The sequence below is a fragment of the Ruegeria sp. SATB027 genome, from assembly GCF_059613825.1.
Window position 1 is genome coordinate 1 of the sequence record NZ_JBXWTH010000031.1, and the last position, 56,324, is coordinate 56,324.

At 58.1% G+C, this 56,324-nt stretch carries 53 protein-coding genes (1 of these 53 running past the window's edge); 18 read left to right on the forward strand and 35 right to left on the reverse strand.

Going from position 1 to position 56,324, the window contains the following annotated elements; all coding sequences use genetic code 11:
- Positions 1 to 223: 223 nt before the first annotated feature.
- On the forward strand, positions 224 to 1,030 hold the full coding sequence (locus AC2FPW_RS07165; protein ID WP_480485157.1) for an NAD kinase: 807 nt from the start codon (positions 224 to 226) through the stop codon (positions 1,028 to 1,030).
- 250 nt (positions 1,031 to 1,280) lie between these two features.
- Here AC2FPW_RS07165 and AC2FPW_RS07170 read toward each other — a convergent pair whose 3' ends face one another.
- From AC2FPW_RS07170 to AC2FPW_RS07185, 4 genes are all read right to left on the reverse strand, one after another.
- A complete protein-coding gene (locus tag AC2FPW_RS07170; protein WP_496813004.1) occupies positions 1,281 to 2,708 on the reverse strand; it encodes an amidase family protein in 1,428 nt (475 codons plus the stop codon).
- A gap of 88 nt (positions 2,709 to 2,796) precedes the next feature.
- Positions 2,797 to 4,686, reverse strand: a complete 1,890-nt coding sequence (gene prpE, locus AC2FPW_RS07175) for a propionate-CoA ligase PrpE (RefSeq protein WP_496813005.1) — start codon at positions 4,684 to 4,686, stop codon at positions 2,797 to 2,799.
- 231 nt (positions 4,687 to 4,917) lie between these two features.
- Complete coding sequence (locus AC2FPW_RS07180) at positions 4,918 to 5,307, reverse strand: GFA family protein (protein ID WP_480898025.1); 390 nt, start codon at positions 5,305 to 5,307, stop codon at positions 4,918 to 4,920.
- A 45-nt stretch (positions 5,308 to 5,352) separates the two neighbouring features.
- Positions 5,353 to 7,626, reverse strand: coding sequence for an NADP-dependent malic enzyme (locus tag AC2FPW_RS07185; protein WP_496813007.1), 2,274 nt, complete (start codon positions 7,624 to 7,626; stop codon positions 5,353 to 5,355).
- A gap of 189 nt (positions 7,627 to 7,815) precedes the next feature.
- Here AC2FPW_RS07185 and AC2FPW_RS07190 point away from each other — a divergent pair, with 189 nt between their 5' ends.
- The 7 genes from AC2FPW_RS07190 (at position 7,816) to upp (ending at position 13,773) form a co-directional block, all read left to right on the forward strand.
- Positions 7,816 to 8,091 (forward strand): hypothetical protein, encoded by a 276-nt coding sequence (locus AC2FPW_RS07190; RefSeq protein ID WP_267365812.1) that lies wholly within the window; start codon positions 7,816 to 7,818, stop codon positions 8,089 to 8,091.
- Positions 8,054 to 9,157, forward strand: a complete 1,104-nt coding sequence (locus tag AC2FPW_RS07195; protein WP_267365810.1) for a cupin domain-containing protein — start codon at positions 8,054 to 8,056, stop codon at positions 9,155 to 9,157. Before AC2FPW_RS07190 ends, AC2FPW_RS07195 begins: the two co-directional genes overlap by 38 nt.
- Positions 9,158 to 9,248: 91 nt before the next feature.
- Positions 9,249 to 9,641: a cytidine deaminase gene (locus tag AC2FPW_RS07200; protein WP_496813009.1), complete on the forward strand. Its 393-nt coding sequence runs from the start codon at positions 9,249 to 9,251 to the stop codon at positions 9,639 to 9,641.
- Positions 9,642 to 9,645: 4 nt separating this feature from the next.
- Positions 9,646 to 10,953: a thymidine phosphorylase gene (locus tag AC2FPW_RS07205; protein WP_496813011.1), complete on the forward strand. Its 1,308-nt coding sequence runs from the start codon at positions 9,646 to 9,648 to the stop codon at positions 10,951 to 10,953.
- The gene (locus AC2FPW_RS07210) at positions 10,950 to 12,161 is read left to right on the forward strand and encodes a phosphopentomutase (protein WP_496813013.1); all 1,212 of its coding nucleotides are present in this window, start codon (positions 10,950 to 10,952) and stop codon (positions 12,159 to 12,161) included. The genes AC2FPW_RS07205 and AC2FPW_RS07210 overlap by 4 nt, the downstream gene beginning before the upstream one ends.
- Entirely contained in the window at positions 12,158 to 13,144 is a 987-nt protein-coding gene (locus AC2FPW_RS07215; protein ID WP_496813014.1) for an adenosine deaminase, read from the forward strand. Before AC2FPW_RS07210 ends, AC2FPW_RS07215 begins: the two co-directional genes overlap by 4 nt.
- Positions 13,141 to 13,773, forward strand: a complete 633-nt coding sequence (gene upp / locus AC2FPW_RS07220) for a uracil phosphoribosyltransferase (protein ID WP_480484262.1) — start codon at positions 13,141 to 13,143, stop codon at positions 13,771 to 13,773. The genes AC2FPW_RS07215 and upp overlap by 4 nt, the downstream gene beginning before the upstream one ends.
- 6 nt (positions 13,774 to 13,779) lie before the next feature.
- Here the strand turns inward: upp and AC2FPW_RS07225 are convergent, their stop codons facing one another.
- Positions 13,780 to 14,793 (reverse strand): hypothetical protein, encoded by a 1,014-nt coding sequence (locus tag AC2FPW_RS07225; RefSeq protein WP_496813016.1) that lies wholly within the window; start codon positions 14,791 to 14,793, stop codon positions 13,780 to 13,782.
- A 148-nt stretch (positions 14,794 to 14,941) separates the two neighbouring features.
- Here AC2FPW_RS07225 and AC2FPW_RS07230 point away from each other — a divergent pair, with 148 nt between their 5' ends.
- Both AC2FPW_RS07230 and AC2FPW_RS07235 read left to right on the forward strand, forming a co-directional pair.
- Positions 14,942 to 15,877 carry a DMT family transporter gene (locus tag AC2FPW_RS07230; RefSeq protein WP_496813017.1) on the forward strand — a complete coding sequence of 312 codons (936 nt, stop codon included), beginning with the start codon at positions 14,942 to 14,944 and terminating at the stop codon, positions 15,875 to 15,877.
- 268 nt (positions 15,878 to 16,145) lie between these two features.
- Positions 16,146 to 16,919, forward strand: a complete 774-nt coding sequence (locus tag AC2FPW_RS07235) for a Hint domain-containing protein (RefSeq protein ID WP_496813019.1) — start codon at positions 16,146 to 16,148, stop codon at positions 16,917 to 16,919.
- A gap of 56 nt (positions 16,920 to 16,975) precedes the next feature.
- Here the strand turns inward: AC2FPW_RS07235 and AC2FPW_RS07240 are convergent, their stop codons facing one another.
- The 8 genes from AC2FPW_RS07240 to AC2FPW_RS07275 form a co-directional block, all read right to left on the reverse strand.
- Positions 16,976 to 19,177, reverse strand: coding sequence for a 3-hydroxyacyl-CoA dehydrogenase NAD-binding domain-containing protein (locus AC2FPW_RS07240; RefSeq protein ID WP_496813020.1), 2,202 nt, complete (start codon positions 19,175 to 19,177; stop codon positions 16,976 to 16,978).
- On the reverse strand, positions 19,170 to 19,658 hold the full coding sequence (locus tag AC2FPW_RS07245) for a cupin domain-containing protein (protein WP_267364657.1): 489 nt from the start codon (positions 19,656 to 19,658) through the stop codon (positions 19,170 to 19,172). Before AC2FPW_RS07245 ends, AC2FPW_RS07240 begins: the two co-directional genes overlap by 8 nt.
- Positions 19,658 to 20,869, reverse strand: a complete 1,212-nt coding sequence (locus AC2FPW_RS07250) for an acetyl-CoA C-acetyltransferase (protein WP_496813022.1) — start codon at positions 20,867 to 20,869, stop codon at positions 19,658 to 19,660. The genes AC2FPW_RS07245 and AC2FPW_RS07250 overlap by 1 nt, the downstream gene beginning before the upstream one ends.
- Positions 20,870 to 20,880: 11 nt before the next feature.
- Positions 20,881 to 21,519, reverse strand: coding sequence for a glutathione S-transferase family protein (locus tag AC2FPW_RS07255; RefSeq protein ID WP_480485168.1), 639 nt, complete (start codon positions 21,517 to 21,519; stop codon positions 20,881 to 20,883).
- 279 nt (positions 21,520 to 21,798) lie between these two features.
- Complete coding sequence (locus AC2FPW_RS07260; protein WP_209503252.1) at positions 21,799 to 22,011, reverse strand: hypothetical protein; 213 nt, start codon at positions 22,009 to 22,011, stop codon at positions 21,799 to 21,801.
- 55 nt (positions 22,012 to 22,066) lie between these two features.
- A complete protein-coding gene (locus AC2FPW_RS07265) occupies positions 22,067 to 23,848 on the reverse strand; it encodes an acyl-CoA dehydrogenase C-terminal domain-containing protein (protein ID WP_496813023.1) in 1,782 nt (593 codons plus the stop codon).
- A gap of 42 nt (positions 23,849 to 23,890) precedes the next feature.
- A complete protein-coding gene (locus AC2FPW_RS07270) occupies positions 23,891 to 24,292 on the reverse strand; it encodes a MerR family transcriptional regulator (RefSeq protein WP_209503256.1) in 402 nt (133 codons plus the stop codon).
- Positions 24,293 to 24,562: 270 nt separating this feature from the next.
- Positions 24,563 to 24,931: a MerR family transcriptional regulator gene (locus AC2FPW_RS07275; RefSeq protein WP_496813025.1), complete on the reverse strand. Its 369-nt coding sequence runs from the start codon at positions 24,929 to 24,931 to the stop codon at positions 24,563 to 24,565.
- A 115-nt stretch (positions 24,932 to 25,046) separates the two neighbouring features.
- On the opposite strand from AC2FPW_RS07275, the gene AC2FPW_RS07280 reads away from it, so the two are divergent.
- Genes AC2FPW_RS07280 through AC2FPW_RS07290 form a run of 3 tightly spaced genes read left to right on the forward strand, consistent with a single transcriptional unit; the run spans position 25,047 to position 27,305 of the window.
- A complete protein-coding gene (locus AC2FPW_RS07280; protein ID WP_496813026.1) occupies positions 25,047 to 25,466 on the forward strand; it encodes a PaaI family thioesterase in 420 nt (139 codons plus the stop codon).
- 1 nt (position 25,467) lies between these two features.
- Positions 25,468 to 25,986, forward strand: a complete 519-nt coding sequence (locus tag AC2FPW_RS07285; RefSeq protein WP_480485172.1) for a PaaI family thioesterase — start codon at positions 25,468 to 25,470, stop codon at positions 25,984 to 25,986.
- Between the two features lie 2 nt (positions 25,987 to 25,988).
- A complete protein-coding gene (locus AC2FPW_RS07290) occupies positions 25,989 to 27,305 on the forward strand; it encodes an MATE family efflux transporter (RefSeq protein ID WP_496813028.1) in 1,317 nt (438 codons plus the stop codon).
- Here AC2FPW_RS07290 and arsC read toward each other — a convergent pair.
- The 4 genes from arsC to AC2FPW_RS07310 are packed head-to-tail and all read right to left on the reverse strand — an operon-like array spanning position 27,302 to position 29,461.
- Positions 27,302 to 27,643 carry an arsenate reductase (glutaredoxin) gene (gene arsC / locus AC2FPW_RS07295; protein WP_496813029.1) on the reverse strand — a complete coding sequence of 114 codons (342 nt, stop codon included), beginning with the start codon at positions 27,641 to 27,643 and terminating at the stop codon, positions 27,302 to 27,304. The two genes, AC2FPW_RS07290 and arsC, sit on opposite strands and share 4 nt — an antisense overlap.
- Entirely contained in the window at positions 27,640 to 28,698 is a 1,059-nt protein-coding gene (locus tag AC2FPW_RS07300) for a quinone-dependent dihydroorotate dehydrogenase (RefSeq protein ID WP_496813030.1), read from the reverse strand. The genes arsC and AC2FPW_RS07300 overlap by 4 nt, the downstream gene beginning before the upstream one ends.
- Positions 28,695 to 29,126 carry a DUF1330 domain-containing protein gene (locus AC2FPW_RS07305; protein ID WP_496813031.1) on the reverse strand — a complete coding sequence of 144 codons (432 nt, stop codon included), beginning with the start codon at positions 29,124 to 29,126 and terminating at the stop codon, positions 28,695 to 28,697. Before AC2FPW_RS07305 ends, AC2FPW_RS07300 begins: the two co-directional genes overlap by 4 nt.
- Positions 29,123 to 29,461 (reverse strand): DUF952 domain-containing protein, encoded by a 339-nt coding sequence (locus tag AC2FPW_RS07310; RefSeq protein ID WP_496813032.1) that lies wholly within the window; start codon positions 29,459 to 29,461, stop codon positions 29,123 to 29,125. The genes AC2FPW_RS07305 and AC2FPW_RS07310 overlap by 4 nt, the downstream gene beginning before the upstream one ends.
- Before the next feature lie 107 nt (positions 29,462 to 29,568).
- On the opposite strand from AC2FPW_RS07310, the gene AC2FPW_RS07315 reads away from it, so the two are divergent.
- Positions 29,569 to 31,146, forward strand: a complete 1,578-nt coding sequence (locus AC2FPW_RS07315; protein WP_496813033.1) for a bifunctional metallophosphatase/5'-nucleotidase — start codon at positions 29,569 to 29,571, stop codon at positions 31,144 to 31,146.
- 63 nt (positions 31,147 to 31,209) lie between these two features.
- Here the strand turns inward: AC2FPW_RS07315 and AC2FPW_RS07320 are convergent, their stop codons facing one another.
- On the reverse strand, positions 31,210 to 32,862 hold the full coding sequence (locus tag AC2FPW_RS07320; protein ID WP_496813035.1) for a tetratricopeptide repeat-containing sulfotransferase family protein: 1,653 nt from the start codon (positions 32,860 to 32,862) through the stop codon (positions 31,210 to 31,212).
- Between the two features lie 55 nt (positions 32,863 to 32,917).
- On the opposite strand from AC2FPW_RS07320, the gene AC2FPW_RS07325 reads away from it, so the two are divergent.
- Both AC2FPW_RS07325 and mnmH read left to right on the forward strand, forming a co-directional pair.
- Positions 32,918 to 33,583 carry an SOS response-associated peptidase gene (locus AC2FPW_RS07325; protein ID WP_480485180.1) on the forward strand — a complete coding sequence of 222 codons (666 nt, stop codon included), beginning with the start codon at positions 32,918 to 32,920 and terminating at the stop codon, positions 33,581 to 33,583.
- Between the two features lie 37 nt (positions 33,584 to 33,620).
- Positions 33,621 to 34,673 carry a tRNA 2-selenouridine(34) synthase MnmH gene (gene mnmH / locus AC2FPW_RS07330; protein WP_496813036.1) on the forward strand — a complete coding sequence of 351 codons (1,053 nt, stop codon included), beginning with the start codon at positions 33,621 to 33,623 and terminating at the stop codon, positions 34,671 to 34,673.
- Here mnmH and selD read toward each other — a convergent pair.
- From selD to AC2FPW_RS07365, 7 genes are read right to left on the reverse strand one after another with little or no spacing between them, the layout of a single operon-like run.
- Positions 34,664 to 36,823, reverse strand: coding sequence for a selenide, water dikinase SelD (selD, locus tag AC2FPW_RS07335; protein WP_496813038.1), 2,160 nt, complete (start codon positions 36,821 to 36,823; stop codon positions 34,664 to 34,666). The two genes, mnmH and selD, sit on opposite strands and share 10 nt — an antisense overlap.
- Before the next feature lie 5 nt (positions 36,824 to 36,828).
- Positions 36,829 to 37,215, reverse strand: a complete 387-nt coding sequence (locus tag AC2FPW_RS07340) for a Na+/H+ antiporter subunit G (protein ID WP_267365960.1) — start codon at positions 37,213 to 37,215, stop codon at positions 36,829 to 36,831.
- A 7-nt stretch (positions 37,216 to 37,222) separates the two neighbouring features.
- Positions 37,223 to 37,492, reverse strand: coding sequence for a K+/H+ antiporter subunit F (locus tag AC2FPW_RS07345; RefSeq protein WP_209503286.1), 270 nt, complete (start codon positions 37,490 to 37,492; stop codon positions 37,223 to 37,225).
- Entirely contained in the window at positions 37,489 to 37,986 is a 498-nt protein-coding gene (locus AC2FPW_RS07350; protein ID WP_496813039.1) for a Na+/H+ antiporter subunit E, read from the reverse strand. Before AC2FPW_RS07350 ends, AC2FPW_RS07345 begins: the two co-directional genes overlap by 4 nt.
- The gene (locus AC2FPW_RS07355; protein ID WP_496813041.1) at positions 37,986 to 39,530 is read right to left on the reverse strand and encodes a monovalent cation/H+ antiporter subunit D; all 1,545 of its coding nucleotides are present in this window, start codon (positions 39,528 to 39,530) and stop codon (positions 37,986 to 37,988) included. The genes AC2FPW_RS07350 and AC2FPW_RS07355 overlap by 1 nt, the downstream gene beginning before the upstream one ends.
- Entirely contained in the window at positions 39,527 to 39,886 is a 360-nt protein-coding gene (locus tag AC2FPW_RS07360) for a Na+/H+ antiporter subunit C (RefSeq protein WP_209503290.1), read from the reverse strand. Before AC2FPW_RS07360 ends, AC2FPW_RS07355 begins: the two co-directional genes overlap by 4 nt.
- Positions 39,886 to 42,756: a monovalent cation/H+ antiporter subunit A gene (locus AC2FPW_RS07365; protein WP_267365957.1), complete on the reverse strand. Its 2,871-nt coding sequence runs from the start codon at positions 42,754 to 42,756 to the stop codon at positions 39,886 to 39,888. The genes AC2FPW_RS07360 and AC2FPW_RS07365 overlap by 1 nt, the downstream gene beginning before the upstream one ends.
- Before the next feature lie 222 nt (positions 42,757 to 42,978).
- Between AC2FPW_RS07365 and AC2FPW_RS07370 the strand changes: the two genes are divergently transcribed.
- Entirely contained in the window at positions 42,979 to 43,452 is a 474-nt protein-coding gene (locus AC2FPW_RS07370) for a rhodanese-like domain-containing protein (protein WP_480485185.1), read from the forward strand.
- Positions 43,449 to 44,273 (forward strand): CE1 family esterase, encoded by an 825-nt coding sequence (locus tag AC2FPW_RS07375; RefSeq protein WP_496813042.1) that lies wholly within the window; start codon positions 43,449 to 43,451, stop codon positions 44,271 to 44,273. Before AC2FPW_RS07370 ends, AC2FPW_RS07375 begins: the two co-directional genes overlap by 4 nt.
- On the opposite strand, the gene mdoH is transcribed toward AC2FPW_RS07375, so the two are convergent.
- From mdoH to AC2FPW_RS07425, 10 genes are all read right to left on the reverse strand, one after another.
- Positions 44,274 to 46,145 (reverse strand): glucans biosynthesis glucosyltransferase MdoH, encoded by a 1,872-nt coding sequence (mdoH, locus tag AC2FPW_RS07380; protein WP_496813093.1) that lies wholly within the window; start codon positions 46,143 to 46,145, stop codon positions 44,274 to 44,276.
- Complete coding sequence (locus tag AC2FPW_RS07385) at positions 46,142 to 47,641, reverse strand: OpgD/OpgG family glucan biosynthesis protein (RefSeq protein ID WP_496813044.1); 1,500 nt, start codon at positions 47,639 to 47,641, stop codon at positions 46,142 to 46,144. Before AC2FPW_RS07385 ends, mdoH begins: the two co-directional genes overlap by 4 nt.
- Entirely contained in the window at positions 47,638 to 48,855 is a 1,218-nt protein-coding gene (locus AC2FPW_RS07390) for an OpgC family protein (RefSeq protein ID WP_496813046.1), read from the reverse strand. The genes AC2FPW_RS07385 and AC2FPW_RS07390 overlap by 4 nt, the downstream gene beginning before the upstream one ends.
- A 28-nt stretch (positions 48,856 to 48,883) precedes the next feature.
- Positions 48,884 to 50,254, reverse strand: coding sequence for a tetratricopeptide repeat protein (locus tag AC2FPW_RS07395; RefSeq protein ID WP_496813047.1), 1,371 nt, complete (start codon positions 50,252 to 50,254; stop codon positions 48,884 to 48,886).
- Between the two features lie 179 nt (positions 50,255 to 50,433).
- Positions 50,434 to 51,618 (reverse strand): CaiB/BaiF CoA transferase family protein, encoded by a 1,185-nt coding sequence (locus AC2FPW_RS07400; protein WP_496813048.1) that lies wholly within the window; start codon positions 51,616 to 51,618, stop codon positions 50,434 to 50,436.
- A complete protein-coding gene (locus AC2FPW_RS07405; RefSeq protein WP_496813049.1) occupies positions 51,605 to 53,224 on the reverse strand; it encodes a thiamine pyrophosphate-binding protein in 1,620 nt (539 codons plus the stop codon). Before AC2FPW_RS07405 ends, AC2FPW_RS07400 begins: the two co-directional genes overlap by 14 nt.
- A gap of 79 nt (positions 53,225 to 53,303) precedes the next feature.
- Complete coding sequence (locus AC2FPW_RS07410; RefSeq protein WP_496813050.1) at positions 53,304 to 53,762, reverse strand: DUF302 domain-containing protein; 459 nt, start codon at positions 53,760 to 53,762, stop codon at positions 53,304 to 53,306.
- 87 nt (positions 53,763 to 53,849) lie between these two features.
- Positions 53,850 to 54,593, reverse strand: a complete 744-nt coding sequence (cobF, locus tag AC2FPW_RS07415; protein WP_496813051.1) for a precorrin-6A synthase (deacetylating) — start codon at positions 54,591 to 54,593, stop codon at positions 53,850 to 53,852.
- Positions 54,586 to 55,314 carry a uroporphyrinogen-III C-methyltransferase gene (gene cobA / locus AC2FPW_RS07420; protein WP_480919994.1) on the reverse strand — a complete coding sequence of 243 codons (729 nt, stop codon included), beginning with the start codon at positions 55,312 to 55,314 and terminating at the stop codon, positions 54,586 to 54,588. The genes cobF and cobA overlap by 8 nt, the downstream gene beginning before the upstream one ends.
- A protein-coding gene (locus AC2FPW_RS07425; protein ID WP_496813052.1) for a cobyrinic acid a,c-diamide synthase CobB crosses the window boundary here: on the reverse strand, positions 55,311 to 56,324 show its 3' portion. Its footprint extends 309 nt past the window's final position; 1,014 of the gene's 1,323 nt are visible here — the last part of the coding sequence; the start codon falls outside the window, past its right edge; its stop codon occupies positions 55,311 to 55,313. Before AC2FPW_RS07425 ends, cobA begins: the two co-directional genes overlap by 4 nt.

The following is a 56,324-nucleotide window of genomic DNA, read 5'->3' on the forward strand; positions in this document are numbered from 1 at the left end:
GCTGACGACCCAGCTCAGACCGGATCGAGCCAAAAAGCTCAGGATCGCGGTCCGACAAGGACTGGGTGAAAAATCCGGTGTCACGAAGATTGGCGTTCATTGGCGCTCCACATGGCTGGGTATAAATCTTGCGGATTTCCTATCGGAAACGCCACATTCGCAAAAGGCTTAAAGCGACGATTTGGCCTGCTGCGGCGTCAAGACTGGCCTATTGGGGAAAGGTATGTTTGTTTCGGAACCAAATGTGCAACACCGGAAACCACAAAACATGAAAAAGAGAATCGCCTTTCTCGCCAGTGAGGTCAAAGTGGCGCAAACAGCGCGCGACATCCTGGTGGCCAAATATGGTAACGTGGCACCTCGGGACGCAGATGTAGTGGTTGCATTGGGCGGCGACGGCTTCATGTTGCACACTTTGTACAATGTGCAGCATCTCGATACTCCGGTTTACGGGATGAATCGCGGCACGATCGGCTTTCTGATGAATGAGTATCACGAAGACGATCTGATGGCGCGGCTGGAGGATGCCGAGGAAGAGGTTATCAACCCGTTGGCCATGCAAGCGATGGACCAATCTGGAAAACTGCACGAGGCGCTGGCGATCAACGAAGTGTCATTGCTACGCGCCGGTCCTCAGGCAGCAAGGCTCAAGATCAGCGTAGACGGCCGGGTACGCATGGCCGAACTGGTCTGTGACGGGGCATTGCTTGCCACGCCTGCGGGATCGACCGCCTATAACTATTCCGCGCATGGGCCGATTGTTCCGATTGGTGCTGACGTTCTGGCCCTGACACCCATCGCAGCGTTTCGCCCACGGCGGTGGCGTGGTGCCTTGTTGCCGAAAATGGCGAAAGTCAGGTTCGATGTGGTCGAAGCTGACAAGCGCCCGGTCATCGTGGCCGCCGATTCCGTTTCTTTCCCGGATATCGACTGGGTTGAGATCAGGTCGGAACCAGCCATTGCGCACCGTATCCTTTTCGACCCCGGCCATGGGTTGGAAGAACGTCTAATATCCGAACAATTCACGTAAAATAGGCCATCCCCAAATTTTTCTCACGCCTGTGTGAAGCAGTTCACAGGAATTCCCTTAATGATTGGCTAATGTGAACTTGTCCGGAGAACACGCCAAGGTGGGAGTGAGTGGCCACCTAAACGGTGTTTTCGAATGGTTGCGCAGATTTTGCGCTGGCGAGGGTGGGTGGTGCTACGCTCGTCATCAGAAATCCGGGCTTATTTTAGCAGCTGGACCCCGGGCACAATGACCCGGGGTCTATTTTTTGTTACATGTGATCCCAAAGCGGGAAACACATCTGTCCCACGCGAGCTTCTATCGCGGCGGCGGCATCCACGGCCAAATCCTCGCGCCAGCGCTGTGCCGCGATCTGTACATTGATAGGTTGAGGCCCTTTGGGAAGGTTGGCCAATCGTGACGGAACGCAGGCTGCAGGCAGTCCCAGAAAGTTCATCGCATAGGAATAGACAGCGCATCCCAGAACATCATGCACGCCTTCCGCGCCTTCGGTGTCCCGGTCGGGTTTGAAAAATGGCTGTGGCAGGAAAGGGGACAAGACCAGCGGGTAGTCCTGCATAAACAGGGACCATTCACGGGCATAATAGCTGCGCTTGGCCAGCATCCGAACCAATTCTGTTTCAACGATGGGCGGGAATTCCTGAAAGTAGACGTCAAAGATGTCGCGGATGGTTTTGGAACCAGCGGCCTCAATGTCAGATTTCATCAGGGTCAACACTTCGCCCATCAAGGTCCGATACCCGATCCGGCCACATTCAAAGACATCGGGTGGATCGACCTCTTCAACGTCGTACCCTGCATCGACCAGCGCATCGCGCGCAGTGTCGAGGGCTTTTTCGACCTCGGGGTGCAGCGCATAGCCGAAGGTGTTCTTGGTGAATGCCACCTTGATCGGCTGGTCAAAACGCTCGCCGCGCCAGGGCATTGGTACGTGGAACGGATCCCGCGCATCGGTGGCGATCAGGCTGGGCATGGACAGGTGTAGATCCGCAGCCGACCGAGTGATCAGGCCCTGAACCGACATTGATTGCGCCAGCAATCCGCGTTCGGCCTTCTGACTTGGGTTCCACGCGGGAACGCGTCCCAACCCCGGTTTCACCGTAACCGCTCCGATGGCGGCTGCCGGAAAGCGCAGGCTGCCGCCAATATCGTTGCCATGGGCCAGCGCACCGACACCTGCCATCACGGCGGCAGCAGCGCCACCGGATGATCCCCCGGGTGAAATGTGCCGTCCCCATGGGTTGAACGTGCGCCCATGCAGGGGGTTGTCGGTGTCGGCCCTGAAGGAAAACTCGGGTGTATTCGTTCGCCCGATCACAATGGCCCCCGCTTTTTGCAAGTTGCTGACCACCGGCGCGTCATCCGGTGCGATTACGTCCTTCAGCGCAATGACACCGTTGGTGGTGGCGTGGCCTTTCTGATCGACATTCACCTTGATTGTTACAGGAACACCATGCAGCGGGCCGGTCGGCTGACCACTCCGCCGTGCAGCATCTAGCGACTGCGCGCGTTCCAGGGCCTCGGTGCGCAAGTCTTCGACGACCGCGTTCAGCGCGGGGTTCACCGCGTCCATGCGATCAATCGAGGCCTGTACCGCCTCGGTCGCGCTCAGATCGCCGCGTCGGGTTAAGGTGGTCAGCTCTGTGGCGCTGAGACGCCAGATATCGGTATGTGTCATGGGCCCTCACTGTCTTACAGCGACAGTAGGGGCCCAGATTCAGGTTGCAAGGGCGGACATGACATGGGCGGCCTGTGCCGCCCGATGGTTACTTAGCGTAACCAATTGTCTGCAATGCTTCCTTGATCTCATCAAGGATGGCAGGATCGTCAATTGTTGCAGGCATTTTGTAGTCCTGACCGTCTGCAATCGACACCATCGTACCACGCAGGATCTTACCGGAACGGGTCTTGGGTAACCTGTCGACGACAACAGCCAGTTTGAAGGCGGCCACCGGCCCGATTTTCTCCCGAACCATTTTGACGACTTCCTGAACCACATCGCCATGATCCCGTGTGGCACCAGCATTCAGGCACAGGAAGCCGACCGGCATCTGCCCCTTCAGCTGGTCCGAAACACCGATCACCGCGCATTCTGCCACATCGGGGTGGGCGGCCAGCACTTCTTCCATCCCACCTGTCGACAAGCGATGGCCGGCAACGTTGATGACGTCATCGGTGCGCGCCATGATGTAGAGGTACCCGTCTTCGTCAATCATCCCGGCATCGCCGGTCTCGTAATATCCGGGGAAGTGTTCAAGATAAGATTTCTTGAATCGTGCTTCGGCATTCCACAGTGTTGGCAAGGTGCCTGGGGGCAGGGGCAGTTTGACCGCGATGGCACCCAGTTCACCGGCCTTCATCGGGTGACCGCCTTCATCCAGAATTTGCACGTCATAACCCGGCATCGGTTTTGCGGGCGAACCCAGCTTGACCGGAAGCTCTTCGATACCCAGCGGGTTTCCGGCTATGGCCCAGCCGGTTTCGGTTTGCCACCAATGGTCGATCACCGGAACCTTCAGCGCGTTTTGTGCCCAGATAATTGTGTCAGGGTCGGCGCGTTCGCCTGCCAGATAGAGGGCCTGTAAATGAGACAGATCGTATTTGCCGATCAATTCGCCCTTGGGGTCTTCTCGTTTGACGGCGCGGATGGCCGTAGGTGCGGTGAAGAAGCTTTTGACCTTATGTTCCGAGATCACGCGCCAGAAGGTGCCTGCGTCCGGGGTGCCGACCGGCTTGCCTTCGAACACAATTGTGGTGTTTCCGTGGATCAGGGGCGCGTAGCAGATATAGGAGTGCCCCACGACCCAGCCCACATCGGAGGCTGCCCAGAACACGTCACCCGGATCGACGTTATAGACATTCTTCATCGTCCAGTTCAGTGCCACAAGGTGTCCGGCAGTGGGGCGCACGACCCCTTTGGGTGCACCCGTAGTGCCAGAGGTGTACAGGATATAAGCCGGGTCATTGCCATCGACCGGTACGCATTCAGCTGGTTCGACACCGTATTGGAAACCATGCCAGTTGAAATCGCGCCCTTCAATCAACTGGGCGACCTCTTGTTCCCGCTGGAAGATCACACAAAAATCAGGTTTGTGGTTGGCCAGTTCGATCGCACCGTCAAGCAGGGGCTTATAGTGAACCACGCGACCGGGTTCCATCCCACAGGACGCGGCGATGATTGCTTTGGGTTTGGCGTCGTCGATGCGCACGGCCAGTTCGTTGCTGGCAAACCCGCCGAACACGACCGAATGCACGGCGCCGAGGCGGGCACAGGCCAGCATCGCCTCAAGCGCTTCGGGGATCATCGGCATGTAGATAATGACACGGTCGCCTTTCTCGACACCCTTTGCGCGCAGCGCGCCGGCCAGAGTGGCCACGCGGTTGCGAAGCTCGACATAGGATATCTCGCGCTTGGTGTGGGTAATGGGGCTGTCATAGATGATGGCGGTTTGTTCACCGCGCCCGTTTTCCACATGACGGTCTACGGCATTCCAACAGGTATTGACCTGCGCGTCGCTGAACCATTCGTACAAGGGCGCATTGTCGTCGAACAGTGCTTTGCTGGGGGCCTTGACCCAATCGATCCCTTTTGCAGCGTTCATCCAGAACGCTTCGGGGTCAGTCTTCCAGCTGTCATAAACGTCCTGATACGCCATCTTGTCCTCCTCACAACGGCTTGGACATTGTGTTAGGTCGCTGAAAACATCCGGGCAAGCGTGACGCATGACGACGCGTCAGTTTATCGCAAAAAATTTGCAGATCAGCGGAGTATGACTTGCAAATTTTTGCAAAATTATAGTTCTAGCAGAGTTTTTGCCGCTACAGTGGAGATATTTGCAAAATAGCAAACTTTCGTGTGCAAATTTTGCGCCCCTTCGGGAATCAGCTCAACCAGCCGTTTTGGCGTAACGTGGCAGCTTGTCCTGAAGGTTCAGCCAGGGCAGGTGGTCGGCGTGGAACACGTGAAACTGTGGCGGCAGGGTCTCCGGGTTGTCCAGCGTTGCGGTGTAAAGATGAATGTTCACCGTATCGCGCGCTGTGCGATAGGCCATCTGGGTTCCGCATTTGCCGCAAAACAGACGTTCAACCCCTTCCGATGAGCGATAGATCTTTGGTGCCTGACCCAACCATCTGACCGCCTCATGCGGCAGCCCGAAAAAAGCCGTGACCGGCGCGGCGCAGTTTCGCCTGCAATCTGAACAGTGGCAATAACAGCTCCACGCGGCTTGGGCATCGCTTTCCCAATGCACGGCGTTGCAGTGGCAATGTCCTTTCATGCGCTTCCCCCCCCTGTTGGCGGGGGCGCCAGCAGCTGCCCCCGGTTAACCGTAATGCGCCACGGGTGTTCCTGCAATCGCCGCCATGTTCAGCAGACCGCGCGCGGTGATGGATGGAGTAACAATATGGGCCTTATTGCCCATGCCCATCAGGATCGGGCCAACTTCAATCCCGTCCGCCTTCATCTTCAGAATATTGCGTACGCCACTGGCAGCATCTGCGTGGGCGAATATCAGAACGTTGGCGGCCCCCTCTAGTCGCGACGCTGGGAAGATACGCGCCCGCAGGTCTGCATCCAAAGCCGCATCCAGATTCATTTCGCCTTCGTAGACAAAATCGCGCGGCTGCCGATCAAGGATTTCCAGCGCCGCCCGCAGCCGTTTGCCTGATCCTTCAGCCTGATTGCCGAATTGCGACTGCGAACAGAAGGCAATCTTGGGTTCGATCCCGAACCGGCGAACATGTCGCGCGGCGCCAATGGTGGTTTCGGCCAATTCTTCCGGCGATGGCAATTGCCGGACATGCGTATCGGCAATGAACAGGGGGCCATCTTCCAGGATCATCAGGGACAAGGCACCATGCGGGCGCAGTTTGCTGTCGTCCAACACCTGTTCGACATAGTTCAGGTGCCAGCGGAATTCACCAAATGTGCCGCAGATCATGCTGTCCGCTTCGCCACGATGCACCATGATCGCACCAATGGCCGTTGTGTTGGTGCGCATGATCGCCTTGGCCAGATCCGGCGTCACACCGCGGCGCTGCATGATCTGGTGGTAGGAAGTCCAGTAATCGTAATAGCGCGGGTCGTTCTCCGGGTTAACGATCTGACAGTCCTTGCCCGGACGAATGGTCAGCCCCAGCTTTTCACATCTGGTTTCGATCACATCGGGTCGCCCGATCAGAATTGGTGTTTCCGTCGTCTCTTCGAGAATGGCCTGCGCGGCCCTCAAAACCCTTTCATCTTCACCCTCGGCAAAAACGATGCGACGGGATGCGACGGCCGCGGCCTCGAACACAGGACGCATCAGAAGGGCTGATTTGAAGACCGACTGGTTGAGCTTTTCCTTATAGGCTTCAAGGTCCTCGATAGGGCGTTTTGCAACACCGCTTTCCATGGCGGCCTTGGCGACCGCCGAGGACACCACGCCCACAAGACGTGGGTCAAATGGTTTTGGGATCAGGTATTCGGGGCCAAAGGTCAGTTGCTCGCCCTTATAGGCAGCCGCCGCCTCGGCGCTTGTGGTCGCGCGCGCCATCTCAGCAATACCATCCACGCAGGCAATCTGCATCGCGTCGTTGATCTCGGTCGCGCCGACATCCAGAGCACCCCGGAAGATAAACGGAAAGCACAATACGTTGTTGACCTGATTGGGAAAATCGCTGCGCCCCGTGGCGATGATTGCGTCTGGTGCTACTGCACGCGCGTCCTCTGGCAGAATTTCCGGCGTCGGGTTGGCCAGGGCGAAGATGATCGGGCGGCTGGCCATTTTCCGGACCATATCAGGCTTCAGAACATTTGGGCCGCTGAGACCCAGAAACAGGTCGGCCCTACCAATCACATCGTCCAGCGTCCGCAAATCCGACTTCTGCTCGAACTGTGACTTGTGCGGGTTCATATCCTCGGCCCGTCCTTCGTAGACAAGCCCGTGAATGTCGCATAGCCATATGTTTTCGCGCTTCACACCCAGCTTGACCAGCATGGTCAGGCACGCGATCCCGGCAGCCCCGCCGCCGGTCGACACGACTTTGATGTCCTCAAATGACTTTCCGGCCACATGCAGCGCATTCTTGGCCGCAGCACCGACCACAATAGCGGTTCCATGCTGGTCGTCATGGAAAACCGGGATGTTCATACGCTCCCGGCAGAGCTTTTCGACGATGAAGCAATCAGGGGCCTTGATGTCTTCAAGGTTAATGGCGCCAAATGTTGGTTCAAGGGCACAGACGATATCCGCAAGCTTTTCGGGATCGGGCTGATCGACCTCGATATCAAAACAGTCAATACCTGCGAATTTCTTGAAAAGGACGGCCTTGCCTTCCATAACCGGCTTCGAAGCGAGTGCTCCGATATTCCCCAGGCCAAGCACCGCGGTGCCGTTTGAAACCACGGCGACAAGATTGCCGCGCGCCGTGTAACGTTCCGCATTGGCTGCATCGGCCTTGATTTCAAGGCTGGCCTCGGCCACGCCGGGCGAATAGGCGCGGGCCAGATCGCGCCCGTTGGCCATCGGTTTGGTAGCCTTGATCTCAAGCTTTCCGGGTTTGGGAAATTCATGATATTCGAGCGCAGCTTGTCGCAGGCTGGGGGTGTCAGACATCGGCGATTCAGCTCCCATTGAGAATTTGATTTAGCCTTAAACTATTTTTTTGGACTTGGCTACGCTACGTAACTCTGCCGTGATGTCGCAACCGTGAATTCGGATTGATATTGTCTGAGTTCATTTTCGCCTTTTCACATTGTGACGACCAAGATCACTCTGGCAAGGCCGTTGTGACATTCAGAACTGATGACCCGGCTGGTAACGAACGAGGGATCATTAGGTTGGATGTTGGTTGCAGCGGTGTTGGGCGGTTGTCGTCACCCAGATTTGGTCGAGTTCATCACGCTGAACGGCGGAGTTTTACCTGTGATTATTGAAATGCGCTTCTTCGTTATGGAAGAAATGCCGGAGATGTTCTTTTCGATTGGCATTTTGACCTCTGTTCTGATCGGATGGCCAAAGTTGCAATTCGAAGAGAATACTGATGACCAAGACATCCGATCTGGCGAAAACGCACGCTGAGATTCGCCTGCCCACACAGGAAATTCGCGACGACATCCCTTTTTACACAAAAAAACTGGGGATGAAGATGGACATGATTTATCCCGCTGACGATCCGCGCGTCGCGGTGTTTTCGGGGCATGGCGTGCGGTTGCGCATTGAAAAAGACGCACCGGAAAGTCCGGGAACATTGCGTATCCTGACGGATGATCCGTCTGATTTCGCGGGTGGTGAACGCGTTCTTGTAGCCCCGAATGGCACCCGAATCGAAATTGAAGAACGAAATCCGCCACTGGTGATGCCAGAGACCGTGCATTCCTTTGTCGTGCGCAGGCTCAAGGACCAGGCCCCCTGGATCATTGGCCGGGCCGGGATGCACTATCGCGATCTGGTCCCGGATCGGCTGGGCGGGTCGATTATTGCCAGCCATATCCGCATTCCCGATGGTGGACCGGTTCCGGACATGGTGCATTTTCACAAGGTCGGGTTTCAGCTGATCTTTTGCATCCATGGCTGGGTGGATGTGGTCTATGAGGATCAGGGCGAGAAAATGCGTCTGACAGCGGGGGACTGCTTTATTCAACCTCCGGAAATCCGGCACCGCGTTCTCGAAGCATCTGATAATGTTCAGGTCATTGAGATCGGAGTGCCGGCTGAGCATGTCACAGAGATCGACCATGACATGACACTTCCCACTCCGCACATCCGCCCGGACCGCGAATGGCAGGGGCAACGCTTTGTCTATAATCAGGCCAAGGGTGCCGAGTGGATGCCCTTCCGCCTGCCGGGGTACATCTGCCGCGACACCACGATTGCCGAGAACACCAAGGGTGTCGCTGGGGTGCAGGTTGTGCGCAAAGGATCGGGTGATCCGGAATGGGCCAGCCATGACACCGACATTCACTTTACCTTTGTGATGGACGGCGAGGTCACCCTGGAAGGAGAGGGGCGCGATCCCTACCGGCTGGAGCAAGGGGATGCTTTTGTCATTCCACCTGGGATGCGCACACGGCTGTCCGACCCAACAGACAATATCGAATTGTTGGAAGTCACCTTACCCGGTACCTTCAACACAACGCTGGGTTAAGCGAAAAACATGGGGCAGGGGCTTCAAATTCCCCGCCTTAATACGTTAGCGTGCAAATTTCTGACCAGATGATCAAAAATGAGGAATCGCCATGTCGCTGAAAGACGCTGCCTTGTCTGTCCGGGAAAACGCCTACGCGCCATATTCGAACTTCAAAGTTGGCGCAGCGCTTCGGTCTTCTTCGGGTCATGTCTTTTCCGGGTGCAACGTCGAGAATGTGGCCTATCCCGAGGGGACCTGCGCGGAAGCAGGTGCAATTGCCGCAATGGTGGCCGCGGGCGAGCAGGAACTGACCGAGGTCTACGTGGTTGCCTCCAGCCCTCAGCCTGTGCCGCCTTGCGGTGGATGCCGTCAGAAGCTGGCCGAGATTGGCAAGCGCGATGTAAAGGTTACTCTGGCAACCGTCGATGGTGCGGAGTTTGAGACAACCATCGAAGATTTGCTGCCGGGTGCGTTCGACGCGTCGCACATGGAGGATGTCTGAACGCATGGACGCCCGTTCAATCATAGCCAAACTGCGCAGGCACGAAGTCCCAGGCCGCGACGAACTGATCTGGTTCGCGCAAGGGTTGGCAGACGGCAGCGTCAGCGATGCGCAGGCCGGGGCGTTTGCCATGGCCGTCTGTATGGGCGGGCTGGGTCCTCAGGGGCGTGCGGACTTGACGATTGCGATGCGCGATAGCGGCGATGTTCTCGGTTGGGATGTGGACGGGCCGGTGATCGACAAGCACTCGACCGGTGGGGTCGGGGACTGCGTCAGCCTTGTGCTGGCTCCGGCGCTGGCGGAATGTGGTGCGTATGTGCCGATGATCTCGGGTCGGGGTTTGGGGCACACGGGTGGAACATTGGACAAGCTCGAGGCGATTCCGGGTGTCAGCACTCAGATCAGTCAGGACCGACTTGCGCAGATATTGCGCGAAACGGGTGCGGCTATCGTCGGCGCGACGGGCCAGATTGCACCGGCGGACAAGCGGCTTTATGCGGTGCGGGACGTGACGTCGACGGTCGAAAGTCTGGATCTGATCACAGCGTCGATCCTGTCCAAAAAGCTGGCGGCCAGCCCGGATGCGTTGGTTCTTGACGTCAAGGTTGGCAGCGGTGCCTTTATGAAAACAATTGAGGATGCCCGCAAGCTGGCCACAGCATTGACCGAGACTGCGAACGCGGCTGGGTGCCGGACTTCGGCGGTGATCACGGACATGAACCAGCCTTTGGCCCCGGCGCTGGGCAATGCACTGGAGGTCGCCGAAGTGATGAAGGTTCTGACCGGTCCTGGCGCTTCGCCACTGGTGGACATTTCTGCCGAGTTGGGCGGCGTCCTGCTGGCCGATGCAGGCATGTGCATCTCGGTCGAGGAGGGGCGTGAGCAGATCGCCAAGATCATCCGTGACGGTCGCGCCGCCGAACGGTTTGGCCGCATGATGGCAGCGGTTGGTGGTCCTGTGAAATTCGTCGATACCTGGACCCGTTTCCTACCTGAGGCGAGCGTTATTCAGGAGGTTCCTGCCCTCGAAGACGGTTACATCTCCGCCATCGACGGAGAGGCGCTGGGCCTTGCGGTCGTCGCGCTGGGTGGCGGCCGCCAGGTCGAAAGTGATGAGATCGATCCTGCAGTAGGAATATCCAACATCCTCAGGCTGGGGGATCGTGTTTCAAAAGGTTCACCCATTGCCGTGGTCCACGCTGCACGGGAAGACGCTGCACGGCGGGCAGCGGAAACTGTTCTGAGCGCGATGACAATCAGCGATACAGTTCCAAAGCTGCCCGATCTGATCCACGAAAGGATCAGCGTATGAGCCGAGCGTTTCTTGTCGTCATGGATTCCGTCGGAATAGGCGGGGCACCTGATGCAGACCGGTTTTTCAACGGTGATGTTCCGGATGCCGGGGCAAACACGCTGGCCCATATCGCCCAAGCCTGCGCGGAAGGCCGCGCAGAAGACGGGCGCACCGGCCCGTTGCACCTGCCCAACCTGGACGCGCTGGGTCTGGGCGCGGCTGTGCGGCTGGCGTCTGGAGACGCCACTCCGGGCCTCGATGCCAAACCTGCTGGACTATGGGGCTGCGCGCGTGAGCATTCGCCGGGTAAGGACACGCCCTCAGGCCACTGGGAACTGGCGGGCCTGCCGGTGCCTTGGGATTGGAATTACTTTCCAAACACGGTTCCGGCTTTTCCAGCGGAACTGAGTCGCGCGGCAGCCGAAGCTGCTGGGACCGAAGGCATTCTTGGTGACTGCCACGCGTCCGGGACAGCGATCATAGCCGAACTGGGTGCCGAACATATGCGCACCGGTTGGCCGATCTGCTACACATCCGCTGACAGTGTGTTTCAGATCGCGGCCCATGAGGAAAGCTTTGGGCTTGAGCGGTTGTTGGACATGTGCCGCGCGCTTGCTCCGCGATTGCACCAGATGAGAGTGGGGCGTGTCATCGCGCGCCCCTTTGTCGGAACGCCTGAGACGGGGTTCGAACGGACGACCAATCGCAAGGATTTCGCCATTCTGCCCCCGGCACCGGTGCTGACCAACTGGGTGCAGGATGCAGGGCGACGGGTTCATGCAGTGGGCAAGATCGGCGACATCTTCTCGATGCAGGGGATCGACACGCTGCGCAAAGGGTCGGATGCCCAGCTGATGCAGCACCTGTCTGATCTTGTGGGCGAGGCGGAAGAGGGCAGTCTGACCTTCGCCAACTTTGTCGAATTTGACAGCCTTTATGGGCATCGCCGCGACATCAGCGGCTATGCCCGAGCGTTGGAATGGTTTGACCGCGAGATCGGGGGTATCCTGAAGAAACTTCGACCAGGCGATCTGTTGCTGTTAACAGCTGATCATGGCAATGATCCAAGCTGGACCGGAACGGATCACACCCGTGAACAGGTTCCGGTTCTGATTGCGGGGCAGGGTGCGGGACAGATCTGGCAAGTGGATTTTGCCGATATTGCGGCCAGCATTGCCCACCATCTGAACATTCCGGCGCAAGGGCCGGGAAGGAACTTTTTATGAGCGTTGCAGACCTGCCCAAATTTGAACTGCATCTTCACCACGAAGGCGCGGCACCTCCGGCTTTCATCCGCCAGCTTGCCCACGAAAAACGCGTTGACCTGAGCGGTATCTTCAAGCCAGACGGATCTTATGATTTTCGTGATTTCGCGCATTTCCTGAGTGTGTACGAAACCGCTTGCGAAGTTCTGAAAACGCCCGAAGACTTCCGGAGGCTGACATTGGCCATTCTTGAGGAAAGCGCTGAAAATGGCGTGGTTTATTCCGAGACCTTCCTCAGCCCTGATTTTTGCGGCGGTGGCGACCTGCATGCGTGGCGGGATTATCTGAACGCTATTCAGGATGCGGCAGACGAAGCCGAGCGTAAATTCGATATCACCTTGCGCGGTGTCGTTACCTGTGTCCGCCATTTTGGTCCCGAACAAGCCAGGCGGAGTGCCCATTGTGCGGCCGAGACCGCCGGAAACTGGATCACCGGTTTCGGCATGGGCGGCAACGAAGCCATTGGCACGCAGGGCGACTTCAAATGGTCTTTCGATTGCGCCCGCGAAGCCGGGCTGCGCCTGACCACGCATGCAGGTGAGTTTGGCGGCCCTGACAGTGTGCGCGACGCTGTGCGCGATCTGGGGGTTGAGCGTATCGGGCACGGCGTCCGCGCCATCGAAGACTTTGATCTTGTTCGTGAACTGGTTGACCGGGAAATCACGCTTGAGGTGTGTCCGGGTTCGAATGTGGTTCTGGGTCTTTTCCCTGATTTTGCTGCCCACCCCATCGCGAAACTGCGCGATGCGGGCGTAAAGGTTACGATTTCCACCGACGATCCTCCGTTTTTTCACACGACCATGCGGCGGGAATATGAGATGTTGAACGCGGCGTTCGGCTGGGAGGCCGGGGATTTTGCGGCATTGAATGAGACGGCCCTGAACGCGGCCTTCTGTGATGATGACACCCGCGCGCGGGTCAAGAAAAGATTGGAGAACACATGAGCGAACACCTGACCGTCGTTGATCACCCGCTGGTGCAACACAAGCTGACGCTCATGCGGGACAAGGGCACCTCGACCGCCGGATTCCGGCAGTTGTTGCGTGAAATCACATTGCTGCTGGCCTACGAGGTCACGCGCGACATTCCCCTTACCACGCGCAATATCGAAACGCCGATGGAAGAAATGGACGCCCCCATACTGGCAGGTAAGAAAATGGCGCTGGTGTCGATCCTTCGCGCCGGAAACGGGATGCTGGACGGGGTGCTTGAACTTGTACCTTCAGCACGCGTCGGTTTCGTGGGGCTGTATCGCGACGAAGAAACGCTGAAACCCGTACAGTATTATTTCAAGGCACCAGAGAGCCTGAAGGACCGTTTGGTCATTGCGGTGGATCCGATGCTGGCGACCGGCAACAGCTCGGCCGCGGCCATTGACCTGCTGAAACAGGCCGGGGCGACGGATATTCGCTTTCTTTGCCTGTTGGCGGCACCCGAAGGTGTCGCGCGGATGAAGGAAGCACACCCTGACGTGCGTATTGTCACGGCAGCGCTGGACCGCGAGTTGAACTCGAAAGGTTACATCATGCCCGGTCTGGGGGATGCCGGTGACCGGATGTTCGGAACCAAGTGATCCGGTTTATTCGCCGCAAATATTCTGTAGCCGGACCCAGTCACGGTCCGGCAGCACCTGTTCCAGTACCCTTCCCGCCATCGGATCCGCTTCGATCAGGCCAAGAACGGTTTCGCCGGTCACATCACGGGCATAGGCGTAGGGGGTTGAGGGAAGCGCGCTTTGCGAGAACATCGCCAGCAAGTCGTCGTCAGAAATGGCCGGACGAGGCTGTGACAGGACCTGCTCGGTATATGTGTCGATAATCTCGGGCGTCAGCCCACCGGTTGTCAGCAGCCTAAAGGCCGAGGTCGCGCCGGTTCTGTCCAGAAGGTCATCCAGCGGGTCCCAATGCGCGGCCCGCGCCCGTTCCGCAATCACATAGCCCGCTGCAACGGCAGGATCTTCGTAATCTTCTACCAAAGCACGGCTTAGCAGGACCGTGCCGCCAGGCAGGCTGAGGCTGTCCTGAACGCCTGCTGGCAGAATGATGATCTGCCGTACGCCCGTGCGCCGGGCCAATTGTTCCAGTGAATCCCGTGCATCCCGCGACGTACAGGCCTGGCCCGAGACGCGCTCGATCCGATGCAGGATCATATCGCCGATCTCTTGCCGCTTGACCTGGGGCACGACCGAGACAACGTGGTTTTGCAGTGCACCCGGCAGCCAGAACAGCAACAGGGCCAGCACGGCGGCCACGACGCCTCCGACACTCAGCCAGCGCAAACGCCCCGGGTGGGGGCGGGACCGATCAATAGCGCGCTGCAATCGGTCGATCGCTTCAAGCATCGTGGTTTCGGATTCGGCCAGCTCAAGCGTTTCATCCGGGTCACCGTCCGGGTTGAATATGGCCGGAAAGGAACCGGGGTTCTGGCGTTCAAGTGCCGCCAGCGACCAATGGGTCAGCGCCCTGTCATTGAAATCGGAAATGGTCAGGGTGGCTTCACCGATAGACACCACAACCTCGCGCCGCTGTTCATCGGGCGAGGGGCGCCACAGACCGGTGGCTTCGATCCGCTGGTACTGTTTCAGGGCCGTCATCTGGGTGGGTCTGCTCGAATTTGTTTTGCTGAAGCTTAGCATGGTGAAATCGCAGGGCGCAAACCTGTTGCGCAGTCATTACGAATTGTGCTGGATACCCGAAAGGATCGAGACTGTCGGTCCACGATCACAATCAGGACACGACTTCATGCAGGCGCATTCTTCGTCGTCTGCTGTGCTGGCTTCGGCCCTGATGGTCAGTGCGATGGCAATTATCGGCGTTATCGACAATGTTGTGATCCTTTTGGCTGAAACCGTCGGGCTGTGGCAGTTCCATCTGACCCGTGCGCTTTTGATGCTGCCGCTGATCGTCGGCCTGTCGTTTCTGGGGCTGGGCAGGTTGAGGCCCGTGCGGTGGGGCCCTGTCATCTTGCGCAGCGTTTTGATTACCATGGCAATGTTGTTCTATTTTGCATCCCTTGCCATGATGCCAATTGCACAGGCGCTGGCAGGGTTGTTCACCTCACCGATTTTCGTGCTGCTGATCTCCGCTCTGGTGCTCAGGCAACCAATAGGGCCGTGGCGCATACTGGCCGTGCTGATTGGATTTACCGGCATCCTTCTGGTGTTGCAGCCAAACCCCAGCGATTTCGACCTGCGCACACTGGTGCCCGTGGCCGCGGGGTTTTTCTATGCCCTCAGTTCGATTCTCACGCGTACGCATTGTTCTCAGGAAAGCACTGTGGCCATGCTGGCCGTCATGGTCATTACGCTGGGTTTGGCAGGTGCGATGGGGCTCACGTTCCTGACAATCGCGCCGGTTGTTACGGCAGACGGTGCCGAGGGGTTTGTTACGCGTGGGTGGGTCTGGGATATGGGGCCTGCCATACCGTGGTTGGTTACTCAGGCTGTCGGTTCAACAATCGCGGTTTTCATGCTGATCAAGGCGTATCAGGTAGGCGAGCCGTCTTATGTGGCGGTGTTCGAGTATTCTGTCATGATCTTCGGCCCGCTCTTCGCTTTTGTGGCCTTTGGGCAAACCATTGGCGCCTTTCAGATTTCGGGCATCCTTATGATTGCGGCAGCGGGTCTGTTGCTGGGGTGGCGCGCCAGCCGATCCTCTGAACAGCAAAAAGTCGCCTGACGCTATTGGGTCGTATGCACGCCTAAGCCACACCGTTTCGTTACTTCCGTATCCGGTGAAACGCCGTGGATTCGGTGGATCGACAAAAGGCATTCGTTTCAGAAATGGCAAAAATGTCGGATGAGAGTCCTGGAGTGTCCACGAAAACCATCGGCAATTACGCGGAGTTGGTCAAAATTGGGCGCAAATATGTCTGAAATGTGACGGGCTGGATTTTTGGTGTTAGCTCATTGGCATAAATGTTTTGTGCCAAAAGGGGGTAAGGCACGTGTCCGAAGTAACAAGTATTTCTGTTTATCTGGATCAGCTGCCAGAAGTTGATCGAACCAACAAAAAACAGGCGGTAAATGCGCGCCGTGGCGGGTTTTTGCACGGCACCAAGATCGCCACGACTGCCGGGTGGAAGCCGGTCGAACGGATCACGGTAGGTGATCTGGTTCGAACCCTCGATCACGGGTTCAAAGAGGTGCGGCGCATCTCGATAAGCGTTGTCGTCATTCCGGCCGATGAACGCCGGGTCGAATTCCTGCCGGTCCTCGTGCCTGCCCGCGCCGTATATAACGGGCGACCTGTCTGGTTGATGCCCGAACAGGGCATGGCGCTGAACCTGTCCCGGATCAATGTCACGGCCGATGCGCCTTCGGTGGTGCCCGCGCGTTTGCTGAACGGTGCCGGTCGCCTGACGTCACAGGCACCGGGGTCGTCTTTTGAAGTGTTTTCCCTGTTTTTTGATGATGATCAGGTGATCTTTGTCGAAGGCGGATTGCAGGCTTATTGCGCGTCCGGTCGCTTCAATATGCGCGGCGCAACGACAGGAACACGGTATGAAGTCGCGACCGAAGAGGTCGCCTCCGACCTGATCCATACACTTATAAGCAGGGGTGATATGTCGGCCCTTGCCAACCCATTGGGTGCGCTGCCTGCACTCATTCCCCAGGAACCGATATTTCCGATCCGCCCGCCATTTGGGGTCAGGCGACCGGGTCGACCGGGACGCCCAAGCGCGCCGGTTCTGTTCCTGCGGCCCGAATGGCAGATCTAACCAAACACTGACAAGAACGATGCGGGCGCATGGTGACATGCGCCCGCATCATTGGATTAAGCGGCCTTTGCTTCGGGGTTGAAGCGACCGTAGAAGCTCTGACCTTTTTCTGCCATCTCGCGCAGCAGTGGCGGGCAGGCAAAGCGTTCACCGTATGTCTCGGCCAATTGATCACAACGCTCGGCCGCATAGGGTGTGCCGATGATGTCCAGCCAGCTGAACGGACCACCCGACCACGGGGCAAAGCCCCAGCCCAGAATTGCACCGACATCGCCCTCGCGGATGTCTTCCAGAACACCCTCTTCCAGTGCGCGGACGGCTTCCAGAACCTGAGCAAACATCAGACGTTCCTGCACTTCGATCAGGTCAGGCTGGTCATCGGCAAGCGGATACTTCTCTTGCAGGCCCTTCCAGTATTCGACGCGCTTGCCCTTCTCGTCATAGTCGAAGAATCCGGCATTTGCCTTGCGACCCAGACGGCCCTGTTCCTCCATCCAGAAGATCAGATCGTCCGAGGGGCTTTCCGGATAGGCATCGCCCATCGCCGCCTTTGTCGCGCGGGCGATCTTGGCACCCAGATCAATCGAGGTTTCGTCGGTCAGCTGGATCGGGCCGACCGGGAAACCCAATTGCCGCGCGGCATTGTCGATCAAAATGGGGCTGACGCCTTCAGTGACCATGCGCGCACCTTCGTTAATGTATGGAATGATGCAGCGGTTTGCGTAGAAGAAACGCGCATCGTTGACCACGATCGGGGTCTTGCGGATCTGACGCACATAGTCCAGCGCCTTGGCCACTGCACGATCCCCGGTTTCCTTGCCCTTGATGATCTCGACCAGGAACATCTTTTCGACCGGTGAGAAGAAGTGGATGCCGATGAACTGGTCAGCCCGTACCGAGGCTTTGGCCAGATCGCTGATCGGCAAGGTCGAGGTATTCGACGCAAAGATACAGTCTTCGGGGATGATCGCCTCGACCTTCTTGGTCATCTCAGCCTTGACGCCCATGTCTTCAAAGACCGCTTCGATGATCAGATCGCAGCCTTTGAGGTTGTCCAAATCCGGCGTCGCTGTGATGCGACCCAGCATAGACTCTTTTTTCTCAGCCGTGACCTTGCCGCGCTTCATGCCTTTGTCCAGGTAGGTCTCGGTATAGGCTTTGCCTTTGTCGGCAGCCTCCTGATCGCGGTCGATCAGAACCACTTCCATACCGGCCTGCGCCGATACCAGAGCGATACCAGCCCCCATCATGCCTGCGCCCAGAACGCCGATCTTCTTGACGGACTGATCCGGAACACCGGCGGGGCGCACGGCACCTTTTTCCAGTGCTTCCTTGTTCAGGAACAGCGATCGGATCATCGCACCAGACGACGGGTTCATCAGCACGGACGTGAACCAGCGCGCTTCGATTTTCAGCGCGGTGTCGAAATCGACCAGAGCGCCTTCGTAAACTGCGCTCAGCAGAGCCTTGGCTGCCGGGAAGGCCCCTTGGGTCTTGCCATTCACCATCGCCGACGCGCCAACGAAGTTCATGAAGCCTGCGGGATGATAGGGGGCGCCACCAGGCATTTTATAACCCTTCGCGTCCCAAGGCTTGACCAGATCGGCGTCCTTGGCGCTCAGCACCCATTCCCTGGCTGCTGCCATTGGATCGGCTGCGATTTCGTCGATATAGCCTGCGCCTTTGGCTTTCTTGACGTCCAGCATTTTGCCTTCCAGCAACAGCGGAGCCGCCGCAATGGCGCCAACTTTGCGGACCATACGGGTGGTGCCGCCCGCGCCAGGGAAGATGCCGACCATGATCTCGGGCAGGCCGTACTTTGCCTTTGGGTTTTCGGCCGCAAAGATACGATGGGTAGACAGGGGCAGTTCCATACCGATGCCCGCAGCGGTCCCGGGCAGAACGGTAGCAATCGGCTTGCCGCCTTTCTTGGTCTTGGGGTCCATACCCGCCAGTTCGATCTTGCGCAGCAGGGCGTGCATTTTCATCGTGCCCTCGAACAGACCCTTGGCCGGATTGTCGCCCGCCTGTTCTTTCATCACCGCCAGCAGGTTCAGGTCCATGCCGCCTGCAAATGACCCTTCTTTGCCCGAAGTAACAATGATGCCTTTCACCTCATCGTCGGCCAGCGCCTGATCGATGCAATCGCTCAATTCTGCCAGCCCGTCAAAGGACATCACGTTCATGGTCTTCCCGGGCACGTCCCAGGTGATCGTGGCGACGCCGTCTGCGTCTTTGCTCAGAGTGAAATCAGTCATTGTCATCTCCAATCTGGTCAGCCGTCAGCGGGCTGCCATCCTTGCGGGTGAAGGAGAATCCGTTCTCATCAACCTTCACCATCATGTCCATGTCGCTGTAATAGCCGGTCTCGGTCGGGGTCCGTGTGCCCACCACCAGAAAGGTCATGGGCGCATCGGTGTTGTTCACAAGGTGATGGCCGTTGGCCTCACCTGCGGGCCAGGCGGCGCAATCGCCGGGCTGCATCTCGTGCTCGCCATCATCATCAACCAGCGTGCACGAGCCGCTGAGGATGATGGCAAACTCGTCCTGCTTCATGTGGTAATGGCGCAGCGATGACAGGCCCTGCGGATCCAGCCGCACGATGTTGACCCCGTATTGGGTCAGCCCGCCCGCATCGCCCACGCGCTGCGCAAAGCGACCTGTGGTCGCTTCGGCCAGCTTGCCGGGATAGGCCGAGCCGCCCTGAAACGGGATCTGAGAAAGATCCAGCTTAGGCATCAGACACGCTCGATAATGGTAGCCGCACCCATGCCGGATGCAATGCAAAGCGTGGCCAGACCGGTTTCCTTGTCCTGACGCTCAAGTTCATCCAGCAGCGTACCGATAATCATCGCACCCGTGGCACCCAGCGGGTGACCCATCGCGATCGAGCCGCCGTTGACGTTGACCAGTGCGGGATCGACATCAAATGCCTGCTGGAACCGCAGCACGACCGAGGCGAAAGCTTCGTTCACTTCAAACAGGTCCAGATCGCTGATCTTCATGCCATTGTCGGCCAAAATCTTCTCGGTCACCGGAACCGGGCCAGTCAGCATGATGGTCGGATCAGTGCCAATCTTGGCGGTTGCTTTGATGCGGGCACGCGGCTTGAGGCCGTATTTCTCGCCAAATTCCTTGTTGCCGATCAGAACAGCAGCGGCTCCGTCCACGATGCCCGAGCTGTTGCCGGCATGGTGGATGTGGTTCACGCGCTCAAGATGGGGGTATTTCAGCATCGCAACCTTGTCGAAGCCAGGCATCTGCTCGCCCATTATAGCGAATGACGGGTTCAAAGCGCCGAGGCTTTGCATATCGGTGCCCGGACGCATGTATTCATCGCGGTCCAGAATGGTCAGACCGTTCTGATCCTTGACGGTGATCACGGATTTCTCGAACCGGTTGTCGGCCCAGGCTTCCGCAGCACGTCTTTGCGATTCAACCGCCAGCGCATCCGCGTCATCACGGGTAAAGCCATACTCGGTCGCGATGATGTCGGCCGAGATGCCCTGAGGCACGAAATAGGTCTCCATCGCCAGCGAGGGGTCAACAGCGATTGCTGCACCGTCGCTGCCCATGGCCACGCGACCCATCATCTCGACACCGCCCGCAATATAGGCATCGCCCGCGCCGCCTTTCACTTGGTTTGCGGCCAGGTTTACGGCCTCCATGCCCGAGGCGCAGAAACGGTTGATCGCGAGACCCGGGATCGACTGGTCGAGGTCGGATGCCAGAACGGCCGAGCGCGCAAGACAGCCGCCTTGCTCCATCACTTGCGTGACGTTTCCCCAGATCACGTCTTCGACGGCGTGACCTTCCAGGTTGTTGCGCTCTTTCATCGCGTTCAGGGTCAGGGCGGACAGGCGCACCGAGGTTACCTCGTGCAGGCTGCCATCCTTGCGGCCCTTGCCGCGCGGCGTGCGCAGGGCGTCATAGATATAGGCTTCGGTCATGGGTCTTCTCCTCAAGCTCGATCCGACGGGTTGCCGGGCATCAGGTCATAGGGGTGTTTCCAGCCGGGCTGTTCGGACAAGCGGGTCAGCCAGGCGTCGATATGGGGCCAGTCGGCAAGGTCAAAGCCAAATGGTTCAGGGTAATACAGATAACCACAGCAGCTAAGGTCGGCGTTGGTCACACCATCACCAACGATCCAGTCGCGACCATCCAGGTGGTTGTTCAGGATTTCATAAGCCGCCTTCAAACGTCCTTTATTGAATGCAATGACATCAGGGTTGCGGTGCTGCTCGGGTAGGAAATTGATCAGGAACCGCGTCAAACCTGCCATTGAGCTGAGTTTGTGATTGTCCCACAAAACCCAACGCAGAATATCGTAGTCTTCTTCCCGGTCCTTGCCACCGAACTTGCCGGATTTCTCCGTGACATAGGCCTGAATCGCACCGGATTGGCTGGTGTGAAAATCTCCATCGACCAGAACTGGTGCTTCACCCAACTCGTTTACGTCAGCACGATATTCCGGCGTGCGGGTTACACCTTTGAAGAAATCGACAAAGACCGGTTCCCACTCCAAACCGGACATTTCCAGAGCCAAAGCAGCCTTGTAGCTGTTTCCACTTTCTCCGAAGCAATGAAGTTTGATGGTCATGTGCTCGCCCCTCCCAAGGCGCATGTGGCTAGGCCGGATTTGAGTATTTTTGAAAAGATGAAGGGCAGTAGGTAACGTTTCATCAACCATCTTCGTATTCAGTGGTCGTGCGGTACAGGCTGGAGAGCCGATGACCGCAAAAGGTGAAGTCGTTCCTGTCCTGATGGCGAGTGTGCCCGGTGGCAGGGACGCATCGCCGCTTCATCTTTTCACAAATACTCCCGCCGGAGGCGTCCGGCATTTAAATTAAAGTCGCCGTTGAGTTTTCTCCGCAGCAGTTCACCTCTTCCGTGCCTCAAGTTCGGAATTGAAGATGCGCAGGCGGTGGGTCAGGTTCTCCTCATCAATCACGCTGTTGAAATTCTCGAACAAGAAAGACAGCGCCTCACCTTCGTCCAGACCGGCATCACGCGCGAACGCCTTGAGTTTGCGATACCCATCTTCAGTCATCGCAACCGGAAAGCGGCGGGTCAGGCGAAAACGTTTTGGCATTTGGTCTCCTCCGGTAAGCTGGGTCCGGGCGGTGTTGCCCGGACCCAGACTGAGATCAGAAGTTCGCCGCGTCCAGTGCCATTACCGTGTCCGCGCCGGTCTGGATTCGCGCCAGATGCATCGATGTCGCGGGAAGGCGGCGGGCCATGTAGAAACGGCCGGTGGTAATCTTGGTCTCGTAGAATTCTTTGTCCGAGGCTCCACCATCCAGCGCTTCCTGAGCCGCTTTCGCCATTTGCGCCCACATCAGGCCCAGGCAAACATGGCCGAACATGTGCATAAAGTCATAGGAACCGGACAATGCGTTATTCGGGTTCTTCATGCCTTCCTGCATGAAATACATGCCAGCGGCCTGCAAATCCTTGGATGCGGCTTTCAGCGGTTCGATGAACGCCTTGTCGTATGCTTCGTTCTGGCCCGCGTTTTCCTTGCAGAAGGTTTTGACCATCTCGAAGAACGCCATGACGTGCTTGCCGCCATCCTGCGCCAGCTTGCGACCCACAAGGTCAAGCGCCTGAACGCCATTTGCACCTTCGTAGATCATCGCGATGCGGGCGTCGCGGGTATATTGCGACATGCCCCATTCTTCGATGTAGCCGTGGCCGCCATAAACCTGCTGCGCCTGAACGGTCATGTCGTAGCCTTCGTCGGTCAGAAACCCTTTGATGACCGGGGTCAGCAGCGAGATCAGCCCGTCCGCATCCTTGTCTCCCGCGCGGTGCGCCTTGTCGATCATGGTCGCGCCCCAAAGGATGAACGCGCGCGCGCCTTCGGTAAAGCTTTTCTGATCCATCAGGTTGCGACGGATATCAGGATGCACGATCAGAGGATCGGCCGGACCATCCGGGTTCTTGACACCGGTCACATCGCGACCCTGCAAACGGTCCTTGGCGTATTCCAGAGCATTCTGATAGGCCGCTTCGGCTTGCGACAGGCCCTGCATGCCCACACCCAGACGCGCTTCGTTCATCATGGTGAACATGGCGCGCATGCCCTTGTGCTCTTCGCCCAGCAGCCAGCCGGTGGCTTCGTCATAGTTCATGACGCAGGTCGAGTTGCCGTGGATGCCCATTTTCTCTTCGATCTTGCCGACCGATACGCCGTTGCGCTCGCCCAGGCTGCCGTCTTCGTTCACAATGAACTTGGGCACAATGAACAGCGACACGCCTTTGATGCCCTCGGGGCCACCTGGGATCTTGGCCAGCACCAGGTGGACGATGTTGTTTGCCATGTCGTGGTCGCCAGCCGAGATAAAGATCTTCTGGCCGGAGATCTTGTAGCTTCCGTCACCCTGCGGTTCTGCTTTGGTGCGCATCAGGCCCAGATCGGTGCCACAATGCGGTTCGGTCAGGTTCATGGTACCGGTCCATTCGCAGCTGACCATGTTGGGCAGGTACTTGTTCTTCTGCTCGTCTGTCCCGTGCGCCAGAATGGCCGAGGCCGCGCCGTGGGTCAGGCCCTGATACATTGTGAAAGCCTGGTTGGAGCCCGAGAACATCTCACCCACGGCTGTGCCGATCACGTAAGGCATGTTCTGGCCACCATACTCTTCCGGCATGTCAAGGCCAGTCCAGCCACCTTCCTTCATCTGCTCGAAGGCGTCCTTGAACCCGGTAGGGGTGTACACAATACCGTTTTCCAACCGGCACCCTTCGGTGTCGCCAACAACGTTCAAAGGATGCAGGACGTTGGTGGCAACCTTGCCTGCTTCTTCCAGAACTGCGCCGGTGAATTCGGCCTCCAGTTCGTCATAGCCGGGGATGTCCGACTGCGAGACTTTCAGAACATCGTGCAGAATGAACTGCATGTCTTTGGTTGGCGCGTTGTAAACGGGCATGTGAAGCTCCCTTAATTCATATGTCCGGAAGGCAGGGCGAGGTTACTCGGCCGCCTTCTTTTCCTGTTTCATCGAGGCGATGACTTTCTCGCCCCAGCGCAACTGCTCTTTCAGATCGTCGATGGCCTGCGTCAGCTCTTCACGGCGCGATTCCATGTCAGCCAGACGCTCGCACGCGATTTCATAAGTGCGATTCATCTGGGTGACCTGTTGATCGCCCACATGGTAGAGATCCAGCAGCTGTCGAATTTCCTCGAGGCTGAACCCGAATCTTTTGCCGCGCAGGATCAGCTTCAGCCGCGCCCGGTCACGTTTGGTGAACAGACGTTTTTGGCCTTCGCGGATCGGGAACAGTAGTTCCTTTGCCTCATAGAACCGCAAGGTGCGTGGTGTGACATCATAAGTCTCGCACATCTCGCGGATGGTCATCACATCTTCGGTCATTCGTCATACTCTCGTCACTGGCGTCATGAGACATGAGTTGCGCAGTTGGTGGGTGCTTTACAACATGTGAGTGACGTTTACGTAATCCAGACGCTGCGTCACTTTGAAGTTGACGTAACATCCGTGCACGTAAGGGGCTTTCGGCGTAATTTTGTTACCGTTACGTCAACTGATTTTCGGCATGAATAAACGGGTACCTTGAAGGGGATGCGCACCGGTTTTGACAGGTTCTGCCACCTGCAATGCTTGGTTATGAAATATCGGAAAAGGTTATTTCAGCGACTTGGCCGTTTGGTCGCGCAGGCTTTTGAGTTCGTCCATTGCCTCATCCAGCTGCTGTCTCTGCTGCTGAAGCTCACTCATCTGGCGGTCCGCCATTTCGACAAAGGTGGCCATCTGGGCCTCGTTTCCCTGATCTTCATAGATCAGTAGCCATTGGCGAATCTCTTCTAGAGGAAAACCAAACTTTCGGCCGCGCATGATCAGTTTCATCCGCGCGCATTCCCGGGCCCCGTAAAAGCGCGAACGCCCTTCGCGGTCCGGTTGCAAAAGCTCGATATATTCGTAGTAGCGCAGGGTGCGCGGCGTTACGTCAAACTCGGCGCACATTTCTTTGAATGACAAACGGTTGTTGGACATTCCCGGTCTCCTCGTCAGCAACCTAGGCGGTCCCGATCCCAAGCGCAACAGGTAGGCTTGCTCTTTACCGGAACACCGGCTCATAAAGGCGGTGCAGAGAACAGGACGCATACTTATGGTCGATAAGACAGTTTTAGCCCGCCAGTTTATCGAGGCGATCCCCCATGCGCGGGCATTGAACCTTACGCTCACGCAGATCGGCGAGGGTGAGGCAGAGATAACTCTGCCCTACAACAAAGACCTGATCGGGGATCCGCGTACAGGGGTGATTCATGGGGGAGCGATATCCACGATTCTGGACACCTGTTGTGGCGCTGCGGTGATGAGCCACCCATCGGCCCCCGGAGGAACCGCAACAATCGATCTGCGGATAGACTATATGCGCGCGGCGACGCCAGGTCAGACGATTACTGCACATGCCATCTGTCACCATATCACGCGAAACGTTGCCTTCGTGCGGGCCACCGCAATGGACAACGACACGGACCTGCCGGTGGCGACAGCCTCAGGGTCCTTTACGGTTGAAGGGAAGTAATATGCCAAGACCTCGTCCCGAGCCGATGCAAGTGGTCAAGCAGCGCCGCGATGCAGCCCTGCGTGCGCTTGTCGACGGCGTACCGTATATACGTTTCCTGAACATCAGTTTTGACAGGCGCGGGGATGAGCTGACCGGCGTTTTGAATTTCGATGACAAGCTGATCGGCAATCCATTTCTGCCTGCAATTCATGGCGGCGTGACCGCTGCTTTTTTGGAGGTGACGGCCGTTATCACGCTGAGCTGGGAACACATGTTCCCAAGTATTGAAAGCGGAAAGATCGATGCAGAGGCCATCGTGTCAGACGAAAGCATCCGGTTTCCCAAGACGATCGACTTTACCGTCGACTATCTGCGTTCGGGCTTGCCGCGAGACGCCTATGCGCGGGCATTTATCAGCCGGTCGGGGCGGCGTTACGCCTCGGTACGGGTTGAAGCCTGGCAGGACAATCATGCGAAACTGTTTGCGCAGGCCTCCGGGCATTTCCTGATGCCACAACCGCCTCGGGGCAAGAGCTGACCATGCAGGATGCCTCGGCGCCCATCACGCATCGACGGGTGCTGAAGATCGCTGTGCCGATTGTCTTGTCGAACGCCACCGTTCCGATTTTGGGGGCAGTTGATACCGGCGTTGTCGGCCAGTTGGGGCAGGCTGCGCCTATTGGTGCGGTCGGGATCGGTGCAGTGATCCTGTCAACGATCTACTGGATCTTCGGTTTCTTGCGGATGGGAACCACCGGGATGGCGGCGCAGGCACGCGGGGCAGGTGACGCTGTTGAAACCCGGGCATTGCTGATGCGCGGCCTGATGCTTGGCGGCGCGGCTGGGCTGTTCTTTATCCTTACACAAGTGGCCGTGTTTGCGGGTGCGTTCGCTTTATCTCCGGCAAGCCCCGAGGTCGAAACGCTGGCCCACGCCTATCTTGAGATTCGAATTTGGGGCGCGCCTGCCACTATCGCGCTTTATGCGGTTACCGGATGGTTGATTGCGGTTGAACGCACGCGCGGGGTTTTTGTTCTTCAGGTCTGGATGAACGGATTGAACATCGTTCTGGATCTATGGTTCGTGCTTGGTCTCGGCTGGGGTGTCGAAGGGGTTGCCATTGCCACTTTGATTGCGGAATGGACAGGTCTGGCGCTGGGCATTTGGCTGTGTCGGGATGGGTTCGAAGACGGAATCTGGCGCGACTGGGCCCGCATATTTGATGCCGCTCGGCTGCAACGGATGTTGCAGGTCAACGGCGATATCATGATCCGGTCGGTTTTGCTGACCGGATCCTTCACGACTTTTCTTTTCGTCGGTTCGGATCTGGGTGATGTCAATCTGGCGGCCAATCAGGTCTTGCTTCAGTTTCTAGAAGTCACAGCTTTCGCGCTGGACGGGTTCGCCTTTTCCGCCGAGGCTCTGGTCGGAAGCGCGGTGGGTGCCAGAGACAGGTATCAGGTGCGCCGCGCGTCTGTCATGACCTCGCAATGGGGTGTCGGGGGTGCCCTGTTACTGGGTGCGGTTTTCTTCGTCGCCGGACCCGCGTTGATCGACGTCATGTCGACCTCACCGCGGGTGCGTGAGGCGGGGCGCGAGTTTCTCGTATGGGCCGCGTTGGCACCCGTTATTGGCGTGGCAAGCTGGATGTTTGACGGAATCTACATAGGCGCCACCTGGACCCGGGCAATGCGCAGCGCGATGCTCCAATCGGTCACTATCTATCTGGTTGCGCTGTTTATTCTGGTGCCAAGCTTCGGAAATCACGGCCTGTGGGCCGCGTTGATGGTGCTTAATATCGCGCGCGGCGTGACTTTAGGATGGCGCTATCCCAAGCTCGAGGCGCAGGTGGCCTAGAGCAGCGCAAGAAGGTTTTCCGGTGGACGACCGATGGCGGCCTTATCCCCCGTAATGGCAAGCGGACGCTCAATCAGGATCGGATTGTCGGCCATGGCCTGGATCAGGGCGTCGTCTGGCGAAGCCTTTGTCAGCCTCAGTTCCTTGAACCGGGATTCTCCGGTACGCATCATCTCAACGGGCGAAAGCCCCAAGGCGGATTGTGCCGCTCGCAGCTCATCGATTGATGGTGCATCCTCAAGATATTTGCGCACCGTGACCCGTGCGCCATTCTCTTCCAGCAACGCAAGACCGGCGCGGGATTTTGAACAGCGCGGGTTGTGCCAATATTCGATCATAGCCAGTCCTCTCGTTTGCTGCCGACGGCTTGGGCTACATTCTCAATGCCGTCGCGGGCCAGCAGTTCATCGAGCCCGTTCGCAATGTCAGCCGCCAGAGAAATGCCGCCATACACCATCGCCGTATAGAACTGCACAGCAGATGCCCCGGCGCAGATCTTGGCATAGGCCTGTTCCGCATTGCTGATGCCACCCACGCCGATCAGGGGAATGTCACCCCAGGTCAACTGGCTGAGCCGCGCCAGAACACGTGTTGATTTCTCGAACAGCGGTGCGCCGGACAGTCCGCCGGTTTCACCTTTGTGCGAACTGCGCAACCCGTCACGCGACAGGGTGGTGTTGGTGGCGATCACGGCATCCACACGGGTCTCGCGCGCAACATCGGCAATGTCCTGCAACTCGGCATCGGTCAGGTCCGGCGCGATTTTCAGGAAGATGGGCAGTGGGCGAGGCAGCGCATCACGGGTTTCAATCACACCGTTCAAAAGCGCGCTTAGCGCAGCCTTGCCCTGCAAATCCCGCAGCTTTTCCGTATTCGGGGATGACACGTTGACCGTGGCAAAATCCAGATGCGCGGCACAATGCGCCAGCACCTTTACGAAATCACCCGCGCGATCCTCGCTGTCCTTGTTGGCGCCCAGATTCAGGCCGATCACCGCATTTTGGGGGCGATCAGCAAGCCGTTTTGCCATCACCTCCATGCCTTCGTTGTTAAAGCCAAAACGGTTGATCGCCGCCTTGTCCTCGGTCAGGCGAAACAGGCGTGGTTTGGGGTTTCCCGGTTGCGGGCGCGGTGTGACGGCCCCGACTTCGATGAAACCGAACCCTGCGCGCGACAGCGGTGTCAGAACTTCTCCGTTCTTGTCGAAGCCCGCGGCCAATCCTACCGGGTTAGGCAGGTCCAACCCGGCAAGGCTTGTTTTCAGGCGCGGCGTTGTCACCGGCCCCGGCGCAGGCGCAAGCCCCGCCTTCAAAGCCCTGATCGACATCCCGTGGGCGGTTTCGGGATCCATGCAGTGCAGGGCTGCAAGCCCGAATTTCTCGGTCAGTTTCATCCGAACGCTTTCCCGCTTTTGCTTGATCCGCACCGGATCAGGCGCGAGGTCTCTACCGCAGCCTGCCGATGGACCACCGCCGCCCGGTAGGCCGGGTCAGTCACCATTTCAAGAAACGCATATGCAGTCGGATAGCGCGCGATAAAGACGGCATCCCATACCTCATCAGCCGGTCCGATCAGTGTCGTTTCAAAGACACCCCGCCATAGGATGCTTGCCCCGATACGGCCAATGATTGGGGCGGTTTCAGTCCCGTATTTCTGATAGGCCTGCGCCCCGGTCAACCCTGCGCCCGCCAATTCATGTGATTTGGGATACTGCGCCTCGGCGCGGAACTTCACCAGATTGAGCATTTCGATCGGCTGGTCGCGGTCCAGGGCCTTGAACGCCTCGAATTGGGCGCGATCCGGATCGACATAAGATATCATACCATGTCCTCGGGGAACTGATGTGCCGTACCGTCAAAAGGCAGGGGTCGCGCCCAGACAACGTCGCTTAACCTGATCTGACGATACAGATGTGGAAACAGGGCGTCTCCTCGCGACACTTCCCATTTCAGGTCATCGCCCATGGCGTCGGCATCACAGGCCAACAGCGTAAGCCCTTCAACGCCCGCAAAATGCTTGGCAGCGGTTTCAGCAGCTTGTTCAGCGGTAGAAAAGTGAACAAACCCGTCTGACACGTCAATGGGTGCTCCGTCTGTGGCGCCCAGACTTTGCAGTTCAGCCCATTCGACGGCTCGGAAAATCTTGTAGATCAGCATGATGACCTGATGCCCCGCACGGCGCTTGGAATCAAGCTGGATTTCTCCTTTGACTCTCGGTCGACATAAGCGCACGATCCCCGGCAATAATAACAGGGAGTTCCAAGATGTTGACCCGATTTTTAACTTCGGTCGCGGTGGTGGGCCTGACGGCGGGTGCCGCAGCAGCCGATTACAAGCTGACAATTCTGCACACCAACGATTTCCATTCGCGCTTTGAGCCGATCAACAAATACGACAGCGGTTGCGGTGAGGAAGACAATGCAGAAGGCAAATGCTTTGGCGGATCGGCGCGCCTAGTAACGGCAGTTTCCGACGCGCGCGCACGGGCAGAAAATTCGATTCTGGTGGATGGGGGTGACCAGTTCCAGGGGTCCCTTTTCTATACCTATTACAAGGGCAAGGTCGCAGCCGAGTTCATGAACAAGCTGGGCTATAATGCCATGACCGTCGGCAACCACGAGTTTGATGACGGCCCCGAAGTGTTGCGGGGGTTCATCGACTCGGTCGACTTCCCGGTCCTGATGTCCAACGCCGATATTCACGACGAAGAGCTTTTGACCGACAGGATCAAGAAATCGACCGTTATCGAAGTAGGCGGCGAGAAGATCGGCTTGATCGGCCTGACCCCAATCGACACGGATGAGCTTGCCTCGCCCGGCCCCAATGTCACGTTCTCGGACCCGGTACCAGCTGTGCAGGCCGAAGTCGATAAACTGACAGGTGAGGGTGTCAACAAGATCATCGTTCTCAGCCATTCCGGCTATGGCGTCGATCAGCGTGTCGCGCAAGAGACGACTGGTGTTGACGTGATCGTCGGCGGGCATTCGAACACGTATCTTTCGAATGTGTCGGATAAGGCGGCAGGTCCGTACCCAACAGTGGTAAACGGCGTACAGATCGTTCAGGCCTATGCCTATGGCAAGTTTCTGGGCGAATTGAACGTCACTTTTGATGACGATGGCAAAGTGGTCGAGGCAGCTGGCGAGCCTTTGATCATGGACAACGCAGTGACCGAGGATCAGGCCGCGCTGGACCGGATTGCGGAACTAGCGGTGCCTTTGGATGAAATCCGCAACAAGGTTGTTGCAAGCGCTGCAGAAGCCATTGAAGGGGATCGCTCAATTTGCCGCGTGCAGGAATGCCAGATGGGTAACCTGGTTGCCGATGCGATGCTGGCGCGTGTGGCGGATCAGGGCGTTCAGATTGCCATTGCCAACTCGGGTGGGTTGCGGGCTTCTATCGATCCCGGTGATGTGACCATGGGCGAGGTTCTGACGGTGTTGCCTTTCCAGAATACACTGTCGACCTTTGAAATCAGCGGACAGGGTGTCATTGACGCACTCGAAAATGGCGTAAGTCAGGTGGAAGAAGTGAAAGGCCGTTTTCCGCAAGTCGCCGGTCTTAGCTTTACCTGGGACCCAAGCGTGGCACCGAACGAGGGGCGCGTCAGCGAGGTGATGATTGTCGAGGGTGACGGTTTTATTCCGATCGACCCGAACAAGACCTACCTGGTCGTCACCAACAACTACGTCCGCAACGGCGGTGACGGGTACAAGATGTTCGAAGGCGATGACAAGAACGCCTATGACTTCGGCCCGGACCTTGCGGATGTCACCGCGGAATACCTGGCGGAAAATGCGCCCTATCAGCCCTATGTAGACGGGCGTATCAAACAGAAGTAACTCGGTTTACGACAAAGACAAAAGCCGCATCCCTGTGATGCGGCTTTTTTGTTTGGGAACGGATCAGCTGAAATCATATTCCGGCCAGAGTTTCGGATCGAACCCGTCCAGCATCGGTTTGATGTGCTCAGCAACCCCGCGCCAGCCGCCGATAGACTTGGTCGAGATCTTGTTGCGCACCTGATCGATGCTTGCCGTACGTACCTGTTTGGTGTTTTTCTCGGGGTGCATCATCGTTTCGGTCCACTCCAAATCGCAGAACGCAGCGACCTGCTGGCTGTAGGTTTTCGGGTCGGCCACCAGTTCTTCGTAAGGTACCGTCAGAATACGATTTCCGAACACGGTATCCCAATGCGCCATATAACGACGATACATATTTGCCGAATGGGCGATGGCTTGCATATTCGAGGCATAGCGCATTCCGCCCGCAGGAAAACATCTGATCCATTTGGACAATCCAACATCACGCGGATCGCGCAGCATGTTGATAATCTTTGCCTTTGGGAAGGCAGACAGCAGGAATCCAATACGTTGATAATTGTGCGGCATCTTGTCGACAAAGGCGACAGAGTCGCCCGGAATGGGCGGCATCAATTCGAGGAATTCCCGCGCAAGCTCGGACGCTTTGACAGCGTCATACTTCTGGCCTTTTTTCTCATGCTCACGCGACAGATCGGCCCCCAAAGTCAGTTCGCCGCAACCGGAAATTCCGGGGGCTGAACTCAGCATCATCTCCATCAATGTCGTGCCCGAGCGGGGTTGACCCAGTACAAAGATCGGTGTTGGCCCTTCGGCAAAGCCAGACTCTGGTGCATCGGAATCGACAGGGAACAAGCTGGTGATCCGGAACAGTTTTTCCTCTTCATCCGCCGGGACATAGGGGTTGCCTTGGTGCTGAATTTCATTGGCCCGCGCATAATGCGGCATGGCGGCATTCAACCCGTCTAACTTTGAAATCAAATGCGCCTTGGCGAACTGGAGTTCCAGCTTATCATCTCCCTTTTCGGAGATGGCTTTATTAACGGCTTCCAGCAGCTCCGGAGCTTCTTCTGTGGTTGCAATTGCCGATAATTGCAGCAAAGCCGACATATGTTCGGGTTCGTTTTGAAGAACGCGCCTCAGTATTGCTTTGGACTCGTTCTTTTCACCCGTTTGGTGAAGGTTTACAGACTTAATAAGGGCAATCTTTGTGTTCTCGGGGTCCAACTCGTAGGCGCGGGCGACATCCCGCGAGTTTTCATCGTCAAAGCCGATATTGGCGTAAGCTCTGGCACGTTTTGCAAGAAGGTCCACATTGTCTGGATCGCTCTCCAGCTTCTTGCTCGCATGTTCGATCATCATGCGCCAATTGGTGCCTTTGAGGTGAATTTCATCCAGCACGCGGTTCAATTCCTGGTTGTTGGGGAATTGCTCCAGCTTTTGTTCGGTATAGTCCAGGGCTTTGGGAATTTGCCCGGTCTGCATCAACGCATTCGCCAGGTTTTCGACAAACTGCAGGTCGTCCGGTTTCATCCGCGAGGCTTCAACAAAATGCGGAATTGATTTCTTGTATTGCTTCATCTCGGTCAAAACAAAGCCGGCGATGGCATGATAATCCGAGTCTTTTGGGAATTTCTTGACACCCAGCTGGGCCTTTTTCAAAGCTTGCGGCAGCTTGCCTGCTTCCAGAAGCGCCAGTGCTTTGCTCTTGAGGGATTGCGTTGTCTGGTATTCCATGTGATCCCGTGAGATCCTGTGCCTGTATCAAGAATGTATCGGTGGTTCACTACCCATGTGCGGACGGTTTGCAATAACTCTTCCCAACGACGCAATGGCGCAGCTGTTTTCAGCGCGCCCGGCAAATGCGCTACCTGTGGTGCCGAATTTCAATGTTTGTCCGACAAATCAGGTACATGTCGTGCGTAGCGGCGAAACAGGCCGCCATCTGGATGCGCTGCGCTGGGGATTTCTGCCACATTGGTACAAGACCGAAACGGCGGGGCCGTTGCTGATCAACGCCCGGGCCGAGACCCTGGCGGACAAGCCCGCCTTTCGCGATGCCTGCCGGACGCGCCGCTGCCTGATCATAGCGACTGGGTTCTATGAATGGACAAAAACCAAACAGGGAACGCGCCTGCCTTGGTATATCCACCGTCAGGACAAAGCTCCTATTGCCTTTGCCGGGGTCTGGCAGGACTGGGGCCCTGAAAGCGAACGGCAGGGCACCTGTGCTATCGTGACGACGGCTGCCAACAAATGGCTTGAGGTCATCCATCAGCGAATGCCCTTGATCGTAGAACCCAATGACTGGCCATTGTGGTTGGGTGAAGCCGGAAAAGGGGCCGCGCGGCTGATGCAGCCGGGGAACGAGGATGTGTTGACCTTCCACCGGGTCGGGCCTGCGGTGAACTCGAACCGGGCCAGCGGGCCAGAGCTGATCGAACCTTGTGACGCGTGACCTTTTCTTTGGAAACGCGGCAAGCTAGACCTTCGGCATGGCTCTGAAATTTCCTGACCTGACCCAACTTTACGCGCACGGCTATGATACCGTGATCGACGTTCGCAGCCCTGCCGAGTTTGCCGAAGATCATCTGCCGGGTGCAATAAACCTGCCTGTGCTGAACAACGAGGAACGCGCCCGGGTCGGAACCATTTACGTACAGGAAAGCCCCTTTCTGGCGCGCAAGCTGGGTGCTGCTTTGGTGTTCCGCAATGCAGCCAATCACATCGAACATCACCTCAGCCATCATGACGGAGCGTGGCGCCCCTTGGTCTATTGTTGGCGCGGTGGACAGCGTTCCGGATCATTCACTTGGATGTTACAGCAAATTGGCTGGCGCGCCGAAGTGGTCGATGGCGGCTATCGTACCTACCGTCGATTGGTGAACGCTTATTTGTACGATGATCCTTTGCCACATCGGCTAATCGCGCTGGATGGTTACACGGGCACCGCAAAGACCGATCTTTTGGCTTTGTTGCAGGCACGAGGCGTACAGGTTCTGGACCTTGAAGCGCTGGCCAACCATCGCGGGTCCTTGCTGGGCGAAAGGCCGGGGGGGCAGCCCAGTCAGAAGGGGTTTGAATCTGCCCTGTCCGCTGCGCTGTGTTCAATGGATCCGGCGCGTCCAGTCGTGGTCGAAGCGGAATCATCCAAAATTGGCAGCTTGATCCTGCCGCCCAGCCTTTGGAACGCGTTGTGCAAGGCTCCGCGTGTGAACATTACGGCTTCAATTGAAGCCCGTTCTGCCTATCTGGTTCGGGCTTATGACGACATTCTGTCTGACAGTGACCGATTGCGGGACCGGTTGTCACCGCTGCGGTTCCATCGCGGGCATGAGGTCGTGGACGGATGGCTGCGATTGATTGATGCGGGTCAAAAACAGGCGCTGACACGGGCCTTGATGGAACAGCATTATGATCCCGCATACACCAAATCCCGGCAATCCCGCCCGGTGCAGGTATTGGCCAGTCTTGATGTGGAAACTTTGGACAACACGGGGCTGAGCAACGCGGCCGCGCAAATTGAAAGCCTGCTGGATCAGCTTTGAAGGCGCAAACCCGGTGTGTCGGTCAGCTGGCCAATGATCATTGCCGGATAATCCGCGTCCAGAAGATCTTGCAGAAGGGTTTCGGCGTCCTTCGCATTCACGGCGGCCAGCAAACCCCCGGCTGTTTGCGGGTCAAAAAGCAGCGCCGCCTTGCCCCCGGACGGAAGATCGGGCGCAATCGCGTTGTTGTCGGCAAAAATCGTTGACCGGACCCCCTGATCCGTCAGCGCAAGCGCGCCGTCCATCACCTTTACCGCGTCCAGATCAAGCGTAGCGCCGCAAAGCGATGCGTCGCAGATGCCTTGCAGATGCCCGGCCAGACCAAACCCGGTCACGTCGGTCATCGCATGGGCGTTGGCCAAAATGCGGGCTGCATCGCCCTGGGGCTGTGTCATATGTTTGTAGGCTGCCGCGACCCAGGCCCCTTCGGCAAGACCAGCCATTTCCGCCGCCATCAGAACACCGCTTCCCAAGGGCTTGGTCAGGATCAGGCGATCCCCCGGCTGACCACCCGCCAATGTAATCGGGATAGCCTTGCACAGGCCAGTCAGCGTGAAACCGACAGTCATCTCATCGCCCATTGAGCTGTGCCCGCCCACGATTTCCGCGCCCGCAGCCCGCATGACGTCACTCGCGACTGACATGATTTCGGACATTGTGCGGCTTTGCAGGGCGGCAGACATGCGCGGCAGGATGATTGTTGCCGTGGCCGCCTGAGGTGCGGCCCCCATGGCCCAGATATCCCCCAGGGCGTGAACGGCAGCGATCCGCGTCATAAGTGCGGGATCGTAGGTGAAAGCCCGCAGGTGGTCAGACGTCATGACTTGCTGCGCCCCGCCTGTTTGCAAAAGCGCGGCATCGTCGCCGGGTAGGGCGGTGATGTCGGTACGAGTAGGGGCTGGGAGGGATTTAAGGGCGAGTTGCAATGCGTCGCGCCCGACCTTTGCTCCACATCCGCCGCACATGGGCTTTTCACCCAAAACCTCATCAAGCCCGGCTGCCCGGTCGCGTGGCAGGGCGGGCGGTGTCATTTGCGGCAGGTCGCGAAACTTGTTCATAAAGGTCTGGTCGATATGGTTCTTCCATGTCCACATCAATGGGCCACTGAACGATGTTCCCAAACGCTCGGCCAGTGCTGACTTGCCACCCAGTGAGATCAGTTTGAGATAATCTTTTTGCGGTGTGTATTTTCGCATCTGTCCCGCGCCGAGCGCTGCGCGAAGATTATCGTACAAAACCGGCGCTTCGCGCACCGCATAGACACCAGCCTTCGGTCTGGGGTTGTCCGTAAGATGGGCGCAATCCCCGGCGGCAAACACAGCCGGATCACTGGATTGCAGGTAGCCGTTCACGCGGATGTATCCGTCCTGAAGGTCAAGCCCTGTGTTTGCGATCCAGTCATAGGCACGGGCTCCGGCGGCACCGGTCACGAAACTAGCCGGAATTGTGCGCCCGTCCTTTAGTTCCACGTGATCCTGCCCGATCCGGGTGATCACCGCGTTTTCGATCACTTCCACACCAAGGTTATGCATTGCAATCCGGATTGTTGCTGCCGCCTTGGGTTTGGTTGCAGTCAGGGCCGAGGCACTATCGATCAGGGTAATCTGTGCCGCCCGCCCCCTGGCCTTCAACGCGTGCGCCATCGCCATGACCAGTTCGACGCCCGCGACGCCGCCACCGATCACAGCGACCGAGGCCGGGCCTTGTCCATTTAGATACTCGGCCCATTTCGCAGCAAAAGGTCCCAGCGGCTTGGCTGGCACTGCATGTTCCGCAAAGCCCGGCAGGGCGGGCATGTCCGACGTGATCCCCACATTGACCGATGCCACGTCGAAGCCTACCGGAGGATGCCCAGGGACGTGCACTTCGTGTGTTGCGGTCTCGATGCCATTGACCGTGCCCAAGATCACCCGCGCGCCTGCGAAACGGGCCAGTCTGACAAGATCGATATCCAGCTCCCACCGGTCGTAATGTCCGGCGACATATCCGGGTAACATCCCGGAATAGGGGGCGGTGGGGCCGGGGTTGATCACGGTTACCCGCGCGCCGGGCAAAGGGCTCATTCCCCATTTGCGCAGCAGCAGAGCATGGGTGTGGCCGCCGCCAATTAAAACCAGATCACGGGTCAGGGGCAGCGGAGATGTGTGCATTTGTGTTAATTCGCGCTGTGGTCCGGAACATCCTCGACCTGCTCGACCGCGTGGGTGGCCCAAAGCTCATCCTCGCCAGCATCGGGCAGGTCGCTGGGCAGTTCATGACGATGAATGTGCCATTTTGCAATGAACAGGGCCGTGATCGGAGCCGTTAGGAATAAAAACAGCGTGATCAGAAGCTCGTGCAGCGACAGTTTGCCTTCCAGCAGAACGGAATGGGTGATCGAAGCCAGCAACACCCCACCCACGCCTAAAGTTGTCGCCTTGGTCGGCGCGTGAAGGCGGGACATTGGATCATTTAGCTTGATCATGCCGAAGGACCCGACAAACCCAAAGATACCCGAGACTATCAGGAAAACGGCGATCAGCAGCTCTGCAATGAATGTCATATCGCCCTCATTCGATGATGTTGCCGCGCAGCATGAAGCGCGCATATGCCACGGTCGAGACGAAACCCAGCATCGCGATGATCATGGCCGCTTCAAAGAAAATCTCGGTCCCTTTCGATAGGCCATAAAGGATCATTAGGGCAATCGTATTGATGACCATCGTATCCAGAGCCAGAACCCGGGTCCCAACGCCGTCTGCGGTGATGATCCGCCACAGACACATCATGATCGCCGCGCCGAAACAGGCAAATGCAAAGTAGATTGCGTATTCGATCATTCGAAAATCTCCTTCAGGCGACGTTCATAGCGCTGCTTGATTTCGTCGCGCACCTGATCTGGGTTCGGCGCGTCCAGGCAATGAACCAGCAGATTGTGCCCCTGTGCCGACAGGTCGCAACTGACGGTGCCGGGCGTCATCGTGATGGTCCCGGCCAGCACGGTTATGGCTTCGGGTGTCCGAAGCTCCAGCGGAATGCTAATCCAGTTGGGCCGCCGGTCTTCATTGCGTTTGAACAGAACGATCCGGGCCACCGTAATATTTGCAACGACAATATCCCATAGCACGACGATCACGTATTCCGCGACCATTGGCCAGTTGCGCAGCTTGGGCCGGTCGGGCCAGTAAGGTTGTGTGACAAAGGGAATGATGATCCCGAGGATCAGGCCAAAGACCAGAGAATTCAGTGACGGCTTGTTCGCCAGCAGGATCCAGACGATCGTCAACAGAATGGTCAGGTGTGGGTGCGGAAATATCCGGTGCAGCAGTTTCATCACTCGGCCCCTCCCAATACAGCAGAGATGTAGTTTTCAGGCGTAAACAGCTGCTCTGCGGTTTGGCTTGTATATTCCAGCGCTGGGCCCGCGAACAATGTCAGCAGGATCAGGCCGGCTACGGCGCCAAACACGGCAGTAAAGGCCAGACCGGGTTGTGGTTCAGGTGCGACCGGTGCGGGGGCAGCTTCATTTTCCGCTGGTTCAGCTATCGGAACAGCCTGAGTGTCATAGCTTTTCCAGAAAATCAAAGTTCCGGCTCGGGCCAAGCCAATTATTGTGACGAATGAGCTGATCAGAATCACGGCCCAGACCGTCGTGGCATCCGAAGCATCGCGCGAGGCGTCCAGCACAAGCAGCTTGCCTATAAAGCCGGACAAGGGCGGCATTCCCGCCATCGCAATCGCCCCCACGAAGAACAGTGCAGACACCAGCCCGCTTTGCGGCATGGGTGGCGTTGGTGCGATGGCCCCGCCGCGCCGCGCCATCACCAGATCGGCAACCAGGAACAGCAGGGCTGTCGCCAGCGTCGAATGAAAGACATAGTACAGCGCCGCAGCTGTCGCATCAGGCGTGAATTGCGAGATCGCAATCAACAGGGTGCCCATGGATGCAATCGCGCAGAACGCCACCATGCGGGCGATATGTTTTGACCCCAGAATGCCGATAGCCCCGACAGCCAATGTGACAAGTGCAGCAGGTTGCAACCACTCACCCACCAGACCTTCTGTCGCTGCGACATCGGGGCCAAAGGCCAATGTGAACATCCGCAGAATCGAGTAAGCCCCGACCTTGGTCATGATTGCAAACAGGGCCGCGACGGGCATTGGCGCATTGGCATAGCTGGCAGGTAGCCAGAAATGCAGGGGCAGAACGGCGGCCTTGATGCAAAAGACCAGCAACAAAAGGACTGCGCCAACCCGCAACAATGCCGTATCCTCGGTCGGGATTTCGGCAACCCTTATGGCGATATCCGCCATGTTCAGTGTCCCGGTCACGCCATAGATCGTGCCCAACGCAAACAGGAACAAAGTCGATCCCAACAGGTTGTAAGCCACATATTGCACACCCGCCTTCAATCGCACCGCACCGCCACCATGGGTCATCAGGCCATAAGAGGCGATCAGCAGAACTTCGAAAAACACGAAAAGGTTAAAGGCATCTCCGGTCAGGAATGCGCCGCAGACACCCATAAGCTGAAAATGGAACAGGGCGTGGAAGTGTTTGCCCCGATCATCCCAGCCTGTTGCAATGGCATAAAGCACAATCGGCAAGGCAAGCAGAGCTGTCAGCAAAACCATCATAGCTGACATTCGATCCAGTACCATGACAATGCCAAACGGGGCGGGCCAGTTTCCAAGCTCGTAAACCTGAATATCTCCGCCCGAAGCCTGCGCCGTGATTGTCAGCGCAATTCCAAGCAAGGCCACAACACCGGCGACCGAAAAGATGCGCTGCAGATCCAGATGGTATCGCAGGACCATGATGCTAAACGGAGCCAGGATCGCGGGCAGGACGATCGGCGCAACGATCCAGTGGTTCATGCGTCTTCTCCTGCTGCGTCCACGCTGTCCTGCGCTGTCATGTCGATATGGTCATCCTTGGAGGACAGGTACGCGCTGAGCGAGATCATCACGATCACCGCGGTCATTCCAAAGGAAATCACAATTGCGGTCAGCACCAGCGCCTGTGGCAGAGGATCGGTGTAAGCGACGTCCTTGTATTTGTTCAGAACCGGGGGGGCGTTCAGCGCAAGACGCCCGGTCGCGAACAGGAACACGTTGACCGCGTAAGTGATCAGCGACAGGCCCAGAATGACAGGGAACGTCCGGCGGCGCAGGATCAGGAATATTCCGGCAGCGGTCAATATACCGACGGCAGAGGCTACGAGCGCTTCCATCAGGCCTGCTCCTTCTCTTGTTCTTGTTCCGGTGGAGAGTCCCGCAGGGGATTGATATCCATCGGGAATTCCTGTGCCATTCCGGGCTGCCACGCAAAGCGGGACAGGCTGTCGAGTGCCAGCATGACCGCACCCAGAACCGCAAGGAACACGCCCGTGTCAAACAGCATGGCGGTGGCCCATTCGAATTCCTCAAGCGGGGGCCAGTGGAGATAGCCAAAATCACTGGTCAGGAAGGGGCGTTCATTGAACCAGGCCCCCAGACCCGTGGCCGCAGCGATCAGCACGCCCCAGCCAATGGTGCCGTGGTAATAAAACCGCTGCCGCTCAATCGCCCAAGTATAGCCGCTGGCCATGTATTGCATCAGATAGGCGATGGCGACGATCAGCCCGGCGATAAATCCGCCGCCAGGCTGGTTGTGCCCACGGAAGAAAATATAGGCTCCGACCATCAGCGCAATCGGCATCATCACGCGGGTCGCCACAACCATCATCAGCGGGTGTGAATCACCGGACTGTGGCCAGTGCGGTTTGCGATTCAGCAGGTAACTGCGGACATTGGTGCTTAGCACGGATTCCGTCAGCGCAAAGATAATCAGCGCGGCAATGCCCAGCACGATGATCTCGCCAAACGTATCAAAACCCCGGAAGTCGACCAGGATCACGTTGACCACATTGGTGCCGCCACCGCCCTTATAGGAATTGGCCAGATGGAATTCTGAAATCGTTGGAAATGCAAAATCGCGCATCATCATCGCGTAGACCAGCGCGCCTGTGCCAAGACCGGCAACGACGGAAATCGCGGCATCCCGCCATCGTCGCGCTGCGCTGCTGTCCCATGGCGTCTCGGTCGGCAGGAAGTTCAGCGACAGCAGCAACAAGATCATCGTTACCACCTCGACTGAGATTTGCGTCAGGGCAAGGTCCGGAGCGGAAAGATAGTTGAACGCGATGGAAACGATCAGGCCCACGACGCCGATCAACACCAGCGACAACAGGCGGTTCCGGTGGAACCACATGATACCAAGCGTTGCGCCCACCAGACAAATCCAGCCGATGATCGGAATGATCTGCGCTGGCAGCGGAACGCGGGTTTCCACGCCGATGGTTCCTGTCGAATAGGCGTAATAACCAAGGCCCACGGTGAAAGCGACGAAGATGATCGCATAGCGGCTGAGAACACCGTTATGCATCTCATCGGTTATCCAGCGGCTTAATCTGGTCAGCGCGTCGATGATAGCCTCAAAGATTACCTTGGCCTCGGGCCGGGGCAGGGCATTCCAGACCTGCTCGCCGCGTTTGTGCAGCGCCAGCAGGAAAAGGCCGCCCAATGTCGCAACAACCGACATGTAAAGTGCGGGCGTGAAGCCATGCCACAGTTTGAGCGAGTAATACGGCAGCTTCTCGCCGCCTATAACCGCGCTGGAAACCACGGCGATCAGGGGGCCAACGATCGCGGCGGAATTCAGGCCGATCAGGACGACCAGTACAACCAGCAGTGCGGGTGCCAGCCACAGCCCGACAGGCGGGTCATGCGGATGGCTGGGATAGTCTTCTCGCTTGGGTCCAAGGAAAACATGGCTGACGAAGCGGAAAGAATAAGCGGCCGAGAACAGCGCTGCTAAAAGTGCCAGCCCCGGAACCAGATAATGTGAATGCAACCAAGTGGTGTGAACGGTCTCTTCCAGCATCATCTCTTTCGACAAAAAGCCGTTCAGCGGCGGCAGACCCGCCATGGACAGGGCTGCGATGGTGCCGATGGTGAAGGTGATCGGCATCAGGTGACGCAGACCACCCAGCCGTTTCAGGTTCCGCGTTCCAGTTTCGTGATCCACGATCCCGGCGGTCATGAACAGGGCAGCCTTGAAGGTCGCATGGTTGATGATGTGGAAAATGGCGGCCACGGCGGCAATTTTGGTGCCAAAGCCCAGCAGCATGGTGATCAGGCCCAGATGGGATACGGTCGAAAAGGCCAGCAGCGCCTTTAGATCATCCTTGAACAGCGCGATGACCGCACCCAGCAGCATGGTGATCAGACCAGTCGTGGCCACGATGTAGAACCACGCATCTGTTCCTGCCAGAACAGGCCACATCCGCGCCATCAGGAACAGACCGGCCTTCACCATGGTGGCCGAGTGCAGATAGGCGGACACCGGCGTCGGCGCGGCCATGGCATGGGGCAGCCAGAAGTGAAACGGGAACTGTGCCGACTTGGTGAAGGCACCCAGCAGGATCAGGATCAATGCCGGCAGGTAGTAGGGGGACGCCTGGATCAGCTCCTTGTTCTGCAAAATGACACTCAGGTCATAGGATCCAACGATATTGCCGAGGATCAGCATCCCGGCGATCATCGCCAACCCGCCCGAGCCGGTGACGGCCAAAGCCATGCGCGCGCCCTGACGGCCATCGGGCAGGTGTTTCCAATAGCCGATCAGCAAGAATGAGCTGAGCGATGTAAGTTCCCAGAAAACAATCAAAAGTAGGATATTGTCGGACAGGACAATACCAACCATCGCCCCCTGAAACAGCAGCAGATAGGTATAGAACTGCCCCATCGGATCTTCGCGCGACAGGTAGAACCGTGCGTAGAGGATGATGAGCAATCCAATGCCAAGGATCAGCAAGGCGAAAAGAAATCCCAGCCCGTCCAGCATGAAATTCGCGTTCAGGCCCAACCTTGGTATCCAGTCAAACCGGGCAGTCACGACGTCTCCGCGCATGACCGAAGGGATGTGGATCAGCAGCCCCATCAGGGCCAGAAATGTGGTCAACCCGGCTGCGGATGCGGCGGCATTTCGGCCCGCGCGGATCAGCAGTGCGGGAAATACAGCACCAAGGAAGGGAAGGGCCGCAATAAGGAATAGGGACAAGTGCGATACTCCGGTCTGGGCGGTCAGGGTGAGGTCAATTTTGTAAGGATATTTTGCCGACTGTCCAGAGATGGCAACGTTTTTGCGGGGCTCCAACGGATCACCAAGGCGTTGGCGGCGCTGCGCATTAATGACGCGATCTTGATCTGCGAGCTGTGTTTCACCGCGCAACTTGCTGTCTGGTTGTGCTAGAACCAGCATCAGCGAACAGGAGGCTGAGGCGTGGCCGAAAAAACGAACCGATCCCGACGGTGGCTATTGATTGGTGGCGGTGCCGCGATTGCTGCGGGGTTTGCGATCAGGCAATACAGACTGATCCCTGAAGATCACAGCGGTGGCCGGATCAGTGTGGCCGACGCCCATGAGCAGGCCGCGGACGGGCGCGTTCTGCTGGTTGATATCCGCACACCGCGCGAGTGGCGCGCCTCAGGAATAGGCGAGGGCGCGGTACCGCTGGACATGCGCCGCGAGGATTTCGTCGACGTTCTGACACAAATGACCGGCGGTGATCAGGCTGCGCCCGTGGCGCTGATCTGCGCCCGAGGGGTGCGGTCCGCGCGCCTCAGCAATCGTTTGATTGAAGCCGGATTCACAAATATCATCGACGTACCCGAGGGTATGTTGGGCTCGGCGGCCGGGCCGGGATGGGTAAGGACCGGTTTACCGGTCCGTAAATACAGTGAGGATGCAGGATGATCAGGGAAATCAGCCTGGCAACAGTATTTGCCTTCAGCGCGCAGTTGGCCTTGGCGGATTGTGCTGATCAAGGGGAAATTTGCGAAACATCCTTGGGCGCGTATCATATCGAATTGCCCGATGCGGAAAACCCGCCATTGGTGGTGTTTCTGCACGGGTATGGCGGCAGTGGATCGGGCACGATGCGAAATCGCGGGATGGTCGAACCTCTGCTGGCGCGGGGGTATGCTGTGATGGCACCGGAAGGTTCGGAAAGGCCCAACCGGGGCGGCAGAAAAAGCTGGAACTTTATTCCTGGATTTGGCGAACGGGATGAAACCGCCTTTCTGTCCGAAGTGGTTCAGGACGCGGAAAACCGGTTTGGAATCAATGCGGACCGGGTCATGCTGGGCGGGTTTTCGGCTGGTGGCTTTATGGTCAACTATCTCGCCTGCAAGGCGCCCGAGACATTTTCGGCATATGTTCCGGTGTCCGGAGGATTCTGGCGGCCACACCCGGAAACTTGCAAGGGTCCGATCCGGATGTTTCATACCCATGGCTGGACGGACAACGTGGTACCGCTTGAGGGGCGCGTACTGGGCGGTGGCCGGTTTCAGCAGGGCGATATCTATGCCGGGTTCGAAATCTGGCGCGAGGCAAATGGCTGCGTCGATCACAAACCGGCCGGCTTTAGCACAACGGGGAATTTCATGCGCCGCCGCTGGACCACCTGTGCCAAAGGCAGCGCGCTGGAGTTTGCCTTGTTCCCGGGCGGTCATACAGTTCCAGCCGGTTGGGCTGATATGGTCGTGGATTGGTACGAAGGGCTTCCCGGCAGCTGATCACTCTGCCGGGGTCATCTTGATCTTGCCTTCAACCAATTGCTTCAGCTCGGCCCGGTAACGCCGGGCCGACCGGGTGATGGCAGGTTCGCGGAAATCCTCGCGCATTCCGACCATCCGGCGTGCGGCACCGGCCGAAACACCGCTGAGTGCCGATAGCGGAATGGCAAGGGCGAGACTGATGGCAATCGGAGCCAGCCAGATCGAGACCAGCCCGGACAGGATACCAACACTCAAGGCTATGCCACTGACGGTTTCCAATGCGTGACACAGGATCAGCGTGCGCAATCCGTAACTGCCACCGTCGCGTGCTTGCGGCGACCAGCCCCGCTGAATGCCAAGCGCTGTCCGGAAAACGGCGATCATCTGTTGCACCATCAGGATCGGTGCATACAGGATCGACAGAATGACCTCGGCCAGAAACGAGGTCAGGAACTTGAGGCCGCCTCCGAACTCGGAATAACGCACACCGCTTAGCGGCAAAGCCAGAACTCCCAGCACCTTGGGTGCCAGCAGCATTGCATACATCACGAGAATGATCAGAACGTGCCGGGTTTCCGACATTTCCGGCCATTGCGGGAACAGCGGATTATCGGGGCTGAAGTAATGCAGGACAGAGGCGTCTTTGCCCTGACCGATCAGTGCCCACATCAACAGTAGCGCAAACCACAACGGTGACATCAGGTATCCTACGGCACCGTGGAACATGTGAAAACGCGAGACGGCCCGGAATCCAGTCGAGCCCAGCAGTTTCAGGTGTTGCAGGTTGCCCTGGCACCAACGCCGATCCCGCATCGCATGATCAATCAGTGTGGGGGGCGTTTCCTCGTAAGATCCCCGAATGCGCGGCAGGAACCGCACCGCCCATCCGGCACGGCGCAGCAATCCAGCCTCGACGAAATCATGGCTCATGATCAGCTTGTCCTGACCGTTGAACGCACGCAGCTTGGGCAGTCCGGCACTGGTGGCGAAAGCCTTGGTGCGGATTATGGCGTTGTGGCCCCAATAATTGCCCTCTTGCCCGCACCAGCGCGCCAACCCTTCGGCAAAGGCGATGCCATAGACCCCATTGGCGAATTGTTGCATCCGGGCAAATACCGATTGCGCGCCGATCAGTTGCGGATAGCTCTGGATCAGCCCGGCACCGGGATCACGCGCCAGCGCATCGGTTAGCCGATGTATGGCGCGACCGGTCATAAGGCTGTCCGCATCCAGAACCAGCATCGCGTCCCAGTCTGCGCCCCAGCGACTGACCCAGTCGGCGATGTTACCCACCTTGCGGTCGGTGTTCTGCTCGCGGCGGCGGTAATACAACTCCAGCCCCGGGGCGAGCGTGGTGCGCAGGGCTTCGACGCTGGCTTGTTCCTGTGCCGCGATTTCAGGGTCGCGAGTGTCGGACAGGATGAACATGGCATAGTGATGCTGCCCACCGCGTGCCTGCAAATCTTCAAGCATGGTGCGGGCGTTGCCCAGCACGTTCCATGGCACTTCGTTGTATACCGGTGTCAAAAGGGCCACGCGCAGGGGCTGTGCTGTGCGCTTGCGCTGCGGACGATCCTGTCGCGACAGCGAAACCATACCCAGCAGAACGGTGCAGACCGTGAACGAAATCCAGAAGAAGTTGAACGAGATTAGCGCCAACAGGATGCCCTCGATCAGATTGATCCCCTGGGCGCTGAACCAGTCGCTCATAATCCACAGCAGGCCCAATGTCGCCACCATCGCCGGTGAAAACGCAAGCGCGCGCCAAAATCCAGTCGCGCCCGTGTCTGTGCCCGACGGGGCATCGGCATCGTGGAATCCCACGCTGAAATTCTGCGCGGGCATCGCCAGAGGTGCTTCAGGCGGCATGATATGCAGATCGCGGTTCATATGGTCCATCGGTAAAGCCACACCTCAGAGGCGGGCTGTTTGTCTTTCAGCAGTTGCGCGCGCAATTCGACATGATCGCGCCCATCAGGCTGGAACGAAAACGCCAGACGCAATCCACCCGTATCCGGGTTGCGTTGCAGAACACCGTCCGAGGTTTCGGCATGAGGGGAATCCACGAAGACACTGATCGCCTCGATATCATCGAACAAATCGCTGCCTTCGAAATCGATGACGGCCAAACGCCCCTCACCGAAGGTGTTTTCGCCCATGGCGGTGTTGGTCACCCGTGGCATCGGAGTGCGCTGAGGCTCCTCACCCCAGATCAGACGATAGGACAGGTCAACCCGACTGCCTGCCGCATAGGGCTCTGCCGGACGCCAATAGGCGACGATGTTGTCATAGATTTCCTGATCGGCCGGTATCTCGACCAGTGTAACGGTGCCATTGCCCCAGTCATCCCGAGGCTCGACCCACAGGCCCGGGCGCTTGTGATAATTCGCCTCAAGGTCGGCATAGTCCGAAAACTCGCGCTTGCGCTGCATCAGCCCGAAGCCGCGCGGGTTCTCGTCAACGAAAGACGATATTTGCAGGCGGGCCGGGTTTGCCAGTGGACGCCACAACACCTCGCCCGCGCCATTGCGGATCAACAGCCCGTCGCTGTCATGGACGGCCGGACGGAAATCGTCGAACCGGCTGTGGTTGGTCTGGTCGAACAGAAACATCGAGGTGCCCGGCGCGATACCTACATGAGGTAGGTCTTCGCGGGGAAACAGCGTGGCCTCGACGTCGATAATGCAATCCGCCCCCGCCGTGACATTGAAGCGATAGGCACCAGTCACGCTGGGACTGTCCATCAGCGCATGTACGACCATATTCCGATGGCCGGGCTTGGGGCGCTCCAGCCAGAAACGGATGAACTCAGGAAATTCCTCGCCATCCGGGTCGCCTGTTTTCAGGGCGAGACCGCGTGCCGACAGACCGTAGACCTCGTCCAGACCAATAGCGCGGAAATAGCTGGCACCCTGCCAGACGCAGAACTCATCCGTCTTGCCAGGGCGGTGCATCTCGGTCCGCAGCCGCAGGCCTGAAAAGCCCAGTGTCTCGTCGATGGGCAATTGCGGCACATCTTCGGATTTGTCGAACATCCCCAGATCGAAATCGACTGGTGTTGTCATGCCATTTTCGACCGTTTCCACCTTGACGGTCCGGGGGAAATACAGGCCCGGTGTGAAGAAATCGACGTTGAATGGCGTTTCGGTTTCGTACCACAACGCCCGGTCCAGTCGAAAACGGATCGAGCGATATTGTTCGTAAGTCAGATCCTGCCATTCTTGGGGAACCATTTCGCGTTCCGCATAGGGGCGGCTGGCCAGTTCGCGGGCCAGTTCGATCACGTGGTCGCGGTCAAAGGGGACTGCGCCCCCGGTCGCATAGGCCGATGGGGCAAAGGCCAAGGCAGTCGTCGAGACTAGGAATGCGCGACGGGTGAAATTCATCTCTTCAATTTCCAGGGTTGAGACTTGAACCAAGCTGCCAGATAGGCCACGCCGATGATCATGGCAAAGCCAATTATGTTGGCGACAAAGACGGTGGCAACATCCCGCCCAGCTTGATCGAGGGCAACGCCGATAAGTCGTGCTGCTGCCATGGAAAATACAAACACCGCAAGGGATTGCTGACCGACTTTGGTGATGACCGTCAGCAGGAATTGCCAGACGCGCGCGCCTATTCCGTGACCCGTCGCTATCAGGCGGTGACCATGTTCGCCTGCCGCGACCCAGCCCAGATAGGCCAGTGACAGAAAATGGACATATCGCAGCGCACCAAACTCGGTCTTGTCGCGCAATTCGTCGGTCAGTGGCCAGATCTTTCGGATCGCAGCGCCCAACTCAGGCGCAGCGCTGTTAACCCAGAGGAAGACCTTCCAAGATCCAAACGGAGCTGACAGGATCAGGAACAAGGCAGCCGCCCAGACCAGGGTTTTCGATACCGGTGGGGCGGGAATCCAGCCGCGCATCAAGGCAAATCCGGTGAAGAACAGCAATTGCCAGCCAAACGGGTTGAAAAACCATTGCCGATCCGACCAAGGCTCGGCCGGAAGGGCCAGCGCGCCGGTCTGAGTGATGCACCAGATGGTCACAGATGCAGCCGCCATCAGCCAGAAACTGACACGGTACAGCGCGATGTAGAGCGGCATCAGCGCCAGTACCACCAGATACATCGGAAGGATGTCAAAGTAGTTCGGTACATAAGTCAGGGTAAAGATCCCCACCATCTGCGGGGCGGGATCATTGAAGAAATGCTGAAGGTTCAGGGACGAGACATAGGTTTTCCCGAACGCGCCGGTCAGGTCCAGCGCTGCCATTGTCATGGCGACAAAGAAGAACAGGGCAATATGGGCCCAATAAACCTGCCAGATGCGATAGGCCACTCGGGCCGTGCCCATCCACCAGCCTTTGTGCAGGAACGCCCCGCCGAAGGCGATGGCCGAGGCCATGCCCGAACAGAACACGAAAATCTCGGTTGCGTCCGAATACCCAAAGCGCGCCGGGATCCAATTCGCCCAAGGATCATTGGGAATGTGGGCGATCAGGATGATGAACATCGCGATGCCGCGATAGAAATCCAGTCGCGGGTCACGCGTGCGAGCGGGGGCCGCAGCCGGGGCTGCGACGGGTGCAAAATCAGCAGCGGGCGATATGGTCGCCATACGGTCTCTGTCCTTCTTGGTCGTCTTGTTATTCGGCGGGGACGCTTTGCATGTCTCCGCCGTCGCGTGCCGCATCAATCAGGGCGCGGCGCGCGATGGCATAATTGTCTTCACCCCCGGCGCGCTTGGCGCGACGGTCATCCAGAATGCGTTCAACCGCATCAAGACGACCGGCCCGAAGCCCGGAATCGATGGTAATGCGTTCAAATACATCACGTTGCGCGTGACTGCCACCAGCCAGTTGCATTGAACCGCGCGCCGCCAACAGGTGATCAAATGCCGTGCCATAATGGCCGTCACCAAAGGCTTCAAGGCCCATGGCGGCCGCGACACCGGGATCAGCCATACGGCGGGTGGTGTCGTCATTGGCACGCGCTGCATCCTTGCTCATGCGGTTCAGCATTTTGGCTGTGGCGTCGACGCGATTGTCGCCTGTCAGCGCTAAAAGGTAATGCAGATCGGCGAAAATCAGGCAGCCGTCTTCGGTGCGCGCGGCACTCAGGTCAGCCAGTTCTTCCCAGCGATTTCCGACATTTACGCCTTCAAGTTCAAGCCGCATCAGAAGCGAAGTTCCGTTCGAGATGTCGCGGTAATCGTCGGTTTTGTCCTTGCGGACGTGGTTGTCATACAGGTCCATCACCTGATCGACCTGACCCAGATCCAGATGCATCAGGGCCTTGTGCCACCAGACGTGATAGCGGAAGTTGTTGCAATGGGCCCAGGCCGCCTCGCGCCCGGCCAGCCAGTCAAGGCCCAGCTGCGCGTTGCCGGTCATTTCATGGACATGGGCCACCGCGTGCAGACCCCAGGCATCGTCGGACACCATCCAAAGCGCCTGACGTCCCGCAATCTCGGCCTTTTCGTAGGCTCCGGTTTCTTCCAGCGCGAAGGAATGGCAGCCCAGCAGATAGCCCCGACCGGGGTGATCGGGTTCATAAGCAGGCATCACCCGTTCGATCGAGCGGCGCATTCCATCCGGATCCCCCAGAACGAAACGGGTCGCATGACTGAGTTTCATCGCCAACGTATCCTGCGGATGGTCGCGCAGGACCGCTTCGAACTTTTGCACCGCCTGTGTCAGTTGGCCCGCCAGATACAGCCCCAATGCATCGACAAACAGCCGCTCGCGCGTCGAGACGGGCTGCCGTTTCATCGCAGTATTGGCAGCCGCCAAAGCCTCGACCGCAACCGCCATCATCTCTCGTCGACCGAGAAGGGCCATGAACAGGCCTTTGACGGCATGGCCCAAAGCAAAATCGGGCTCAAGCTCCAACACTTTGCCCAGATGTTGGGGCGTAACCGCGGCATGTGCCATGAACCCAAGCAGAACACCATTCCAGGCTTCGACAGCTTCCGGCTGCGCCAAGGTGTTCATCTGTCCAAAAACGTCTTGTTTCATACTTGGGTCCAATCTGATTGCGGTATTTGACACTGTTTGATGTAACAGAGTGTGCGAGAGCGGCGTATCAGTATCGACCCCGCTCTCGAATTGGTGAAATGTCGTGTGTGAAAAAGTCGAAAAAATCCGCCGATTCAAAGGCATGTTTCAGCAACTTGCCGCCTAGTTGTGCAAGTGTTTCAATCGTCGAACGGGTTTTCAGCGTTTAATACCCAGTCAGTGTCCGCCCCGCAGGTGGGTGGCGCGCTGCGATATGTTACAGGCGTACGTGACAGGTTCAGGGGATTCCCGATCAGGTTCACCACACCGGGCTGGGCCTGCATCGAAATCTGCATATTTCGTGCTGCCACCTGTTCCGTATCAAAAACCTGATCCAGCGTCTGGACCGGACCTACGGGCACTTTCACGGCTTCAAGCCCGGAAATCACGGATCGCGTATCCAGACCTTGAACAGCGGGCCGTAGAATGGCGTTCAGCGCATCACGGTGTTCCAGTCGCGTCGGGTTGTTCGCGAATCTGGGGTCGTCGGAAAGTTCGGGTTGTCCCAGGAAACCGCAGAGCTTTCTGAACTGGCCATCATTTCCAACCGCCAGAATGACATGCCCATCGGATGTCTCGTAAACGTCATAAGGAACGATGTTGGGGTGCCCGTTTCCACGGCGTTGCGGAACGTCGCCTGAAGTCAGGTAATTGACGCCCTCGTTGATCAGCCATGCGATCTGAGAATCAACAAGTGCCAGATCGACCTGCTGGCCTTCACCGGTCAGGTCGCGGTGGCGCAGCGCGGCCAGAATGCCAACGCTTGCATACATTCCGCACATCACATCAGCGATGCCGACCCCCACTTTCATCGGCGCGCCCTCCTGGTCGCCGGTCAGGGACATGATCCCACCATAACCTTGCGCCATCAGGTCATAGCCGGGTTTGCTGGCGTTCGGCCCGGTTTGGCCGTAACCCGAAATCGAGCAGTAAACGAGGCTGGGGAACTCCTGCGACAGGGTGGCATAGTCCAGCCCGTATTTCGCCAGACCGCCGGGTTTGAAATTCTCAATCAGAATATCCGCGTGTGAGGCCAGCCGTCGGATTTCCGCCTGACCTTTCTCAGTCGCGATATCCAGCGCCACGGATTTCTTGTTTCGGTTCGCTGACATGAAATAGGCGCTCAGGTCCGAGCGGTTGCCGTCGGCATCGGTGACATAGGGCGGACCCCATTGCCGCGTGTCGTCGCCCCCGGTGGCAGGGTTTTCGATCTTGATGACGCTTGCGCCCAGATCACCCAGCAACTGCGTGCAGGTCGGCCCGGCCAGAATACGGCTGAGGTCCAGAACCTTGACGCCCTTCAGCGGGCCCTCAGATGCGGCCATCGTATCCTCCACGGTCGATTTCAGCGGCGATGACGGTAAATGTCTCGGCCTTTACAGCAGCTTCAAGTGCTGCACGCAACTCTGCCCGGTTGCGGACAGTGTGGCCGTTCCCACCAAATGCACGGCCCATGGCCGCGAAGTCATGGTGGCCGAAATCCACGCCATTCTTACCCATCTGCCGCTGCCGCTGTTTCAACTCGATAAGGGCAAGGCTGGCATCTACGAAGACAAGAAAGATCGGATTGCCGCCCATTTCAGCCGCCGTCGACAATTCCCCGGCGACCATCAGAAACCCGGCATCACCCGAAAAGCTGATCACCGGGCGGTCGGGCTCGGCCAGTTTCAGACCAATGGCCATTGGGACAGCACAGCCCATGGTGCAGAGCGCCGAGGATTGGATCAGCCCACGTTCCTCGCTGCAGTCCCACATCTGGCTCAGCAGAATGCGATGCGCGCCGCTGTCGGCGGTTGCGAGTGTTTCGGGGGGCATGGTAGCCCGCGTTTCGGCGATGACCGCTGCGGGTCCCCAGTCCTCATCGGTGGGAAAGGCCTGTGCCAGTGCGGTTTTGACCTGCGCGGGCTCACCACCCGGCCACGTTGCGCGGGCAGGGTTTCCCTTGGCAATGGCCTCAAGCGTCTCGCCCGTGTCGGCCACCAGATTAAGACCCGCCTGATGCATGTAGTGGTCATTGATCACCGCGGATATGTCGATGACGCGCTTTTCTTCGGGGTCCCAGATTTCGCGCCAGCCGGGGCGCATTTCGATCGGGTCATACCCCAGACACAGCACCAGATCGGCGTGTTCGACCAATGGGACAAGGTGCTTGTCTGCCAAAGGCGACAGGCCCGCGCCGCCCAAACACAAAGGGTGATCTTCGGGAACAACACCCTTGGCCTTGTAGGTGGTCACAAATGGAATTCCGAAATGTTCCAAAAACGCCTGCACCACACTGCGCGAGTCGTCATAGAGGACATCGAGACCGATAATGGCGATGGGGCGCTCGGCCTCAGCCACCCAGCGCCTGGCTTTTTCCAGGCATTCGCCATTGGGGCTGACAGGCGCGACCTTGGCCAGACGGCGGCGTTTCACACCCGTCACCGGCGTATCGGCGACCGAGATCGGAACATCGATATGGACCGGGCCCGGTCGCGGTTGCGTGGCCAGTGACACCGCCTTGTCTGCGATGATATCCGCGCCATTGGCCGTCAGTGTAAATGTGCCCTTGGTGATGGAACGGTAAACCTGGCTGTGGTCCATAACCTGATGGGTATAGGTCAGTGCTTCGTCCGCATCGACGCAACCGGTCAGAACGATCATCGGAACACGGTCCTGCAACGCATTGGCCACCACATTGATGCCGTTCATCGCGCCCGGACCCAAAGTGGCGACCAGAATCGCAGGCGCGCCGTCGCGGTGATGCACGGCCTCGGCCATGAATCCGGCCGAGTTTTCGTGCTTTGTCAGATGAAAGGCAATGCCCGCCTTTTCAAGCGCATCCACCAGTGTCAGCACCTCACCCCCCGGCATTCCAAAGGCGTGGCGGCACCCCGCTTCGTACAGGCGTTGGGCCAGAAGATCGGCGGCGCGCGGCGTGGGGTCCTGCATCAGTCATGCTCCGAGATAACCGTTTCGAAGCAGATTGCGGAGGACGCCACCAGACGCAAGGCGGATCACGTCAGTGTGACTATTTGACTGCGTCTTCAGCGACGGATTGAAAAGTTTTATCCAGTTCCGCGGCAATGTCCTGCAAGACTTGCCCGCCTTCCGCCATGTAAGGGTCAAACACGAAACTGGGGGTCTTGTAAGACAGGGTTGCGGTTCCGTCCTCGTTCTCGGTGACATAGAAACGGATCGGTGCTTCGATCATCGCATTGGTAGAGGTTTCCAGCACCCTTACGGCGTAATCGTTGTTGAACGCGCCAATCACCAGATTGCCCGGAATGGTGATCCCTCGTGCCGCAGCTGCCTTGGTGGGTCCAGCCTGCGTCACCACTATCAATCCGTTGTCCTTGATCGCAGCCTTGGTTGCATCGACCAGTTCCGAGTAGGTCTTGTCCGCAGGAAACACAGCCCATCCGGCCGGAACGTCCTGCGCCCAAGCGGGTAAAGCGATCAGGCAGAGCAAGGGAATGAGGGCTTTCATTGTTACGTCTCCTGTATTGAGGTGCACCCTGTGTGCCAGACCTGACCGACCCGCGACATCACAAACCCGTGTTTATGTGCCCGTGCGTTATTTCTGTCGCGCCTTCAACAGGTAGATATCCATGATCCAGCCATGTTCGGCGCGGGCTTTCGCCCGGGTCTCAAGGATATTCTGCGCAACCTCATCCAGCGGGCCACTGATCAGAACCTCTTCTTTCATACCCACATAGGCGCCCCACCAAATGTCATAACTTGCCAAATCAAGGGTTTGGAACGAGCATTCGCCGTCCAGCATCACAGCGACGTTCGAGGCCGCATCAGGCCAGCCTTCATCCCGGATACGACGACCGGTTGTGACAACGTAGGGCGCGCCCAGATCATTGATCGGGATCGCATGGGCGGCGGTCAGCGCCTGCAAGGCGGTGATGCCGGGGATAACCTTGGTATTGGGTTGCGGGTTCAACCGGGCAGCGATGCGCAGTGAGCTGTCATAGAGGGACGGATCCCCCCAAATCAGCAGCGCGACATGCTGCGCCTCTGGATGCGCGGCAATGGCCGCTTGCCAGCGCAGGGCGATGGTGTCGTGCCATTCATCGACACCGCGCAGGTAGCCATCGTCGGCCCGGCGCTGGGGAATATCGAAATAGGCGATCTGTGGCGGCGTTTCGGCGACACGCTCGATGATCGCTTCACGCAGCCCGGCCAGATCAGCCTTGTTTTCCCCCTTGCGTGGAATCAGGATCAAATCCGCCGCCCGGATCGCCTGCGCGCCTTGAAACGTTACATGATCCGGATTGCCGGTGCCGATACCGATCAAGCTCAGATCATTCATCGTCGAACTCCGCCAGCGGACCATAAAGGATCAGCGCCGGTGCTTTGCCAATCTCGGTTTTCAGCTGCTCTGCCAGCGCGCCAATCGTGGCGCGTTGCAGCTTTTGGTCGGGGGTCGAGACGGATTCGGCCATAAGCGCCGGAGTATCCAACGGCAATCCTTGCGTGTGCAGGGCTTCGACCAGCAGGGGAAAGGTGCGCTTGCCCATGAAAACGACGGTCGTGGCCTGCGGATCAGCCAGCGCTTTCAGGTTCAGGTCGTCGGGTAATTCACCACTGACGTCATGGCCGGTCACGAACTGGACCCGCCGGGCCGTGAGCCTGCGCGTCAACGGAATGCCTGCGGCCGCTGCCGCTGCCACTGCTGAGGGGACGCCGGGAATGATCTCATAGGCGATTCCGGCTGCGCGCAGGGCGACAAGCTCTTCCTCTAGCCGTCCGAACATACCGCCGTCGCCGGACTTCAGGCGCACTACATGCTGACCGGATTGCGCATAATCCACCAGCAACCGGCTGACATGGTCCTGCTTGGGGGACGGACGACCGGCCCGCTTTCCGACGCCAACCAGATCCGCATCGTCGCGCGCATGGCTCAGGATGGGGCCGCTGCTGAGATCGTCGAACAGGATCGCATCGGCCTTTTGCATCCGGTCCACCGCCTTGAGTGTCAGCAGTTCCGGATCACCGGGGCCAGAGCCGATGAAAGAAACAAAACCGCTCATGCCGACGCCTCCGCAATCAGGTGAAAGAACGTGCCAGTGACATTGCCACGCAGTGATCCGGTTTGCGGACCTTCTTCCCCTTCGGCGTCAAACACGCGTGCCAATGGGGCGTCCGGTTGATCCACGATCGAGGAATAGTGGAACTCGTGCCCGCGCAAGGCTGCGCCTTTGGCAAAGCCGGGCATGGGGGCCAACAACTCGGCTTTTCTGTAGCCAAGATTGAACTTGCGCTTCTGGTAGGATGTGACGAGGCCCAGCAATCCGGCCATTTCATGTTGCACGCCGTCCTTGTCGATCAGCGCCTGACCAAGTGCCATGTAGCCGCCGCATTCTCCGTGCACCGGTTTTGTTTCCGCATGTTTACGCAAACCACTCATGAAGGTGGTCGCCGCTGCCAAGGTTCCGGCGTGCAATTCGGGGTACCCGCCGGGCAGCCAGACCAGATCGGCATCCGCCACCGGAGGTTCGTTCGCCAAGGGGGAAAAAGGCAAGATCTCGGCACCCGCATCGTGCCACCCCTGCAAAAGGTGGGGGTAGGTAAAGGAAAAGGCGGCATCACGGGCCAGGGCGATCCGCTGGGCGGGGGGGCGCGGCAGCGCGGCTGACGAAGGCCCGCCGGGGCCTGAGGAAGCCGCCCACTTGATTGCGTCAAGGTCCACATGTTCTCGCAAGAACGCGGCATAACCTACAATGGCGCTTTCCAGATCGGGGTGTTCGACCGCCTGAATAAGTCCCAGATGCCGCTCGGGCAGGGTCAAATCACCACGCCGGGGCAGGACGCCCAGAACAGGCAGGCCCGCGCGCTCCATCCCCAGACGGGTCAGGCGTTCATGGCGGGGGCTGGCGCATCGGTTCAGGATCACTCCGGCAAAGGGCAGGTCAGGATTGTACATCCTGAACCCCAGCGCCGTTGCCGCCGCTGATTGTGCCTGCCCGCCCACATCCAACACAAGTACAACGGGCCAGCCCATGCGCAGGGCGGTCTCGGCGCTTGAACCGTGCCCATCTTC

Bases quoted from the DNA above. Each gene is read 5' to 3' on its own strand.
- AC2FPW_RS07270 (WP_209503256.1), bottom strand. From the start codon at position 24,292: ATGACCGAAGATGTGATGACCATCCGCGAGATGTGCGAGACTTATGAT.
- AC2FPW_RS07260 (WP_209503252.1), bottom strand. From the start codon at position 22,011: ATGCCAAAACGTTTTCGCCTGACCCGCCGCTTTCCGGTTGCGATGACT.
- AC2FPW_RS07185 (WP_496813007.1), bottom strand. From the start codon at position 7,626: ATGTCTGACACCCCCAGCCTGCGACAAGCTGCGCTCGAATATCATGAA.
- AC2FPW_RS07390 (WP_496813046.1), bottom strand. From the start codon at position 48,855: ATGGCGACCATATCGCCCGCTGCTGATTTTGCACCCGTCGCAGCCCCG.
- AC2FPW_RS07240 (WP_496813020.1), bottom strand. From the start codon at position 19,177: ATGACTGATTTCACTCTGAGCAAAGACGCAGACGGCGTCGCCACGATC.
- AC2FPW_RS07315 (WP_496813033.1), top strand. From the start codon at position 29,569: ATGTTGACCCGATTTTTAACTTCGGTCGCGGTGGTGGGCCTGACGGCG.
- AC2FPW_RS07395 (WP_496813047.1), bottom strand. From the start codon at position 50,254: ATGAAACAAGACGTTTTTGGACAGATGAACACCTTGGCGCAGCCGGAA.
- AC2FPW_RS07190 (WP_267365812.1), top strand. From the start codon at position 7,816: ATGACCCGGCTGGTAACGAACGAGGGATCATTAGGTTGGATGTTGGTT.
- AC2FPW_RS07340 (WP_267365960.1), bottom strand. From the start codon at position 37,215: ATGACATTCATTGCAGAGCTGCTGATCGCCGTTTTCCTGATAGTCTCG.
- mdoH (WP_496813093.1), bottom strand. From the start codon at position 46,145: ATGAACCGCGATCTGCATATCATGCCGCCTGAAGCACCTCTGGCGATG.
- AC2FPW_RS07405 (WP_496813049.1), bottom strand. From the start codon at position 53,224: ATGCAGGACCCCACGCCGCGCGCCGCCGATCTTCTGGCCCAACGCCTG.
- AC2FPW_RS07195 (WP_267365810.1), top strand. From the start codon at position 8,054: ATGACCAAGACATCCGATCTGGCGAAAACGCACGCTGAGATTCGCCTG.
- AC2FPW_RS07170 (WP_496813004.1), bottom strand. From the start codon at position 2,708: ATGACACATACCGATATCTGGCGTCTCAGCGCCACAGAGCTGACCACC.
- AC2FPW_RS07400 (WP_496813048.1), bottom strand. From the start codon at position 51,618: ATGGCCGCATCTGAGGGCCCGCTGAAGGGCGTCAAGGTTCTGGACCTC.
- AC2FPW_RS07355 (WP_496813041.1), bottom strand. From the start codon at position 39,530: ATGAACCACTGGATCGTTGCGCCGATCGTCCTGCCCGCGATCCTGGCT.
- AC2FPW_RS07265 (WP_496813023.1), bottom strand. From the start codon at position 23,848: ATGCCCGTTTACAACGCGCCAACCAAAGACATGCAGTTCATTCTGCAC.
- AC2FPW_RS07310 (WP_496813032.1), bottom strand. From the start codon at position 29,461: ATGCTGATCTACAAGATTTTCCGAGCCGTCGAATGGGCTGAACTGCAA.
- AC2FPW_RS07410 (WP_496813050.1), bottom strand. From the start codon at position 53,762: ATGAAAGCCCTCATTCCCTTGCTCTGCCTGATCGCTTTACCCGCTTGG.
- AC2FPW_RS07280 (WP_496813026.1), top strand. From the start codon at position 25,047: ATGGTCGATAAGACAGTTTTAGCCCGCCAGTTTATCGAGGCGATCCCC.
- AC2FPW_RS07290 (WP_496813028.1), top strand. From the start codon at position 25,989: ATGCAGGATGCCTCGGCGCCCATCACGCATCGACGGGTGCTGAAGATC.
- AC2FPW_RS07305 (WP_496813031.1), bottom strand. From the start codon at position 29,126: ATGATATCTTATGTCGATCCGGATCGCGCCCAATTCGAGGCGTTCAAG.
- arsC (WP_496813029.1), bottom strand. From the start codon at position 27,643: ATGATCGAATATTGGCACAACCCGCGCTGTTCAAAATCCCGCGCCGGT.
- AC2FPW_RS07375 (WP_496813042.1), top strand. From the start codon at position 43,449: ATGATCAGGGAAATCAGCCTGGCAACAGTATTTGCCTTCAGCGCGCAG.
- upp (WP_480484262.1), top strand. From the start codon at position 13,141: ATGAGCGAACACCTGACCGTCGTTGATCACCCGCTGGTGCAACACAAG.
- AC2FPW_RS07345 (WP_209503286.1), bottom strand. From the start codon at position 37,492: ATGATCGAATACGCAATCTACTTTGCATTTGCCTGTTTCGGCGCGGCG.
- AC2FPW_RS07350 (WP_496813039.1), bottom strand. From the start codon at position 37,986: ATGAAACTGCTGCACCGGATATTTCCGCACCCACACCTGACCATTCTG.
- AC2FPW_RS07300 (WP_496813030.1), bottom strand. From the start codon at position 28,698: ATGAAACTGACCGAGAAATTCGGGCTTGCAGCCCTGCACTGCATGGAT.
- AC2FPW_RS07275 (WP_496813025.1), bottom strand. From the start codon at position 24,931: ATGTCCAACAACCGTTTGTCATTCAAAGAAATGTGCGCCGAGTTTGAC.
- AC2FPW_RS07205 (WP_496813011.1), top strand. From the start codon at position 9,646: ATGGACGCCCGTTCAATCATAGCCAAACTGCGCAGGCACGAAGTCCCA.
- AC2FPW_RS07360 (WP_209503290.1), bottom strand. From the start codon at position 39,886: ATGGAAGCGCTCGTAGCCTCTGCCGTCGGTATATTGACCGCTGCCGGA.
- AC2FPW_RS07250 (WP_496813022.1), bottom strand. From the start codon at position 20,869: ATGACCGAAGCCTATATCTATGACGCCCTGCGCACGCCGCGCGGCAAG.
- AC2FPW_RS07385 (WP_496813044.1), bottom strand. From the start codon at position 47,641: ATGAATTTCACCCGTCGCGCATTCCTAGTCTCGACGACTGCCTTGGCC.
- AC2FPW_RS07200 (WP_496813009.1), top strand. From the start codon at position 9,249: ATGTCGCTGAAAGACGCTGCCTTGTCTGTCCGGGAAAACGCCTACGCG.
- AC2FPW_RS07255 (WP_480485168.1), bottom strand. From the start codon at position 21,519: ATGACCATCAAACTTCATTGCTTCGGAGAAAGTGGAAACAGCTACAAG.
- AC2FPW_RS07320 (WP_496813035.1), bottom strand. From the start codon at position 32,862: ATGGAATACCAGACAACGCAATCCCTCAAGAGCAAAGCACTGGCGCTT.
- AC2FPW_RS07215 (WP_496813014.1), top strand. From the start codon at position 12,158: ATGAGCGTTGCAGACCTGCCCAAATTTGAACTGCATCTTCACCACGAA.
- selD (WP_496813038.1), bottom strand. From the start codon at position 36,823: ATGCACACATCTCCGCTGCCCCTGACCCGTGATCTGGTTTTAATTGGC.
- cobF (WP_496813051.1), bottom strand. From the start codon at position 54,593: ATGAATGATCTGAGCTTGATCGGTATCGGCACCGGCAATCCGGATCAT.
- AC2FPW_RS07225 (WP_496813016.1), bottom strand. From the start codon at position 14,793: ATGACGGCCCTGAAACAGTACCAGCGGATCGAAGCCACCGGTCTGTGG.
- AC2FPW_RS07230 (WP_496813017.1), top strand. From the start codon at position 14,942: ATGCAGGCGCATTCTTCGTCGTCTGCTGTGCTGGCTTCGGCCCTGATG.
- prpE (WP_496813005.1), bottom strand. From the start codon at position 4,686: ATGGCGTATCAGGACGTTTATGACAGCTGGAAGACTGACCCCGAAGCG.
- AC2FPW_RS07165 (WP_480485157.1), top strand. From the start codon at position 224: ATGTTTGTTTCGGAACCAAATGTGCAACACCGGAAACCACAAAACATG.
- AC2FPW_RS07325 (WP_480485180.1), top strand. From the start codon at position 32,918: ATGTGCGGACGGTTTGCAATAACTCTTCCCAACGACGCAATGGCGCAG.
- cobA (WP_480919994.1), bottom strand. From the start codon at position 55,314: ATGAGCGGTTTTGTTTCTTTCATCGGCTCTGGCCCCGGTGATCCGGAA.
- AC2FPW_RS07180 (WP_480898025.1), bottom strand. From the start codon at position 5,307: ATGAAAGGACATTGCCACTGCAACGCCGTGCATTGGGAAAGCGATGCC.
- AC2FPW_RS07210 (WP_496813013.1), top strand. From the start codon at position 10,950: ATGAGCCGAGCGTTTCTTGTCGTCATGGATTCCGTCGGAATAGGCGGG.
- AC2FPW_RS07285 (WP_480485172.1), top strand. From the start codon at position 25,468: ATGCCAAGACCTCGTCCCGAGCCGATGCAAGTGGTCAAGCAGCGCCGC.
- mnmH (WP_496813036.1), top strand. From the start codon at position 33,621: ATGGCTCTGAAATTTCCTGACCTGACCCAACTTTACGCGCACGGCTAT.
- AC2FPW_RS07245 (WP_267364657.1), bottom strand. From the start codon at position 19,658: ATGCCTAAGCTGGATCTTTCTCAGATCCCGTTTCAGGGCGGCTCGGCC.